53 protein-coding genes (2 of these 53 cut by a window edge) are annotated in these 57,671 nt (G+C 70.6%); 44 read left to right on the plus strand and 9 right to left on the minus strand.

Translation table 11 applies throughout. From position 1 onward, the window contains the following. Positions 1 to 76 carry the end of a pantetheine-phosphate adenylyltransferase gene (gene coaD, locus MZC64_RS31470; RefSeq protein ID WP_247760612.1) on the plus strand. 425 nt of this gene lie to the left of the window's left edge, so only the last 76 of its 501 coding nucleotides appear in the window; the start codon falls outside the window, past its left edge; its stop codon occupies positions 74 to 76. 189 nt (positions 77 to 265) lie between these two features. Here the strand turns inward: coaD and MZC64_RS31475 are convergent, their stop codons facing one another. After that, complete coding sequence (locus tag MZC64_RS31475) at positions 266 to 724, minus strand: GNAT family N-acetyltransferase (protein WP_247760611.1); 459 nt, start codon at positions 722 to 724, stop codon at positions 266 to 268. Positions 725 to 798: 74 nt separating this feature from the next. Between MZC64_RS31475 and MZC64_RS31480 the strand changes: the two genes are divergently transcribed. The 6 genes from MZC64_RS31480 to mutM all read left to right on the plus strand — a co-directional run bounded on the left by MZC64_RS31480 (position 799) and on the right by mutM (position 4,848). Next, a complete protein-coding gene (locus MZC64_RS31480) occupies positions 799 to 1,218 on the plus strand; it encodes a ribonuclease domain-containing protein (RefSeq protein WP_247760610.1) in 420 nt (139 codons plus the stop codon). 108 nt (positions 1,219 to 1,326) lie between these two features. Then, on the plus strand, positions 1,327 to 2,082 hold the full coding sequence (locus tag MZC64_RS31485; RefSeq protein ID WP_247760609.1) for a DivIVA domain-containing protein: 756 nt from the start codon (positions 1,327 to 1,329) through the stop codon (positions 2,080 to 2,082). Positions 2,083 to 2,164: 82 nt separating this feature from the next. After that, positions 2,165 to 2,743 carry a DUF177 domain-containing protein gene (locus MZC64_RS31490; protein ID WP_247760608.1) on the plus strand — a complete coding sequence of 193 codons (579 nt, stop codon included), beginning with the start codon at positions 2,165 to 2,167 and terminating at the stop codon, positions 2,741 to 2,743. Positions 2,744 to 2,745: 2 nt separating this feature from the next. Then, positions 2,746 to 2,928 carry a 50S ribosomal protein L32 gene (gene rpmF, locus MZC64_RS31495; RefSeq protein ID WP_185009150.1) on the plus strand — a complete coding sequence of 61 codons (183 nt, stop codon included), beginning with the start codon at positions 2,746 to 2,748 and terminating at the stop codon, positions 2,926 to 2,928. A 14-nt stretch (positions 2,929 to 2,942) separates the two neighbouring features. Next, entirely contained in the window at positions 2,943 to 3,737 is a 795-nt protein-coding gene (rnc, locus tag MZC64_RS31500) for a ribonuclease III (RefSeq protein WP_247760607.1), read from the plus strand. 241 nt (positions 3,738 to 3,978) lie between these two features. Further along, positions 3,979 to 4,848 carry a bifunctional DNA-formamidopyrimidine glycosylase/DNA-(apurinic or apyrimidinic site) lyase gene (gene mutM / locus MZC64_RS31505; RefSeq protein WP_247760606.1) on the plus strand — a complete coding sequence of 290 codons (870 nt, stop codon included), beginning with the start codon at positions 3,979 to 3,981 and terminating at the stop codon, positions 4,846 to 4,848. A 155-nt stretch (positions 4,849 to 5,003) separates the two neighbouring features. On the opposite strand, the gene MZC64_RS48165 is transcribed toward mutM, so the two are convergent. Both MZC64_RS48165 and asnB read right to left on the minus strand, forming a co-directional pair. Beyond that, complete coding sequence (locus tag MZC64_RS48165; RefSeq protein WP_086787003.1) at positions 5,004 to 5,330, minus strand: LysR family transcriptional regulator; 327 nt, start codon at positions 5,328 to 5,330, stop codon at positions 5,004 to 5,006. A 259-nt stretch (positions 5,331 to 5,589) separates the two neighbouring features. Then, positions 5,590 to 7,428, minus strand: coding sequence for an asparagine synthase (glutamine-hydrolyzing) (asnB, locus tag MZC64_RS31515; protein ID WP_247760605.1), 1,839 nt, complete (start codon positions 7,426 to 7,428; stop codon positions 5,590 to 5,592). Positions 7,429 to 7,587: 159 nt separating this feature from the next. Here asnB and MZC64_RS31520 point away from each other — a divergent pair, with 159 nt between their 5' ends. The 7 genes from MZC64_RS31520 to MZC64_RS31550 are packed head-to-tail and all read left to right on the plus strand — an operon-like array spanning position 7,588 to position 15,609. Further along, positions 7,588 to 7,830 (plus strand): hypothetical protein, encoded by a 243-nt coding sequence (locus tag MZC64_RS31520; protein WP_247760604.1) that lies wholly within the window; start codon positions 7,588 to 7,590, stop codon positions 7,828 to 7,830. Continuing rightward, positions 7,827 to 7,925 (plus strand): K(+)-transporting ATPase subunit F, encoded by a 99-nt coding sequence (gene kdpF / locus MZC64_RS31525; RefSeq protein ID WP_185009142.1) that lies wholly within the window; start codon positions 7,827 to 7,829, stop codon positions 7,923 to 7,925. Before MZC64_RS31520 ends, kdpF begins: the two co-directional genes overlap by 4 nt. Next, complete coding sequence (kdpA, locus tag MZC64_RS31530; RefSeq protein WP_247760603.1) at positions 7,925 to 9,583, plus strand: potassium-transporting ATPase subunit KdpA; 1,659 nt, start codon at positions 7,925 to 7,927, stop codon at positions 9,581 to 9,583. Before kdpF ends, kdpA begins: the two co-directional genes overlap by 1 nt. Next, entirely contained in the window at positions 9,580 to 11,721 is a 2,142-nt protein-coding gene (kdpB, locus tag MZC64_RS31535; protein WP_247760602.1) for a potassium-transporting ATPase subunit KdpB, read from the plus strand. Before kdpA ends, kdpB begins: the two co-directional genes overlap by 4 nt. A gap of 11 nt (positions 11,722 to 11,732) precedes the next feature. Beyond that, entirely contained in the window at positions 11,733 to 12,344 is a 612-nt protein-coding gene (locus MZC64_RS31540) for a potassium-transporting ATPase subunit C (RefSeq protein ID WP_247760910.1), read from the plus strand. 38 nt (positions 12,345 to 12,382) lie between these two features. After that, entirely contained in the window at positions 12,383 to 14,932 is a 2,550-nt protein-coding gene (locus MZC64_RS31545) for a sensor histidine kinase KdpD (protein ID WP_247760601.1), read from the plus strand. Then, entirely contained in the window at positions 14,929 to 15,609 is a 681-nt protein-coding gene (locus MZC64_RS31550) for a response regulator (protein WP_185009134.1), read from the plus strand. Before MZC64_RS31545 ends, MZC64_RS31550 begins: the two co-directional genes overlap by 4 nt. Before the next feature lie 33 nt (positions 15,610 to 15,642). On the opposite strand, the gene MZC64_RS31555 is transcribed toward MZC64_RS31550, so the two are convergent. Together MZC64_RS31555 and MZC64_RS31560 are read right to left on the minus strand one after the other, a co-directional pair. Beyond that, positions 15,643 to 16,197 carry a PIN domain-containing protein gene (locus tag MZC64_RS31555; protein ID WP_247760600.1) on the minus strand — a complete coding sequence of 185 codons (555 nt, stop codon included), beginning with the start codon at positions 16,195 to 16,197 and terminating at the stop codon, positions 15,643 to 15,645. A 1-nt stretch (position 16,198) separates the two neighbouring features. Beyond that, a complete protein-coding gene (locus MZC64_RS31560; RefSeq protein WP_247760599.1) occupies positions 16,199 to 16,657 on the minus strand; it encodes a helix-turn-helix domain-containing protein in 459 nt (152 codons plus the stop codon). Between the two features lie 504 nt (positions 16,658 to 17,161). Here MZC64_RS31560 and MZC64_RS31565 point away from each other — a divergent pair. From MZC64_RS31565 to MZC64_RS31605, 9 genes are read left to right on the plus strand one after another with little or no spacing between them, the layout of a single operon-like run. Next, complete coding sequence (locus MZC64_RS31565; protein WP_247760598.1) at positions 17,162 to 19,054, plus strand: phage tail sheath C-terminal domain-containing protein; 1,893 nt, start codon at positions 17,162 to 17,164, stop codon at positions 19,052 to 19,054. A gap of 8 nt (positions 19,055 to 19,062) precedes the next feature. Continuing rightward, positions 19,063 to 19,587, plus strand: a complete 525-nt coding sequence (locus MZC64_RS31570; protein ID WP_185009126.1) for a phage tail protein — start codon at positions 19,063 to 19,065, stop codon at positions 19,585 to 19,587. Between the two features lie 4 nt (positions 19,588 to 19,591). After that, a complete protein-coding gene (locus tag MZC64_RS31575) occupies positions 19,592 to 20,311 on the plus strand; it encodes a hypothetical protein (protein WP_247760597.1) in 720 nt (239 codons plus the stop codon). Beyond that, positions 20,304 to 20,984 (plus strand): hypothetical protein, encoded by a 681-nt coding sequence (locus MZC64_RS31580; RefSeq protein WP_247760928.1) that lies wholly within the window; start codon positions 20,304 to 20,306, stop codon positions 20,982 to 20,984. The genes MZC64_RS31575 and MZC64_RS31580 overlap by 8 nt, the downstream gene beginning before the upstream one ends. After that, positions 20,981 to 22,201 (plus strand): DUF4255 domain-containing protein, encoded by a 1,221-nt coding sequence (locus MZC64_RS31585; protein WP_247760596.1) that lies wholly within the window; start codon positions 20,981 to 20,983, stop codon positions 22,199 to 22,201. Before MZC64_RS31580 ends, MZC64_RS31585 begins: the two co-directional genes overlap by 4 nt. A 17-nt stretch (positions 22,202 to 22,218) precedes the next feature. Next, positions 22,219 to 24,111, plus strand: coding sequence for an AAA family ATPase (locus MZC64_RS31590; RefSeq protein WP_247760595.1), 1,893 nt, complete (start codon positions 22,219 to 22,221; stop codon positions 24,109 to 24,111). Continuing rightward, positions 24,102 to 24,350: a hypothetical protein gene (locus MZC64_RS31595; protein WP_247760594.1), complete on the plus strand. Its 249-nt coding sequence runs from the start codon at positions 24,102 to 24,104 to the stop codon at positions 24,348 to 24,350. Before MZC64_RS31590 ends, MZC64_RS31595 begins: the two co-directional genes overlap by 10 nt. Further along, a complete protein-coding gene (locus MZC64_RS31600; protein ID WP_247760593.1) occupies positions 24,347 to 30,052 on the plus strand; it encodes a Rossmann-like fold-containing protein in 5,706 nt (1,901 codons plus the stop codon). Before MZC64_RS31595 ends, MZC64_RS31600 begins: the two co-directional genes overlap by 4 nt. Positions 30,053 to 30,063: 11 nt before the next feature. Beyond that, positions 30,064 to 30,585, plus strand: coding sequence for a hypothetical protein (locus MZC64_RS31605; RefSeq protein WP_247760592.1), 522 nt, complete (start codon positions 30,064 to 30,066; stop codon positions 30,583 to 30,585). Between the two features lie 20 nt (positions 30,586 to 30,605). Here the strand turns inward: MZC64_RS31605 and MZC64_RS31610 are convergent, their stop codons facing one another. Next, on the minus strand, positions 30,606 to 31,178 hold the full coding sequence (locus MZC64_RS31610) for an alpha-ketoglutarate-dependent dioxygenase AlkB (RefSeq protein WP_247760591.1): 573 nt from the start codon (positions 31,176 to 31,178) through the stop codon (positions 30,606 to 30,608). Between the two features lie 48 nt (positions 31,179 to 31,226). Between MZC64_RS31610 and MZC64_RS31615 the strand changes: the two genes are divergently transcribed. From MZC64_RS31615 to MZC64_RS31680, 13 genes are all read left to right on the plus strand, one after another. Next, complete coding sequence (locus tag MZC64_RS31615) at positions 31,227 to 31,865, plus strand: hypothetical protein (protein WP_247760590.1); 639 nt, start codon at positions 31,227 to 31,229, stop codon at positions 31,863 to 31,865. Between the two features lie 14 nt (positions 31,866 to 31,879). Continuing rightward, a complete protein-coding gene (locus MZC64_RS31620) occupies positions 31,880 to 32,224 on the plus strand; it encodes a LysM domain-containing protein (protein WP_247760589.1) in 345 nt (114 codons plus the stop codon). Positions 32,225 to 32,226: 2 nt separating this feature from the next. Beyond that, positions 32,227 to 33,360, plus strand: coding sequence for a hypothetical protein (locus tag MZC64_RS31625; protein WP_247760588.1), 1,134 nt, complete (start codon positions 32,227 to 32,229; stop codon positions 33,358 to 33,360). 19 nt (positions 33,361 to 33,379) lie between these two features. Continuing rightward, a complete protein-coding gene (locus MZC64_RS31630) occupies positions 33,380 to 33,898 on the plus strand; it encodes a phage baseplate assembly protein V (RefSeq protein WP_247760587.1) in 519 nt (172 codons plus the stop codon). A gap of 14 nt (positions 33,899 to 33,912) precedes the next feature. Beyond that, positions 33,913 to 34,245 carry a hypothetical protein gene (locus tag MZC64_RS31635; RefSeq protein WP_247760586.1) on the plus strand — a complete coding sequence of 111 codons (333 nt, stop codon included), beginning with the start codon at positions 33,913 to 33,915 and terminating at the stop codon, positions 34,243 to 34,245. A gap of 1 nt (position 34,246) precedes the next feature. Continuing rightward, on the plus strand, positions 34,247 to 34,672 hold the full coding sequence (locus MZC64_RS31640; protein ID WP_247760585.1) for a GPW/gp25 family protein: 426 nt from the start codon (positions 34,247 to 34,249) through the stop codon (positions 34,670 to 34,672). Continuing rightward, entirely contained in the window at positions 34,669 to 37,839 is a 3,171-nt protein-coding gene (locus MZC64_RS31645) for a putative baseplate assembly protein (protein WP_247760584.1), read from the plus strand. The genes MZC64_RS31640 and MZC64_RS31645 overlap by 4 nt, the downstream gene beginning before the upstream one ends. Then, positions 37,836 to 41,570, plus strand: coding sequence for a putative baseplate assembly protein (locus MZC64_RS48890; RefSeq protein ID WP_247760583.1), 3,735 nt, complete (start codon positions 37,836 to 37,838; stop codon positions 41,568 to 41,570). Before MZC64_RS31645 ends, MZC64_RS48890 begins: the two co-directional genes overlap by 4 nt. Continuing rightward, the gene (locus tag MZC64_RS31655; RefSeq protein WP_247760582.1) at positions 41,570 to 43,732 is read left to right on the plus strand and encodes a hypothetical protein; all 2,163 of its coding nucleotides are present in this window, start codon (positions 41,570 to 41,572) and stop codon (positions 43,730 to 43,732) included. Before MZC64_RS48890 ends, MZC64_RS31655 begins: the two co-directional genes overlap by 1 nt. 14 nt (positions 43,733 to 43,746) lie before the next feature. Beyond that, entirely contained in the window at positions 43,747 to 45,123 is a 1,377-nt protein-coding gene (locus tag MZC64_RS48175; RefSeq protein ID WP_282106176.1) for a DUF6519 domain-containing protein, read from the plus strand. Between the two features lie 18 nt (positions 45,124 to 45,141). Continuing rightward, positions 45,142 to 46,368, plus strand: a complete 1,227-nt coding sequence (locus MZC64_RS31670; RefSeq protein ID WP_247760581.1) for a hypothetical protein — start codon at positions 45,142 to 45,144, stop codon at positions 46,366 to 46,368. 75 nt (positions 46,369 to 46,443) lie between these two features. Then, positions 46,444 to 46,698 carry a type II toxin-antitoxin system Phd/YefM family antitoxin gene (locus MZC64_RS31675; protein ID WP_247760580.1) on the plus strand — a complete coding sequence of 85 codons (255 nt, stop codon included), beginning with the start codon at positions 46,444 to 46,446 and terminating at the stop codon, positions 46,696 to 46,698. After that, complete coding sequence (locus tag MZC64_RS31680) at positions 46,695 to 47,108, plus strand: type II toxin-antitoxin system VapC family toxin (RefSeq protein ID WP_247760579.1); 414 nt, start codon at positions 46,695 to 46,697, stop codon at positions 47,106 to 47,108. The genes MZC64_RS31675 and MZC64_RS31680 overlap by 4 nt, the downstream gene beginning before the upstream one ends. Before the next feature lie 6 nt (positions 47,109 to 47,114). On the opposite strand, the gene MZC64_RS31685 is transcribed toward MZC64_RS31680, so the two are convergent. Beyond that, positions 47,115 to 47,309, minus strand: coding sequence for a hypothetical protein (locus tag MZC64_RS31685; RefSeq protein WP_247760578.1), 195 nt, complete (start codon positions 47,307 to 47,309; stop codon positions 47,115 to 47,117). Between the two features lie 168 nt (positions 47,310 to 47,477). On the opposite strand from MZC64_RS31685, the gene MZC64_RS31690 reads away from it, so the two are divergent. After that, entirely contained in the window at positions 47,478 to 47,753 is a 276-nt protein-coding gene (locus MZC64_RS31690) for a hypothetical protein (RefSeq protein WP_247760577.1), read from the plus strand. A gap of 28 nt (positions 47,754 to 47,781) precedes the next feature. Here the strand turns inward: MZC64_RS31690 and MZC64_RS31695 are convergent, their stop codons facing one another. Beyond that, the gene (locus tag MZC64_RS31695) at positions 47,782 to 48,609 is read right to left on the minus strand and encodes a CAP domain-containing protein (protein WP_247760576.1); all 828 of its coding nucleotides are present in this window, start codon (positions 48,607 to 48,609) and stop codon (positions 47,782 to 47,784) included. Between the two features lie 57 nt (positions 48,610 to 48,666). On the opposite strand from MZC64_RS31695, the gene MZC64_RS31700 reads away from it, so the two are divergent. The 7 genes from MZC64_RS31700 (at position 48,667) to MZC64_RS31730 (ending at position 56,480) form a co-directional block, all read left to right on the plus strand. Continuing rightward, positions 48,667 to 48,954, plus strand: a complete 288-nt coding sequence (locus tag MZC64_RS31700) for an acylphosphatase (protein ID WP_247760575.1) — start codon at positions 48,667 to 48,669, stop codon at positions 48,952 to 48,954. Between the two features lie 40 nt (positions 48,955 to 48,994). Then, the gene (locus MZC64_RS31705; protein WP_247760574.1) at positions 48,995 to 49,429 is read left to right on the plus strand and encodes a helix-turn-helix domain-containing protein; all 435 of its coding nucleotides are present in this window, start codon (positions 48,995 to 48,997) and stop codon (positions 49,427 to 49,429) included. A 99-nt stretch (positions 49,430 to 49,528) separates the two neighbouring features. Continuing rightward, positions 49,529 to 53,197 (plus strand): chromosome segregation protein SMC, encoded by a 3,669-nt coding sequence (gene smc / locus MZC64_RS31710; protein ID WP_247760573.1) that lies wholly within the window; start codon positions 49,529 to 49,531, stop codon positions 53,195 to 53,197. Positions 53,198 to 53,251: 54 nt separating this feature from the next. Then, a complete protein-coding gene (locus tag MZC64_RS31715; RefSeq protein ID WP_247760572.1) occupies positions 53,252 to 53,917 on the plus strand; it encodes a hypothetical protein in 666 nt (221 codons plus the stop codon). Between the two features lie 48 nt (positions 53,918 to 53,965). After that, entirely contained in the window at positions 53,966 to 55,522 is a 1,557-nt protein-coding gene (locus MZC64_RS31720; RefSeq protein WP_247760571.1) for an NAD(P)/FAD-dependent oxidoreductase, read from the plus strand. A gap of 96 nt (positions 55,523 to 55,618) precedes the next feature. Then, on the plus strand, positions 55,619 to 55,978 hold the full coding sequence (locus MZC64_RS31725; RefSeq protein WP_247760570.1) for a hypothetical protein: 360 nt from the start codon (positions 55,619 to 55,621) through the stop codon (positions 55,976 to 55,978). 82 nt (positions 55,979 to 56,060) lie between these two features. Then, positions 56,061 to 56,480, plus strand: a complete 420-nt coding sequence (locus MZC64_RS31730; protein ID WP_247760569.1) for a hypothetical protein — start codon at positions 56,061 to 56,063, stop codon at positions 56,478 to 56,480. 70 nt (positions 56,481 to 56,550) lie between these two features. Here the strand turns inward: MZC64_RS31730 and MZC64_RS31735 are convergent, their stop codons facing one another. Beyond that, positions 56,551 to 57,671, minus strand: partial view of a sodium:solute symporter gene (locus tag MZC64_RS31735; protein ID WP_247760568.1) — the 3' portion only. Its footprint extends 400 nt past the window's final position; only the last 1,121 of its 1,521 coding nucleotides appear in the window; its start codon lies off the right edge, out of view; its stop codon occupies positions 56,551 to 56,553.

Below are 57,671 nucleotides of genomic sequence, written 5' to 3' on the forward strand. Positions count from 1 at the left end.
CCTGCTGCCGCCACTGGTCAACGAGGCGCTCACCAAGCGCCTGGCCGAGCGGCGGGCCGAGAAGGACGAGAGCTGAGCATCAGTTCTCGCACAGGTTGGCCCGCGTGGCGCCGGAGGCGACACGCCGGACAACAGCCAGCAGTGCGGTTGTGATTTCGCGTCGCCTTGTCGCGGTGCCGACACACCGAAGCTCGCTTCGTGGTGTGGCGGTGCCGCGACGAGGCGACTTCAGGAGCGAAATCACCGCGCGCGCCAGCGCGCCATGTCATAGAGCCAGCTTCATCCCGACGTGGCTCGCGACGAACCCGAGCCGCTCGTAGAACCGGTGCGCGTGCTCGCGACTGGCGTCGGTGGTCAACTGGACCAGACCGCAGCCGCGCCGCCGGGCCTCGGCGATGGCGAACTCCACCATCCGCTGGCCGAGGCCGCCGCCGCGCTGGTGCGTGGACACCCGGACCGCCTCGATCAGCGCCCTGGACATGCCCAGCCGGGACAGCCCTGGGATGAAGGTGAGCTGCAGCGTGCCCGCCACCTCGCCGCCGGCCTCGGCGACCAGCAGCAACTGGTTCGGGTCGGCGTCGATCGCCTGGAACGCGGTCAGGTAGGCCGGATCGCCCGGCCGCTCCCGGCCCGCGCCCAGCTTGTCATCGGCCAGCATGGCCACGATGGCGGGCACATCCGTCGCCACCGCCCGCCGGAACTCCGGCTGTACCCCAGAAGTCATGGCCCCAAGCCTGCCATCGAAGGTTCAACTCGATGTCTGTTGACGATCATTCGCAATCGTTAGCTTCGAGGCTCATGAGCCAGATCACATCTCGTGCAGTGAAAACCCTGCTCGCCGCCCTGATCACGCTGGCCTCCCTGCTCGTGCCCGTCGCGGGTTCCGCCGTCGCCGACACGCTGTCGGTGAGCGCGGCCTGCGGGGACACCTCCGGGTTCCGGCGATCCAACCTGTCCAGCCTGCCCGCGCAGGCCAGGGACACGGTGAACCTGATCAAGAAGGGTGGGCCCTACCCCTATCCCCAGGACAACACCGTCTTCGGCAACCGGGAGCGGCTGCTGCCGCTGTGCTCGGCTGGCTACTACCGCGAGTACACCGTGAAGACCCCCGGCGTCAGCCACCGCGGCGCCCGCCGGATCGTCAAGGGCAACGCGAACGAGTTCTTCTACACCGCCGATCACTACCGCTCGTTCGTGCTGGTCAACATCAACGCCTAGGCAACCTCCCGGACAAACCTCGGTGGACACGCCCCCGGCTGCGTCACCCGCAAGGCCGGACACGGCACACTGAAGGGGTAACCGTGGCCCAGGGGCGAGGAGTGCGACGTGTACCGGGTGTTCGAGGCGCTCGACGAGCTGGTCACCATCGTCGAGGAGGCACGGGGTGTCCCGATGACCTCCGGTTGCGTGGTGCCGCGTGGCGACGTCCTTGAGCTGTTGGACGACGTGCGCGACGCGATTCCGGCGGAACTGGACGACGCGCAGGACGTGCTGGACCACCGGGACGAGGTGCTGACCAAGGCCCGCACCGAGTCCGAGCAGTCCGTCGGCTCCGCGCGGGCCGAGGCGGAACAGACCGTGTCGCAGGCCCGGGCCGAGGCCGAGCACATGCTCGCCGAGGCTCGGGCCCGCGCGGAGCGGATGGTCTCGGAGGCCCAGGCCGAGGCCGAGCGCACCGTGACCGCGGGCCGCCGCGAGTACGAGGACCTGGTGGGCCGCTCGCAGGACGAGGCCGACCGGATGATCCAGGCGGGGCGCACCAGCTACGAGCGGGCCGTGGAAGAGGGCCGCGCCGAGCAGGCCCGCCAGATCGAGCAGACCGAGGTGGTGCGGGCCGCGCACGCCGAGGCATCCCGCCTGGTCGACGCCGCCAACGGCGAGTCCGACCGGCTGCGCAGCGAGTGCGATGCCTACGTGGACAGCAAGCTGGCCGACTTCGAGGAGCTGCTCGGGCGCACCCTGCGCACCGTGACCAAGGGCCGCCAGCAGCTGCGCGGGCCCATCGGCGGGCCCTCCCCGGTGCCCTTCGACTACCAGGACGGCTACCGTGAGGAGGAGGTCGGCGGCCGCACGCGTCGCTGATTTCCCTCTGCGCGGGCTTGTCCCGTACGCTGTTCAGGCTGCACGAGTCACGTGTGGCGAGACTCGTATGAAGACTGTGAGCATGTCCAAGCACCACTCAGCCGAACTTCGGCGCACCCCGTCCGGACCCTGGGTCATCGATACCAGGGACCTTGGCCGTCGCGCCGGCCTGAGCCGCAGGTACCACCGCACGGTGACCACCGAGGGCGATTTCGGCCTGGACCTGATCCGGTTGGCCCCTGGCGAGGAAGTCGAGATCGACATCCTGGCCGAGGCGGTCGTGGAGGGTGTGCTGATCACCGGGAGCGTGGCCGGTCCGACCACGGCCGAATGCTCCCGCTGCCTTGACCCATTCACCGGCGAGGTGGAGATCAGGGTCACCGAGCTGTTCGCCTACCCGGACAGCGCCACGGACGAGAGCACGGACGAAGACGAGGTCAGCCGGGTCGTCGACGACCTGATCGACCTCGAACCGGCGGTGCGCGACAGCCTGTTGACCGCGCTGCCGTCCTCGCCGCTGTGCGAGCCGGACTGCAAGGGATTGTGTCCGGAGTGCGGCGGCAAGTGGGCCGATCTCGGCCCGAACCACACGCATGAGACGATGGATCCTCGCTGGGCCGCGCTACAGAAGCGGTTCGGCGGGACCGAGGAGGAGAACTAGTCGTGGCCGCTCCGAAGCGCCGTATGTCGCGGTCCAACACGCGTTCGCGGCGGGCCCAGTGGAAGGCCACCGCGCCGACGCTGGTCGCCTGCGAGAACCGTGCGTGCCGTAAGCCCAAGCTTCCGCACACCGCTTGCCCCACCTGTGGCCAGTACGACGGCCGCCAGGTCGCCCGGCCGGCCTGACCGGGCGGGCAGGCATGGGAAGCAAGGGATCCCGAGGCCAGCCAAGTGACCGCAGCCTGCTGCTGAAGGCGCTCGGCGTCGATCTCGACGCCGAGCTGTTCACCCTCTCGCTGACCCACCGCTCGTACGCGTACGAGAATGGCGGGTTGCCCCCCAACGAACGGCTTGAGTTCCTGGGGGACGCGGTGCTCGGACTGGTGATCACTGATCATCTTTACCGCACCCACCCGGATCTGCCGGAGGGCCAGCTCGCGAAGCTCCGGGCCAGCGTGGTGAACATGCACGCGCTGGCCGGGGTGGCTCGTGAGCTGGGCCCTGGTGGACTGGGTGCGCACCTGTTGCTGGGCAAGGGCGAGGAACTCACCGGCGGCCGGGACAAGGCGAGCATCTTGGCCGATGGGCTGGAAGCCGTGATCGGCGCGGTCTACCTGCAACACGGGGTGGAACCCGCGCGCGACCTGGTGCACCGGTTGTTCGACCGTCCGCTGGCCGAGGCCCCGTTGCGGGGCGCCGGCCTGGACTGGAAGACCAGCCTCCAGGAGCTGACCGCGGCGGCCGCGCTCGGTGTGCCCGAGTACCGGGTGGACGAGTCCGGGCCGGACCACCGCAAGGAGTTCGTGGCCACCGTGCTGGTCGGCGGGCGTGGACTGGGCAACGGCGACGGCCGGACCAAGAAGGAAGCCGAGCAGAAGGCCGCCGAGGCGGCCTGGCGCACGCTCTCCGAACAGGTCCGGGTGGCCGCCGAGGAGAAGGCCGCCGCCGCCGAGTCCGCGGGCAAGGCGGACGGCAACGGCAAGGCCGCGGGCTAGCCCCCGGCTGCCTCGGCCACTCGGCTGCCCTCAAGTTCACATCGGCTTCACTCAAAGACGCGTCAAGGGCACTTGACGCGTCTTTGACGTTTTCCTGAGGTGCCAGACACCAGCCGCTCAGGTTCGTCCGTCTGCGGGCCTCTCAGGGGCCATTGCGGGCTTTCTGGCGGCATTCGGGTGGGTTACTCAACAGCGTTGTCAACGACTCGGCCGGTTGGCGGAGTGCGAGGAGGGAGTCGGAGTGCCTGAGCTGCCCGAGGTGGAGGTTGTCCGGCTGGGCCTGGACCGGCATGTGGTCGGCCGCACCATGGCCGCGGTCGAGGTGCTGCACCCCAGGGCGATCCGGCGGCATGAGCCAGGTCCGCTGGACTTCGCCGGCAGGCTGGCCGGGCGCGGGCTGGTCGCGGCGGTGCGCCGGGGCAAGTACCTGTGGCTGGAACTCGACGGGCGGACCGAGGCGCTGCTGACCCACCTCGGCATGAGCGGGCAGATGCTGGTGCAGCCGGTGGGGGCGCCGGATGAGAAGCACCTGCGGGTGCGGATCAGCTTCGCCGACGGCGGGCCGGAGCTGCGGTTCGTCGACCAGCGCACCTTCGGCGGGCTCGCGGTGACCGAACTGGCCGAGGTGGACGGCACGTTGCTGCCGGATCCGGTGGCGCACATCGGCCGGGACCCGATGGATCCGGCCTTCGACCCGGAGCGGGCGGTGGCCGCGCTGCGGGCCAAGCGGACCGAGCTGAAGCGGGCGCTGCTGGACCAGACGCTGGTGTCCGGCATCGGCAACATCTACGCGGACGAGGCTCTCTGGAGATCTCGGCTGCACTGGTCCCGGCCCACCGGGGGTCTGACCCGCCCGGCCGCCCTGCGGGTCCTGGACGCCGCCACCGAAGTCATGGCGGAGGCATTGGGGGCCGGTGGGACGTCCTTCGATTCACTCTACGTAAACGTGAACGGACAGTCGGGATACTTCGACCGTTCGCTCGCAGTTTACGGAAAGACTGGGCAGCCGTGCCCGCGCTGTGGGACGCTGATCGCGCGTGAGCCGTTTATGAACAGGTCTTCGTATTTCTGCCGGGTTTGTCAGCGGCCCCCGGTTACCGGCCAACGTTAAATCTATCCCAAGTTTCTCTGGGAGAAATGTCAACTTACGCCAAAGTAGTTTACGCCACGCTGTTTCATTTTGTGAACTGCTTAGTTCCGTGAACAAAAAAAGTGGGCGAGTCCGAGAGCCGGACCGCCCACCCGATGGTGCAGTTGATCTTGTTGTCAGCCTGACTTCAACTGGCTGCGAAGCTGGCTGGTCGCCCACTCGAAGCTGGTCGCAGGGCTGGGCTCACCTGGGCGAACCGACAGCTCCTTGATGCTGTCGATCAGCATCAGGACCGCCCGGACCGACGGGAGGATCATCTGACCCTCCCTGGTCAGCCGTGCGCCCGCCGGATCGCGGGTGAACAGCTTGGTCCCGAGGGACTGCTCTAGAGACTTGATCTGGTAACTGATTGCGGGCTGTGAATACCCGAGGGACTTCGCCGCCAGGTCCATACGGCCGAGGTCCGCAATCGAGACGAAAGCCCGGAACTCCCGCTCGTGCATTGTTTCTCCCCAGTGTCGCGCTGCGCTAAGGGCCCCACGTGCCCGGGAGAAGTGCCCCGGATCACGCCATAATGAGGACATTACCAACGGCTCATGTGGAAGTCCACCGTTTGGGTACCCGTACCTCCGAGCGGAGTACAAAGTTACTCCCGGTTCACTACTGTGTGCCGCGAGACGCCGCTAAGTAGTGAGCAGATCGGGCAAAGCGCCGGACAACCGGCGCTGGGGAACGCCGAACACTCGTTCGCCTAGTACGTCATCACAGTCGCATCTCGGGGCGGTATATGTCCAGCCACACCGTTATGTCGAGCAGCCGCTCCAGGAACTGTCTGGTAGCGCGGTCGATCAGCGCGGGGTCGGTGGTGGCCACCGCGCGCACCCAGTCCCGCTCGATGATCTCGAACACGGTGGCGTCCCGGCGGCTCAGCAGCTCGTGCAGCTGGTCCTGCACCGCGAGCAGGTACTTCACGTCCTGGGTGGACGGGTAGGGGCTCTTGCGGCGCTCCAGCACGGTGCTGGGCAGCAGGCCCCGAGCGGCCCCGCGCAGCAGGCTCTTCTCCTTGCCGTCAAAGGTTTTCAGCGCCCACGGCGCGTTGTAGACGTACTCCACCAGGCGGTGGTCGCAGAAGGGCACCCGGACCTCCAGCCCGGCGGCCATGCTCATCCGGTCCTTGCGGTCGAGCATGTTGGTCAGGAACTGGCTCAGGTGCACGTGGCAGATCCGGCGCAGCCGCTGCTCGTGCGGGTCGTCGGTGTCCAGCACCGGGGCCTGGGCCAGCGCGTCGGCGTAGCCGCCCACCAGGTGGCCGGGGATGTCCATCCGGGCGGCCAGGCCGGCGTTGATCAGCGGGCGGGTCTGGCTCTGCGCGCCGCCGATGCCGGCGATCCACGGGTAGATCGGCGCCTGCTGGGCGGCCTGGTCGTGCTGCCACCAGTACCCGGCGAAGACCTCGTCCGCGGACTCGCCGGAGAGCGCGACCGTGGAGCGGGCCCTGGCGGCCTGGAAGAGCAGCAGCAGCGAGACGTCCATCTCGCCCATGCCGGTGGGCAGATCGCGCGCGGTGACCGCGGCCGCGCGGTTCTCCGGGGCGGCCAGCGCGGTGTGGTCCAGCACGACGTCGGTGTGCTCGGTGCCGACGTGCCGGGCGACCTGCCGGACGAACGGCGCGTCCAGGCTGTCCTGCAGCACGTGCGGCACGAAGCCGTCCTGTTCGCCGGCGAAGGAGACCGCGAAGGTGCGCGGGATCTCGCCGCGCTCGTGCAGCACCTCGGCGGCCAGCGCGGTGAGCACGCTGGAGTCCAGGCCGCCGGAGAGCAGCACGCACTGCGGCACGTCGGCGATGAGCTGGCGGCGCATGATGTCGTGCAGCAGCTCGCGCACGTGCTCGACGGACTCGGCGGTGTCGTCCAGGTGCGGCAGCGCCTCGACCCGCCAGTAGACCCGCTCGCGCAGCCCGTTGTGGTCCAGCACGGCCAGGGTGCCGGGTTTCAGCTCGCGCATGCCGTGCCAGACCGCGGAGCCGGGCACCTTGACGAAGCCGAAGATCTCCCGCAACCCGTCCTCGCCCAGCGCCTTGCGGGCGAGCGGGTTGGCCAGGATGGCCTTGGGTTCGGAGCCGAAGAGCAGGCCGTCGGCGGTGGGGTAGATGAACAGCGGTTTGACCCCGAGCCGGTCCCGGACCAGCAGTAACCGCTCGGTGCGGTCGTCCCAGATGGCGAAGGCGTACATGCCGTTGAGGTGCTCGACCAGGTCCTCGCCCCACTCCAGGTAGGCGGTGAGCACGACCTCGGTGTCGCCGGCGGTGCGGAAGCGGTGGCCGCGGCGCTGGAGTTCGGCGCGCAGTTCGCGGAAGTTGTAGACCTCGCCGCTGTAGGAGAGCGCGATCGCGCCCGCGGGGGTCTCGGCGATCATCGGCTGCGCCCCGCCGGGCAGGTCGATGATGGCAAGACGGCGGTGGCCCAGCCCGGCGTGCCGGGTGGTCCAGACGCCCTCGCCGTCGGGGCCGCGGGGGGCCAGGGTCGCGGTCATGGCACGGAGGGTGACCGTTTCGGAGGTCAGCTCCCGGTCGTAGGAGACCCAGCCGGTGACTCCGCACATGACGCGCCTCCTCGCGCTTGGCCCCCAGCCTTGGCTGGGAAGTTACCTACTTCTGAGTCGGGTTGGTTCCGCCGAGCAGACCTGTTCTCAGACGAGTGAGTCGGCCGGGCGGTTGCATGCGGAACGTAACCGCATCCGACCATCGGACCCCCTCGATGGGTGGAAAACGGGCGAGAGGTGGCTCACCGGGCGCGTAAAGATCACGTCAATGCCACCGTCAGGGGCGTCAAGGAGTCATCAGGCCCGGTCAGCGGCCTGAACCCGGCATGCACGCTGGCGCCCGTTGTCGAACTACCTAGTCGAGAGGGGAGCGCGCAGATGGCCGACCTGGCCTACGCGGTGCTGCTGATCGGTGGCTTTCTTGTGCTGGCGCTGACGCTGCGCGGATTGGAGCGGTTGTGACTACCGCGGCCGTGTTCAACCTGGTGGGCGGGGTGGTCGCGCTGTTCTTGCTCGTCTACCTGTTCGTCGCCCTGATCCGACCGGAGAAGTTCTGATGACCTCCCTGTGGACCGGCCTGATCCAGGTCGGCCTCCTGCTCGTCGCGCTGGCGGCGGCCTACCGCCCGCTGGGCGACTACCTGGCCCGGGTGTACGAGGACAAGAAGCACTGGCGCATTGAGCGTGGCCTCTACGCGATCGTTCGGGTGAACCCGGACGCGGAGCAGCGCTGGACCACCTACGCCGCCGGTGTGCTCGGCTTCTCCTTCGTCTCGGTGGTGCTGCTGTACCTGTTGCAGCGCTTCCAGGGCTGGCTGCCGTTCGGCTTCGACCGGGAGATCAACCCGGCCACCGCGTTCAACACCGCGGTCAGCTTCGTGACCAACACGAACTGGCAGTCCTACGTGCCCGAGCAGGTCATGGGGCACTCGGTGCAGCTGGCCGGGCTGACCGTGCAGAACTTCGTCTCCGCCGCGGTGGGCATCGCGGTCGCGGTGGCGGTGGTGCGCGGGTTCACCAGGGCCAAGACCGACCGGCTGGGCAACTTCTGGGTGGACCTGGTGCGCGGCTGTGTGCGCGTGCTGCTGCCGCTCTCGATCGCGGCCGCGATCGTGCTGCTCGCCTTCGGCGCGGTGATGAGCCTGTCCTCCGGCGTCACGGTGACCACCCCGGACGGCCAGCAGCACGTGCTGGCGCTGGCCCCGGTGGCCAGCCAGGAGGCGATCAAGGAACTGGGCACCAACGGCGGCGGCATCCTCAACGCCAACTCCGCGCACCCGTTCGAGAACCCGAACTCCTGGACCAACCTGTTCCAGATCTTCCTGATCCTGCTCATCCCGGTCGCGCTGACCCGCACCTTCGGCAAGCTGGTCAAGGACGTCAAGCAGGGCTACGTGCTGCTCAGCGTGATGGGCCTGCTGTTCGCGATCATGACAACAGTGGCCTGGTGGGCGGAGAGCAACCCGAACGGGATCGCCGCGCTGGCCGCGGGCGGCGCCATGGAGGGCAAGGAGGTCCGCTTCGGCATCCCGGGCTCCTCGCTGTTCGCGGTGGCCACCACCGGCACCTCCACCGGCGCGGTGAACTCGCTGCACGACAGCTACACCGGCCTCGGTGGCGGGGTGGCCCTGCTGAACATGCTGCTCGGCGAGGTCGCGCCCGGCGGGGTCGGCGCGGGCCTGTACGGCATCCTGGTGCTCGCCGTGATCGCGGTGTTCCTGGCCGGACTGATGGTCGGCCGCACCCCGGAGTACCTCGGCAAGAAGCTGGGGCGCAAGGAGATCACCGCCGCGGCCATCGCCATGCTGGCCATGCCGACCGTGGTGCTGATCGGCGCCGGGCTCGCGCTCGCGCTGCCGGGGACCGCCGGTGCGCTGAACAATCCGGGCGCGCACGGGCTCTCCGAGGTGCTCTACGCCTATGCCTCAGCAGGCAACAACAACGGCAGCGCGTTCGGCGGGCTGACCGTCACCAGTGACTTCTTCCAGGTGAGTCTGGGGCTGGCGATGCTCTTCGGCCGGTTCATCCCGATCCTGGCCGTGCTCACCCTGGCCGGTTCCCTTGCCCAGCAACGGAAGGTGCCGCCCTCGGCGGGCACCCTGCCCACCTCGGGCCCGCTGTTCGCCGGCATGTTGACCGGCACCGTCGTCCTCGTCGCCGCGCTGACCTTCCTGCCCGCGCTGGCCCTCGGTCCCATTGCGGAGGCCCTGTCATGACCGCTCCCACCAAGGAACACCCGCAGCGCACACCAGCCGAGTCGGCGCACGTGCACGCCGAGCGCACCGGCCGGGTCTCCGCCGGGGTGTTCAACCCGCGGCAGTTGCTGGTCTCGCTGCCGGACGCGCTGCGCAAGCTCGACCCCCGGCACCAGCTGCGCAACCCGGTGATGTTCGTGGTGTGGGCCGGTTCGGTGCTCAGCACGGTCTTCGCCGTGGTGCAGCCCGGGGTGTTCAGCATCGCCACCGCGGCCTGGCTGTGGTTCACCGTCCTGTTCGCCAACCTGGCCGAGGCGGTGGCCGAGGGCCGGGGCAAGGCGCAGGCCGAATCGCTGCGCAAGATGAAGACCGACACGGTCGCCTTCAAGCTGTTGCCAGGACTGAAGGTCGAGGGCGCGGCCAAGGCCACCAGCCTGACTGTGGAGGAGGTCGCGGCCAACCGGCTCGCCCCCGGCGATCTGGTGCTGGTCGAGGCCGGGCAGGTGATCCCGGGCGACGGCGACATCGTGGACGGCATCGCGACCGTGGACGAGTCGGCCATCACTGGTGAGTCCGCGCCGGTGATCCGCGAGTCCGGCGGCGACCGGTCCGCGGTGACCGGCGGCACCACCGTGCTCTCCGACCGGATCATCGTCAAGATCACCTCCAAGCCGGGGGAGACCTTCGTCGACCGGATGATCGCGCTGGTGGAGGGCGCGGAGCGGCAGAAGACGCCGAACGAGGTCGCGCTCACCATCCTGCTCTCGGTGCTCACCATCATCTTCCTGCTGGTGGTCGTGGCGTTGCAGCCGATGGCGGGCTACTCCGGCTCCCAGCAGTCGGTGATCGTGCTGGTCGCGCTGCTGGTCTGCCTGATCCCGACCACGATCGGCGCGCTGCTCTCCGCGATCGGCATCGCGGGCATGGACCGGCTGGTGCAGCGCAACGTGCTGGCCAAGTCCGGGCGCGCGGTGGAGGCCGCGGGCGATATCGACGTGCTGCTGCTGGACAAGACCGGCACCATCACCTTCGGCAACCGGCGGGCCACCGAGCTGCTGCCGGTGGCCGGGTCCACTGTGGACGAACTGGCCGCGGCCGCGCGGCTGGCCAGCCTGGCCGACCAGACCCCAGAGGGCCGCAGCATCGTCGAACTGTGCGTGCGGGACTTCGGGCTGGCCCCCGAAGCCACCGCGGTGGAGGCGGCGGCGGAGTCGGTGCCGTTCACCGCGCAGACCCGGATGAGCGGGATCGACATTGCGGACCGGTTGGTGCGCAAGGGCGCGGGCAGCGCGGTGCGGGCCTGGGTCGCCGAGAACGGCGGTGCGATCCCGGAGGACGTCCAGGTGATCGTGGACCGGATCTCCGCCGAGGGCGGCACACCGCTGGTGGTGGCCGAGGTCGCGGGCGGGAAAGCGTTGGTGCGCGGGGTGATCCGGCTCTCCGACGTGGTGAAGTCGGGTATGAGCGAGCGGTTCGCCGAACTGCGCGCGATGGGCATCCGCACCGTCATGGTCACCGGGGATAACCCGTTGACCGCCAAGGCGATCGCGGCCGAGGCGGGCGTGGACGACTACCTCGCCGAGGCCAAGCCCGAGGACAAGATGGCCCTGATCCGCAAGGAACAGGAGGGCGGGCGGCTGGTCGCGATGACCGGCGACGGCACCAACGACGCGCCCGCGCTGGCCCAGGCCGACGTCGGGGTGGCGATGAACACCGGGACGGCCGCGGCCAAGGAGGCCGGCAACATGGTCGACCTGGACTCCGACCCGACCAAGCTGATCGAGATCGTGGAGATCGGCAAGCAGATGCTGATCACCAGGGGCGCGCTGACCACGTTCAGCATCGCCAACGACCTGGCCAAGTACTTCGCGATCCTGCCTGCCATGTTCATGGCCATCTACCCGCAGCTGGACTCGATCAACATCATGCGGCTGGCCACCCCGCAGTCGGCCATCATGTCCGCGGTGATCTTCAACGCGTTGATCATCATCGCGTTGATCCCGCTGGCGCTCAAGGGCGTCCAGTACACCCCGTCCAGCGCCTCCCAGCTGCTGCGGCGGAACCTGCTGATCTATGGCCTCGGCGGCATCATCACGCCGTTCCTCGGCATCAAGCTGATCGACCTGCTGGTCGCTCTCATCCCGGGATTCGGGGGCTGAACGTGCACACCATCTCCACCCTCTGGAAGCAGTCCATGGCCGGGCTGCGCGTCTTGCTCGTGCTGACCGTCCTGCTGGGCGTGGTCTACCCACTGCTCATCTGGGGCGTCGGCAGGCTGCCGGGGCTCTCCGCCAACGCGGAGGGGTCGGTCATCTACCAGAACGGCCAGCCGGTCGGATCCGAGCTGATCGGCATCGACCTGGTGGACGAGCGGGCCAAGGACAACCCGGCCCTGGACCGCTGGTTCCACAACCGCCCGTCCGCGCTGACCAAGGACGTGCCGAGCCCGGGTGACACCGCCAGTTCCGGCGGTTCCAACAAGGCCGGGGACAACGAGGACCTGCGCAAGGCGATCGAGGACCGCAAGGCCGCGATCGTGGCCCGTGAGCAGGTCGAGGCGGGCAAGATCCCGGCCGACGCGGTCACCGCCTCGGCCTCCGGGCTGGACCCGCACATCAGTCCGGCCTACGCCGAACTCCAGGCGCCCCGGGTGGCCAGGGAGAACGGCGTCGACCTGGCCGTGGTCCGGCGGCTGATCGAGGAGAACACCGCCAAGGGGATCGGCGAGCCCGGTGTCAACGTGCTCAAACTCAACCTCGCTGTGCAGGCCGCGCGGCGTTGATGACCAGGGTCCGGCTGGTCCAGGTGCAGACTGAACCCGTGAGCGAGTACGGCAAGCGGCGGCGCCGAGGTGAGTTGCGCATCTACCTCGGCGCCGCGCCGGGCGTCGGCAAGACCTACGACATGCTGTGTGAGGCGCACCGGCGGCTCGAACGCGGCACCGATGTGGTCGTCGGTTACCTCGAGACGCACGGCCGGGAGAAGACCGCGGAACTCGTGCGCGGGCTGGAAGTGTTGCCGCGCAAGGCGATGACCCACCGCGAGGTCGAGCTGACCGAGCTGGACATCGACGGGCTGCTGGCCCGCGCGCCCGAGGTGGCGGTGGTCGACGAGCTGGCGCACACCAACGCGCCCGGCTCGCGCAACAGCAAGCGCTGGGAGGACATCGAGGAACTCCTGGAGGCCGGGATCGATGTGCTCTCCACGGTGAACGTGCAGCACCTGGAGTCGCTCAACGACGTGGTGCAGCGGATCACCGGGGTGCCGCAGCGGGAGACCGTGCCGGATGAGGTGGTGCGCCGGGCCGAGCAGGTCGAGCTGGTCGATGTCACCCCGGAGGCGCTGCGGCGGCGGATGGCGCACGGCAACATCTACCCCGCGCACAAGATCGACGCGGCGCTGGGCAACTACTTCCGGCCGGGCAACCTGACCGCGTTGCGTGAGCTGGCGCTGCTGTGGGTGGCCGACCAGGTCGACGTGGCGTTGCAGCGGTACCGGGCCGAGCACGAGATCACCGACACCTGGGAGACCAGGGAACGGGTGGTGGTGGCCGTCACCGGTGGCGCGGAGAGCGAAACGCTGATCCGCCGGGCCAGCCGGATCGCCAACCGGGCCGGCGCGGAGCTGCTGGCACTGCACATCCTGCGCAGTGACGGGCTGGCCGGGACCTCCGCGCAGGCGGTGGCGCGCTGCCGCAAGCTCGCCGACGACGTGGGCGCGACCTTCCACACCGTGGTCGGCGACGACGTGCCGACCGCGTTGCTGGACTTCGCCCGCGGGGTCAACGCGACCCAGCTGGTGCTGGGCACCTCGCGGCGCAGCAGGCTGGCCCGTGCCTTCGACGAGGGCGTCGGCTCGCGGACCGTGCAGCACTCCGGGTCGATCGACGTGCACATGGTCACCCACGATCACGCGGGCGGCGTGCTGCGGCGGCACCGCGGACCTGCCCGTGGCGTGCTGAGCCCGTGGCGCAAGACCTTCGGCTGGTTCGCCGCGCTGCTGCTGCCGACCACGGTCACCGCGATCGGGGTGGTGGCCGAGGAGACGCTGAGCATCTCCACCGACGTGGTCGGCTACTTCCTCGCGGTGGTGGTGGTCGCGCTGATCGGCGGACTGGGCCCGGCGGTGCTGACCGCGGTGCTCAGCGGGTTGCTGCTGAACTTCTTCTTCAGCCCGCCGCTGTACACCCTGGACATCGCCAACGAGGAGAACGTGATCACCATCATCGCGATGGTGCTGGTCGCGGTGCTGGTGGCGCTGGTGGTGGACCGGGCGGGGCGGCGGGCCGAGCAGGCGGCCAAGGCACGCACCGAGGCGGCGCTGCTGGCCTCCTACGCGCGCACCGTGCTGACCCATCCCGAGCCGCTGCAACGGTTGCTGGAGAAGATCACCGAGAACTTCGGGCTGACCTCCGCCTCGATGCTGGAGGAGCAGGAGGACGACGAGTGGTATGTGGTCGCCGCGGCCGGCCCCGATCCGGCCACCGATCCGGACCAGGCCGATGTGGACGTGCTGATCAGCAGTGAGGTGCACCTGGCGCTCAAGGGCCGGGCGCTGCCCGCGGCGGACCGGGGGCTGCTGGAGGCGGTGGCGGGGCAGGCGTTGCTGGCGTTGCGGCAGCAGCGGCTGACGGTGAAGACCGCGGCCGCCGAACGCAAGGCGGCCACCACCGAGTTGCGCACCGCGCTGCTGTCGGCGGTGGGGCACGACCTGCGCACCCCGCTGACCTCGATCAAGGCCGCGGTGAGCAGCCTGCGCGACCCCGAGCTTCGGCTGTCCGATGTGGACACCGCGGATCTGCTGGCCACGGTGGAGGAGTCGGCGGACCGGCTGGTCGGGCTGGTGGACAACCTGCTCGACTCCTCCCGGCTGGCCACCGGCGCGGTGCAGCCGCAGTTGCGCGCGGTGGGCTACTACGAGGTGGTGGCCAGGGCGCTGCGCAGTGTGGACGACCCGTCCAAGGTCGAGGTCGACGTGGACGAGAGCCTGGTCCCGGTGTGCGCCGACGTCGGCCTGCTGGAGCGGGTGATCGCGAACGTGGTGGACAACGCGCTGCGGCACGGCCGCAAACCGGGCAGCGACGGGTTCGTGGTCGCGGTGCGGGCCAGCGCGCACGCCGAACGGGTCGAGCTGCGCATCGTGGACCAGGGCGCCGGCCTGCCCAAGGGCGCCGCCGCCACCGTGTTCCAGCCCTTCCAGCGTTTGAACGACCGCGACACCCGGGGCGTGGGCCTGGGGTTGAGCGTGGCGAAGGGATTCACCGAGGCGATGGGTGGCAGCATCCACGCCGAGGACACCCCCGGGGGTGGGCTCACCGTGGTGATCTCGCTGCCCGCGTACCGGATGGCCGAAGAGGAGACAGCCGGATGACCAAGGTCCTGGTCGTCGACGACGAACCGCAGATCGTGCGGGCGTTGCGGATCAACCTGACCGCCCGTGGCTACCAGGTGCTGACCGCACACGACGGCGCCTCCGCGTTGAAGGCGGCAGCCGAGGGCAAACCCGATGTCGTGGTCCTGGACCTCGGCCTGCCCGACATCGACGGCACCGAGGTCATCTCCGGCCTCCGCGGCTGGACCCGGGTCCCCATCCTGGTCCTCTCCGCCCGCACCGACTCCACCGACAAGGTCGAGGCCCTGGACGCCGGGGCGGACGACTACGTGACCAAGCCGTTCGGGATGGACGAGCTGCTGGCCCGGTTGCGCGCGGCGGTCCGGCGGGCGAGCAACTCCGGCGAGGAGGAACAGCCCGTCGTGCAGACGGCGTCCTTCTCGGTGGACCTGGCGGCGAAGAAGGTGCTCAAGGACGGGGCCGAGGTGCATCTGACGCCGACCGAGTGGGGGGTGCTGGAGGTCCTGGTGCGTGGGCGGGGGCGGCTGGTGGCGCAGCGGCAGTTGCTGCAGGAGGTGTGGGGGCCGAACTACGCGACGGAGACGCATTATCTGCGGGTGTACCTGGCGCAGTTGCGGCGCAAGCTGGAACCGGAACCCGCGCACCCGCGACACCTGTTGACCGAGCCGGGGATGGGGTATCGGTTCGAGCCCTAGTTGTAGGGCTCGTTGGCGGTTGTGGGGTGGGGGTCAGGCGCGTTGCAGGGCGGCTACTGAGCGGATCAGGCCGTTGCGTTCCAGCGCGAGCAGGGTGTCCTCGGGGCGTTCCGGTGGGCGGCGTCGGGCGTATGCGATCTGCTGGACGCAGCCCCACACGACCTTGGCGTCGAGGTCGATCTGGTCCAGCACGAAGTCGTCGGCGGATTTCGCCTCGATGTCCCACTGCCCGACCTGCCCCGGCGGGAAGTCCTTGAGGTTGTTGGTCACGATCACCTGCGCGCGGGCCTTGATCGCGGCGGCCAGCACGTGCCGGTCGTCCGGATCGGGGAGTTCGAGCCCGGCTTCGAGCGGTTCGTAGTTGGTCACCAGGCAGTCCCGGACCGCGCACACCATGAGCTTGCGGGTGCGGGCGAGCGCGTCCGGGGCCAGGTCGGGCCGGTGCGCGCGCAGGCTGTCGAAGACCTCGTCCAGGATCCGGTTGGTCCACCTCGCCTGCACCAGACCGGCGCGGGCGATGCGGATCAGCAGGTCGCGCAGAGTGCTGGGGTAGAGCACACACGCGTCGTAGACCACGACGAAGGACAACTCAGGTCAAACCCATCTCCTGGGTCAACGCGGTCAGCTCGTCGGCCGCCTCGCGTCGACGGTGGTCGTCCCGCCTCAGGTACCCCAGCAGCGAGGTGACCCGGATCCGGCGGTGTTTGCCCACCTTGCGGTAGTCGATCTCGCCGGCGTCGAGCAGGCCGATCAGGTACGGGCGGGAGACGTTGAGCAGGTCGGCGGCCTGCTGGGTGGTCAGTTCGGCGTTGGTGGGCACCACCGAGACGCCCTGGCCCGCGGCCATGTGCGCCAGGATCCGGGCGAACAGTTCGACCGCGGCGCGCGGCACGATCAGTTCCTCGCCGTCCTCGGCGACCCGCAGGCGGATCTCGTTGGGGCCGTCGGGGTGCCTGGCCAGGTAGTCGGTGACCCTGGCCAGGGCGGCGTCGGCGGTCCGGACGTCGCCCTCGTCCGGTTGCACCTGGTCGTTCGTCAGGGTGGTCATGGGTGCCTCCTCCGCTAAACGCAGTATCCGCAATAGACGCAGTGAACGCAACTGGGAGGTTGGGGTGAGGTGGGTTGGCTGGCTGCTTGGTGCAGGAGTTGTTCGGCCGGACGGACCCGTGGGCTGGGCCGGCCCCTGCGGCGTCGGCGCGTACTGCCGGGAATTCGCGGGGGAACGGCAAGATCGGTTGTCCCGGACTTACTTGATTAAGTAACCGGGAATGGGCCGAATGCCGTGGTTGGGCCGTTCGAGTCATCCTCTGCTCTTCCAGGCAGCATAAGCGTAGAACCGGTTGACACCTGTCCGCGGGCAGCACAAAACTGGGCGACGGTCCTTGTGTGGCCGTTGTGTGAGGGGAAAAGGGGTGGGGATCCCGGCACGTACCGCGTTCTGACGTGATCAATTGCTTGCAGCGGTTGGTCTGGCGTTGGCGTGGTTTCTGGGGGTCTTATTCTGCATGTGCTCTTTTCCTTGAACGCCGCTGTTTCGAGGAATGGAGGTGGCATGCCCGTCACGCCGACCTATCCAGGCGTCTACATCGAGGAGCTGCCCAGCCGGGTCCGCACGGTCGCCGCGGTCTCGACCTCGGTGACCGCCTTCGTCGGCTACACCAGCCGCGGCCCGGTCAACGAGGCCGTCACGATCACCAGCTTCGCCGACTTCGAGCGTCGCTTCGGCGGCCTGGCCGGCGCCAGCGCGGTCAGCTACGCCGTGCAGCAGTTCTTCCTCAACGGTGGCACCGTCGCCGTGATCGTCCGGGTCGCCAAGGGCGCCGAACACGCCACCGCCGGTATCTACAGCCGGGCCGACGCCGGGAAGAAACGAGTACTCACCCTGCGCGCTCGTGAGCCAGGGACCTGGGGAAACGGGTTGCGGGTGAGTGTTGATCACGGCACTCCGACGCCGGATGCCACCTTCAACCTCCAGCTCAGCCACCCCAGCGGGCAGCGGGAGAGCTACGCCGACCTGTCCATGGATCCCGACCACGAACGGCACGTCGCCGTCGTGGTCAACGGCAGTTCCCGGCTGGTCACCCTCACCGTGGACAACGATCCCGAGCCCACCCAGCGGCCGGACCCGGTCGGCACCAGCTCCGGCAAGTTCCCCGGCGCCGCGCCCGACCCCTCCGGTGAGCTGGAAGTTTCCGTGCTCGGCGGGTCGACCGTGCACAAGCTGACCCTGCTCAAAGCCGGCGATCCCAAGCCCGCCAACCTGATCGAGCTGGCGTTGCTGCTGGAGAACAGGCTGCGCACGCTGCCGGACACCCCCGGTGATCGCACCTACGGCGCGGCCACCGTCACCGTGCGCGGGCACCGGCTGCAGGTCGTCGCCGGCACCGCCGACGCGGGTGTGGTGCTCAAACTCGAAGGCGCGGTCGGCAACAACCTCGGCTTCGGCGGCGGTCGCAACGTCACCGCCTACGCCTTCGGCGGCGGCGAGAACGAGGGCCAGGCCCCCGGCAAGGCGGGCGAGGACGGCGATCTGCCGGGGCACACCGAGCTGATCGGCAACGAGGGCGCCAAGACCGGGCTCTACGCGCTGCGCGATGTCGACGACGTCGGCCTGCTCGCCCTGCCCGAGGCCGCCGCGCTGCCCGGCGACACCGACCTCACCCGGATGGTCGACGTGCTCGGCCACGCCGGCAGGCTGTGCCGGACCAAACGGATGTTTCTGCTGGTGGACGCGCCGGCCGCGTGGTCGAGCGTGGACGCGGTGCGGGCCAACCTGCACCGGCTCGGCTCGGTCCGCAGCGACCACGCCGCGCTCTACTTCCCGCGGCTGCACCTGCTCGACCCGCTCAGTGGACGGCTGCGTGCCTTCCCGCCCTGCGGCGCGGTGGCCGGCGTGATGGCCCGCACCGACGCCGAACGCGGCGTGTGGAAAGCCCCCGCGGGCACCGAGACCAGGCTCAACTCGGTGCAGGGCCTGACCGTGCCGATGACGGATCCGGAGAACGGCCTGCTCAACCCGCTGGCCGTGAACTGCGTCCGGTCCTTCCCGGTGATAGGCCCGGTGGTCTGGGGCGCGCGCACCCTCGACGGCGCGGACGCGACCCCCTCGCAGTGGAAGTACGTGCCGGTCCGGCGTACCGCGCTGATGATCGAGGAAAGCCTGTATCGCGGCACCAAGTGGGTGGTTTTCGAGCCCAACGACGAACGGCTCTGGGCACAAATTCGACTGAATGTCGGCGCATTCATGCACTCGCTGTTCGAGCGCGGCGCATTCCAGGGCACCTCGGCCAGGGACGCCTACTTCGTGAAATGCGACAAGGACACCACGACGCAGAACGACATCAACAGCGGCGTGGTGAATGTCCTGGTCGGCTTCGCCCCGTTGAAACCGGCGGAGTTCGTGATCATCAAGATCGAGCAGCTCGCCGGACAGATCGAGGTCTAGGGGTACTCATGGCCGAGTTCACCGTCAACCCGCAGCGGTTCGACCCGTACAAGAACTTCAAGTTCCTGGTGGTCTGCGACGGCCGCGTGGTGGCAGGCGTGTCCAAGATCAGCCCGCTCAAGCGCACCACCGAGGTGGTCAAGCACCGCAGCGGCGGTGACGCCAGCTCACCGCGCAAGTCGGCGGGCCGCACCGAGTTCGAGGCGATCACCCTGGAACGCGGGGTCACCCACGACCCGGACTTCGACCGCTGGGCCAACAAGGTCTGGCTGGTCGGCCAGGGCCGCGGCGCGGAGATGTCGCTGCGGGACTTCCGCAAGGACATCGTCATCCAGGTGCTCAACGAGTCCGGTCAGGTCGCCTTGGCCTACAAGGTCTACCGGGCCTGGCCGAGTGAGTACCAGGTGCTGGGCGAGCTGGACGCGAACGCCAACGCGGTCGCCATCCAGAGCCTGAAGCTGGAATGCGAGGGCTGGGAACGGGACTACGAGGTCGCCGAACCGGAGGAACCGTCGCTGAGCAACCCGGCCTGAGCCGATGGCGGCGCCGAGTGAGCTGCTGGATGCCTGGGAGCGCGGGCTGGCGGCCGGACACACCCAGCGCGCGCTCCTGCTGCACCGGCTGGCCCGCCCGGCGGCCGGTGCCACCGAGCTGCTCGCGGCCCCGGTAGGGCAGCGGGACCGCGAGCTGTTCGGGCTGCGCCGGGAACTCTTCGGCGACCGGCTCAACGGGCGGCTGTCCTGCCCGGACTGCGCCGAGGAACTGGAGTTCGACTTCACCGCGGGCGCGGTGCTGGCCATCGGCCCGACCGCCGAAGCGGTGCAGGTCGAACACGGCGGCTACCGGGTGCGGGTGCGCCCGCCGACGCCGGCCGACGTGCTCGCCGCCGGCGCGGCAGGCCGGGACGCGCGGGCCGCGTTGCTGCGGCGGATCGTGCTGACCGCCACCCGCGACGGCCACCCGGTCCGCGCCGACGACCTCCCGCCGTCGGCGCGGACCGCGGTGGCCGAGGCCGTCGCCCGGCTCGACCCGGCCGCCGAGGTGCTGCTCGACGTGCCCTGCGTGGCCTGCGGCAGCCGGGCCAGGGCCCTGCTGGACATCGCCGCCTACCTGTGGGCCGAACTCGACTCCTGGGCCCGCGGCCTGCTGCTCGACGTGCACGCCCTGGCCGGGGCCTACGGCTGGACCGAGCCGGAGGTGCTCGCGCTGAGCCCCACCCGCCGCCGCTACTACCTGGAGCTGGTGGGACATGACTGAGCCCGACTTCCTCGACCGGCTGCTCGCCCGCTGCCTGCCCGGCGCGGGCCTGCCCACCGACGCCACCCCGGTGCGGCCCCGGCTGAACCAGCTCTTCGAGCCTTCCGTACTCGCGGCGGCGGAACCCGATCCCGCCGAGCCACCGCGGGCCACCACCCCGGCCGTCGCAGGTCCGGGGAGCCCGGCGGCAGCGCCGCGCGCCGTCCCACCACCGGCCGCCGCACCCGTGGCGGAATCGGTTCCGGTGCACTCACCGACGGCAGGCCCGCCGGTGACCGCGTCCGCCGGGGCCGAGCCGGTGTCGACGCCGGCGCTGCTGCCGGTGCGCACCGTGGTTGAACCCGGGTGCCAGCAGAACCGTTCTGTCAACGAGACCATTACGGAGCGGCGGATCCCGGTTACCGCCGCTCTACCCCACGGGCCGGCCGATGTGGAATCCCCAGCCGCATCGGTCGGCCCCGCAGCCCCACCGCGGCCTGGGCCTCGACCCCAGGCCGCGGTGACGCCACGGCGGCGGCGCGCGGTAGAACCCGCGCCGCCGTCGGTGACGGTCAGCATCGGCAGGCTGGAGGTCACCGCCACCGCGCCGGATCCCCTTGCCCGGCAACGGGACCGGCCGAGCCGGACGGAACCGGCGCTGGGCCTGGCCGAGTACCTCGGCGGTGACCGATGAGCAACACCCTGGCCATCGCCACCGTCACGCACGCCCTGTGCGGTTACCTGGCCCGGTCACTGGACGTCGGGATCGCGGTCAACGTCAACCCGCAGAAACCACCGGCCGATCCGCCATCGGACCCGACCATCACGGTGTTCCTGTACCAGGTCACCCCGAACGGCTCGCTGCGCAACGCCGACGCGCCCACCCGCGGCCCGGACGGCGCGGTGCTGCGCAAACCCCAGGCCGCGCTGGACCTGCACTACCTGATCAGCTTCTACGGCGAGGAGGCCAGCGCGCTGCCGCAGCGGTTGCTGGGCAGTGTGGTGCGCGCGCTGCACGAGGACCCGATCCTGTCCCGCAAGGACATCGAGGACGCGGTGCTCTTCCACCCCCATCTGGCCGGCAGCGATCTGGCGGCCAGTCCGCACAAGGTCCGGTTCACCCCGGCCCAGCTCGACCTGGACGACCAGTCGAAGCTGTGGTCGATGCTGTTCCAGACGCCGTACGCGGTGTCGCTGCACTACCTCGCCTCGCTGGTGCTGGTGGACGGCCGCAGCACCCCGCAGGCCGGGAAACCGGTGCTGCGCAGGCACATCCACGTCGAACCGTTCGTCCGGCCGGTGGTGGAGCAGGTGCTCTCACTGCCGCCGGGCGCGGATCCGGCCACCCCGCCGGACACCGGGCCGATCACCGCGGACCGGGATCTGGTGCTGACCGGGCTCAACCTCGGCCGCCCCGACCCGGTCGCGCTGGTCGGCGGCCTGGTCGCGCCGGTGCGCCGGATCGCCGACGCCCAGGTGGTGCTCGGCCAGCCGGCCAACCTGCCGCCAGGGGTGCACACCGTGCAACTGCGCTACCCGGTCCAGCTCGATCCGGCCAGCGAGCCGCGGCCACTGCTGGAATCCACTGCCGCGCCCTATGTCCGGCGGCCCCGGGTGCTGCGCGCGGAACGACGTGGGCAGGGCGTGTGGCTGCGGCTGGACATCCCGGTCGAGGCCGATCAGCGGGCCCAGCTACTGCTCGACGGCACCGGCGTGCGGGGCCGCAGTTACCAGTTCACCGCGCCGTTCCCGCTGGTCGGGGTGCCCGAACCGGTGCGGGAACTGACCGTGCCGATCAAGAACGTGGTCGCCGGACGCTACCTGGTGCGGGTGCAGGTGGACGGCGCGCAGAGCCCGCTGGACTTCGCCGGCGGCGCGTTCACCGGACCAAGCGTGGAGATCACCGGCTGAGGAGAGGGGGTCGGCGGGTGCATCAGGACGCGGTGGTCACCGCGGTGCGCCGGGTGCTCGCGCGCCTGGACGCGCATGCCGCCGGCCTCGGTCAGGCCGCGGAAGGCGTTGCGGCGCCAGGGGAACTGACCGCGCTGGACGCGCTGTGCGTGTGCTTCGGGCTCTCCGGCTTCGAGCGCGATGTGCTGCTGCTGTGCGCGGCGATGGAACTCGACCCCAGCACCGCGGCCCGCTGCGCCGCCGCGGCCGGCGACCCCGACCGCGGCTACCCGACCTTCTCGCTGGCCCTGGCCGCCCTGGCCGAACCGCACTGGAGCGCGCTGCCGCCGATCGCGCCGCTGCGCCGCTGGCTGCTGCTCGAACCCGAACCCGGCGGACTGACCACCGCGCGGCTGCGGATCAGCGAGCGGGTGCTGCACTTCCTGGTCGGACTGCCCTATGTGGACACCCGGCTGCACGGACTTCTCCGCCGGGTGCGCGCCGAGGCCGAACTGCCCGACTCGCAGTGGCGGTCGGCGCAGGCGCTGCTCGCGCACTGGCACGAGCCGGGCGGCCTGCCCCAGGCCGAACTGGCCGGGGCCGACGAGCGCACCCGCTGGGAGGTGGCCGCGGCCGCCGCCGATCAGGGCGGGCTCTCGCTGTATGTGCTGCGCGCCGAGGACCTGCCCGGTGCGCCGGCGGAACGGGAGCTGCTCGGACGGCTGTGGGAGCGGGAGGCGTTGCTGTTGCCCGCCGCGTTGCTGATCGAGGTCACCGAGGCCACGCCGGCCCAGCGTGCGCTGGTGGAGCAGTTCACCCACGAGCTGGGCGCGCCGGTGGCGATCTCCAGCGCCGATCCGCTCGCCGGCAACCCCAGGGGCCGGGCCCGGATCACCGTGCCCGCGCTGACCGAGGACGAGCAGCGCGGACTGTGGGCCGGGGCGCTCAACGGGTCCGGCGCGGCCATGTCCGAGACCGACCTGGCGCGGCTGACCGCCCAGTTCTCCTTGCCCAGTCACGTGATCCGGGCCGCGGGCGAATCGGTGCGCCGGGGCGCGGGCGAGGGCGGGGACCCGGCCGCACTGGCCTGGCAGGCCGGTCTGGACCACGCCAGAGTGGCCCTGGAAGAACTGGGCCGGCGGGTCGAACCCCGGGCGGAATGGGCGGATCTGGTGCTGCCCCAGCCACAGCAGACCATCCTGCGGGAGATCATCGCGCACGTCCGGCAGCGGGCGGTGGTGCACCAGGACTGGGGCTTCGAGAAGGTGCTGCGCCGCGGGCTCGGCGTCACCGCGCTCTTCGCCGGGGGCAGCGGCACCGGCAAGACCCTGGCCGCCGAGGTGCTGGCCGGGCGGCTCGGGCTGGACCTGTTCGTGGTGGACCTGTCCCAGGTGGTCAGCAAGTACATCGGGGAGACCGAGAAGAACCTGCGCCGGGTCTTCGACGCGGCCGAACGCGGTGGCGCGCTGCTGCTCTTCGATGAGGCCGACGCGCTGTTCGGCAAGCGCAGCGAGATCAAGGACAGCCACGACCGCTACGCCAACATCGAGGTCAGCTACCTGCTGATGCGGATGGAGTCCTACCGCGGCCTGGCCATCCTGACCACCAACATGAAGAAGGCCCTGGATACGGCGTTCCTGCGGCGGATCCGGTTCGTGGTCGACTTCCCGTTCCCCGGCCCGGCCGAACGCGCCGAGATCTGGCGCCGGGTCATCCCGGCCAGCACCCCGACCGAGGGCCTGGACGTGCGGAAACTGGCCCAGCTGACCGTGGCAGGCGGCAGCATCCGCAACGTCGCGCTGTCCGCGGCCTTCCTGGCGGCCGAGGCCGGTCAGTCGCTGTCCATGCGGCATCTGCTGGCCGCCGCGCGCACCGAGTACCTGAAGCTGGAGCGCGCGCTCACCCCGCCGGAGGTGGCCGGATGGGTGTGAGCATCGAGATCGGCGAGCTGGCGCTGACCGGCTTCGGGCGGATCAACGCCGACCGGGTGGCCGAGTCCTTCCAACGGGAACTGACCCGGCTGCTCACCCAGCACCCCGTTCCGTTCACCGGACGGGAAATCGACCTGGTGGGCGGGGCGCCGCCGCTACCGCCCACCAGGTCTGCCCGCAGACTGGGGCAGGCGCTGGCCAGGGCCGTCCACAGTGGACTGTTGGCGGCCGGCCCATGACCAGATCCGTCGAGCGCCGCCCGGCCAAACCCCCGGAGCGGAAGAAACCGGACGCCACCGCGGCCAGGGCCCCGCGCGAACTCCGCGAGGTGCTGGCCGCCCCCGGCCACCCGGTCGACCCCGGCCTGCGCCGCGAACTGGAAACCAGGCTGGGCCACGACTTCAGCCGGGTCCGGGTGCACACCGACCAGGACGCGGCCACCGTCGCCGAGCTGGTCGGCGCGGAGGCGGTCACGGTCGGCCAGGACATCTTCTTCGCCAAGGGCCGCTACCGCCCGGAAACCGTCGAAGGCCGCCACCTGCTGACCCACGAACTACTGCACACCATCCAGACCCCGCACCCCATGGGCGAACTGGCCGTCGGCCGCGATCCGGGCGCGGTCAGCACCCCCGGCCAGCCGGCCGAACGCGAGGCCGAGGCGCTGGCCGAACGACCGGGCGAGGTCGTGGAGAAGGCCAGGGCGGCCGGGTGGATGCGCTACGCCACCACGACCGCGGACCACCTGCGCACCGAACGACTGGACCCGGCGACGCTGGTGGATCGCCTGGTGGCGGCGGTGTTGCGGAGCCTGCGCGGGGACCCGACGGACGCCTCCGGGCGGGTGCGGTTGCAGCTGGGGCGGTTCACGCCGGAGCTGCGGGAGACGGTGCTGGCGCGGTTGGAGCGGCGACTGCCGTCGGCGGAGTACGCGCGGGTGCTGGCACTGATGGCGGAGGTCGACGAGACCGCGGCCGCGCCGGAGGTCGAGAACGCCGCCGTGCCCGAGCCGGTAGTGGAACAGCCCACGCCGGAACTCGAACCCGAGCCCGAGCCGGAACCCCAGCCGGCGCCGGAGCCGCAGGAGCCGGAAACCGAGCCGGAGCAGCCGGAACCTCAGCCCGAGCCGGAGCCGGAGCAGCCCGCGGAACCGGAGCCGGAGAAGAAGGAAGAGGAAAAGGAAGAGGAGAAGAAGGAGGAGCAGCCCCAGGAGGAGCCGGGGCAACCCGCTCCGGAGCAGGCCGCCCGGGAAGCCGCCGCCCAACCCGCGGCCCAGCTGCCCGGCGCCCTCGGCGCGCCCACCGCAGCGGGTCCACCGGCCGGTGCGACCCCGGAACCGCTCGCCGCCAGGGCCGATCCACGCGAGCCCGCGGTGCAGCCGGAACGTGTCGAGGCCGCTGTCACCGGCCCGGAAAGCCCGCTGGCCCGGCACGGTTTGCTGGAACGCGAGGAAACCGCTGCAGAACCACCGGAACAGGAGCAGCCGCTCGGCCTGGAGCCGGGCGCGGAGTCCGAAGTGGACACTCCGGACCCGGAACCGCCGGAGCAACCGGCCCAGCCGGAACTGACGGCCGAGGACCACCTTCCGGCCGGGGACCTGGATGTCTCGCGGGTGCCGACCGCGGATCAGTTGACGTTGCCCGTGGGCGGCACGCCACCGGCTCCGGCGCAGGCGCCGAGTTTCCCCGCACCACCGCCGACGAAGGCCGAGCAGACCCCGGAACCACCGGAAGTGGACGACCCGGAACCCGAGGCGCCGGTCGCAGCCGAACCGGCCCCGGCCGAGGCCGCGCCGCCGCAAGCCGCTCCGGCGGAACCGGCCGCACTCGCCACGCAGGAGCGCCCCGCCGAACCCGTCCCGGCCGCCGAATCGGCCGAGATGCCCGGTGCCGCAACGGAATCCGGTCCCGCGCAGGCTCCGGTCCCCGGTCCGGGCGGCGGTGTCCAGGATGGCCTCGGCACTCAGCCCGATCTTGGTGCACCCGGCCCCGGCGCTGCCGGCGCCAACACCCCCGGCCCCGCTGGTCCCGAGGCATCGCTCGAACCCGGCGGTGGCGCCTGCGCCGGTGCCCCCGAAGCCACCACCACAGCCGCCGCCCCCGAATCCGCCCCCGCGGGCGGAGGCGCCGCCCCGGCCCCGGCCGCCGCCCCGGCCGAACAGCAACCCGCCACCCCCGACGTCTCCAGCCAGCCTCCGGAAGCCGCGCTCGCCGCGGTCGGCACCCTGCCCATCGACCGCATGCAGACCTCGCTGTCCCAGGTCGACGCCTCGGTCACCCGCACCGTCGGCGAGCAACAGTCCGCGCTGCAGGCCGCGCCGCCCAGCATGGAACGGCCGGTCGGCGCGCCGCAGACGCTCGACGGTCCTCCGCGGGTCGCGCCGCCAGGGGATCCGGAGCGGGCCAGGTTGGAGCGAGCCCAGGCCGAGGAGGCGGATCGGCAGAAACAAGCCAAGTCTGAGCAGGTCCACAGCGAGCAGCAGCCGGTGCCGCGGCCGCACCTGGCCGGGGACACCCAGGGCAAGGTCACCCCGGGCGATGTGCAGAACGTGCAGCAGGCGGTGCGGAATGTGCCGACCACCGATCCGGCGATGAACACCACGGTCGCGCCGCCGCCGAAGGTCGAACTGACCGGGCAGGCCGATCCGGCGCGCACCGACGAACAGCAGCACAAGCTCGCCGAGCAGTCCCGGCAGCTGCACAACACCGGGCGCGAGGAGTCGGCCAAACCCCTTGGCGAGGACCAGATCTTCCCGAACGTGCCAGCCGAAACCCTGGCCGCCGAGGTCCCGGCGCCCGCCGGTGGCCAGGCCGCGCCCGGTCCCGGCGGACCCGCCCCGGACCAGGGCATCGCCGTTGTCGCGCAACAGGAACGCGGTCCGCAGGTGCAGGCCGCGGTGTCCCAGGGGCAGGGGCAGCTGGGCACGGAACGGCAGGGTCACGAGCAGTCGGTGGCGCAGGAGAACGCCCGGCACGAGTCCGAGGTGACCCGCACCGTCGCGGAGAACTCGCAGGCCCAGGCCGCCGAACGGGGCAAGGTCGGCACGGACGCCGCGGCCAAGCGGGAGGAGTGGCGGGCCGAGCAGGACCAGAAGATCGAGGAGAACAACGAGCAGGCGGTCAAGGAGCACGGCAAGGCCAACGGCGAGGTGGTCAAGCAGAAGACCGAGACCGACGAGGCCAACGCGCGCCGGGAGACCGAGGAGAACGACAAGATCCAGCGCGAGCGGCAGGACGCCGAGCGCAAGGCCGCGGAGGAGAAGCGGCGCAAGGAGAAGGAGGCCGAGGGCGGCGGCTTCTTCAGCTGGCTGGCCTCGAAGGTCACCTCCTTCTTCAACGACCTGCTGGACGCGGTCACCGGCTTCTTCAACGCCGCCATCCAGGCGATCAACAACATCGTCCGGACCTTTACCGACCTGGTGACCAAGGCGATCGACTTCGTCCGCGACGCGATCGTCACCCTGATCAACACCCTGGCCGACGTGCTGATCGCGCTCTGCGACGTGCTCGCGGTGTTCTTCCCCGAACTGGCCGCCCGCATCCGCAAGGGCATCGAGGACCTCCGCGACGCCGCCATCGCCACCGTCAACGCACTGGCCGACACCCTCAAAGCAGGCGTCAAAGCCCTGCTTGACCTGCTCGCCAAAGCCCTCACCGGCCTGCTCCGCCTGCTGGAAACCGCGCTCAAGGCGGCGATCGAGGTGGTCCGCACCGCGGTCAACGCCGCCATCGAGTTCGCCAAGGCCGCCATCCAGCTGCTCGGCGAGTTCGCCGCGATCATCGCCGACATCGCCGCCGACGGCGTCGGCACCTGGCTCGGCAAACTCGGCGGCGGCGCCCGCGACGGCGTGCAGAACCACCTGTGGGGCGCCATCCAGACCGGCGTCAAGGAATGGTTCAACGGCAAGGTCGAAGAAGTCCTCGGCCTGGGCAAAGCCATCATGGACATCCTGGTCCGCGGCTGCCTGTCCATCGGCAAGATCGCCAAAATGGCCTGGGACGGCATCATCGCCGCCCTCCCCATGATCATCATCCAGGTCGTCGTCGAACGCCTGGTCTCCCTGATCATCCCCGCCGCCGGCGCAGTCCTGGCCATCGTCCAGGGCCTGATGGCCGCCTGGGGCACGGTCAGCCGGATCCTGGCCGCCATCGGCGCCTTCATCGCCTTCCTCAAAGCCGTCCGCGCCGGCCCGGCCGCCGCCCTGTTCGCCAAGGCCGTCGCGGCAGGCGTGGTGGCGTTGCTGGAGTTCATCACCAACTTCCTGATGACGAAGCTGAAGGGGACGGCGAAGGGGGTCGGCAGCACGCTCAAGGGCATTGCCGCCAAGATCGGACGCGGGCTGGGCCGGGCAGCCGGGGGCACTCGCCGGGCGGCGGGCAGTGCGGTCAACTCCGCCCGCCGTGGTCTTCGCTCCGCCAGCCAGGCCCTTCGGCCGCCCCGCCGGGGTCCTGTTCCGGTGGGCCGCCGTCGTCCAGGGGCGGTCGTGGGTACTCGCGGTCGGCCGGGGGCGGGGCGGGGGCGTCCAGCGGCCGGGCGGTCCGGGGTTCGGCGTCCGGCGGGGCCGGCCCAGCGTCCGTCCATGTTGGACAGAGCCAAGGGAGCGGTCCGCACCGGGCTGAACAAGGTGCGCGGTGCAGCCAAGGCACTGGGCGCGAAGCTGCGCAACAGCAAGCTGGGCAAGGCGCTGGCGAACAGCGCTCGCAAGGTCCGCGAACGCGTCAACCGGCTACGGAACCGGTGGAAAGAACGGCAGCGTCGCAGAGCAGAACAGCGACGACGGTGGGAGGAACAGCGGAACTCGCCGCAGTCGGACGCACGCAGGCTCCTGCGGGCTGTCAGCAGGATCAGGCCCCGGCTCAACCGCCTGCTCCAGCGTGGACTGCGCGAGAACATCGCACGCCCACTGCTCGCCGCGCTGCGAGCCTGGTACCGGCTCACTACTTTCGAGCGGAACGGATCTCCGCAGTTCACCATGGAGGCAAAGCTGCGGTCAGCCTCTGCTGTGGTCACTCGCGGTTTTCGCGAGGTGCTGTCGGATCTCACCGGCACACCAGTCGCCCGTGGCGATGGTGGGCGCTACGGCGGGGTGCTGTTCCTCCAGCCCCGCACGCAGGCGCGAACGCCAGCCTCGGAGAAGGACGTCGCGAAACCGGACGACGATTCGGTCGTTGAACGGTGGCGCCGAGGAATGGCCGCCATCACGAGATTCGCGAGCGTGGTGCGGCAGGGAGGCGTCTCCACACGACAGCTCTTCACCTTCCTGGCCACAGTGGCACGGACCTTCCGGTTCAAGGAGATCAGGGCCAGACGGGCGGCTCAGGGCTGGCAGGTCTATGCGCGGATGAATCCGGACAACAGCGGAAACCTCGTTCCGTTCACGGGCAAGGTGCTGCTGGTGGGGGAGGGGAACCTCAGCTTCACCGAGACGAACCTCAAGCTGGGCATCGCGTTGCCAGGTCAGGTGACCGCCACCGTCTACAAAAAGCGGCACGAAGTCACCGACCCGGCGACCTTGCGGCGAGCAGGTCAGCTGGCCAGCGCCCAGGTCACGGTCGAGTTCGGGGTAGACGCGACGAAGTTGCACGAGGGCGCGGAGGACAAACCCAAGTTCGACACCATCATCTGGATGTTCCCGCATCCCGGCGGGGAACGGGCCGGTGCCACGGGGCGGGCCAGGGCGATGCTTAGTGTGTTCTTCACGAGTGCGCGCACTCGTCTCAATGCCGGAGGCAAGATCATCGTCGCGCTCAGGGTAGGCAAGAGAAACTACTACGAAAGGCAATGGAAACCGGAGAAGCTCGCCAATGACGCCGGTCTGCGTCTTGTCTCGAAAACCGGGTTCGACCCGGAGGGCTACCGTGGTTACACCCATGAGACAACCGAAGCTGGAGCGGCCACTGTCGATGTCTCATTGGCCACCACATACATCTTCACCACAGGTTAGGCGAACGACGGATGAGTATTGACGACGTCATGGCGAGGGTCACGGAGATCCCGGGTGTTCTCCTTGGACGGGGACCTGCTCACCCGGCCGAACCGGACCGATCCCTCGCGGAGCCGGTTCGTTCGTTCCTAGAGGCCTACCCGGCGCTCCAACAGGACCAATGCTATGTCGAGTTCCTGGAGCGCTACGCCGGACTCGCGATCGAGAGCAGCGACGACACGATTTTCGTGGATGTCCTCGGTTTCTCCGAGGTTGCGCTGGACATCGTCAATACCGAAGGCCCGATCGTCAGCAACGGATTCCTGATGTTCGCGCAGTGTGTGTACCACCAGGACGAGGCAGGGCGGTCCGACACCTATGAGTTCGACTTTGCCTTCGATGTATCCGGCGAGCGGAGGAGCGGCGTGTACCGGACCTACTCGACGATGGAGACCGAGCCGAGCCCATATGAGTGGCATCTGGACGGATTCTGTTCCTGGCTCAACGAACTCGTCGACGTTGGGGGTGTCTATGCGCGTCCGTCAGCCAGCTAGAGGCGTCCTGGTTCTGTCAGTCAGCGGGGCAGCACGGTCCGGAAGGTCAGTGACACCCTGCGCCCGCGCGTCAGTGCCCGGCTGTCCACAACATCTCGCTTCCGACCAGGAATGCCGTGGGACCACTTGTACCGAGCGTCGCCGGAGAGCAACAGCAGGCTTCCGGGTACCAGGACCAGCGGGAACTCCGCAGTGCGGTCCAGAGAGCGCAGTCGGATCACACAGCGCGATCCGAGACTCAGGGAGACGATCTCTTCGCCGAAGCACGGCAAGCAGTCCACATGGTCCGCGATGCCCTGGCCTGGCTCGTACTCGTTCACGATCATCTGGTCGAACGGTTTCTGGACGATTCCGTCCTGTCGTATCCGAGCAGCCAGTTCGGCGGCCCAGCCGGGCAGGGCGCCCAGGTACATGTCCTTGGAGACCGTCTTGCGCCGGTAGTCGTACCGGTAACCGTAGTGCTGCACCCGGCGTTTCAGGTCCGTCAGCCAAGGCTGGGAGTCGACGACATCCAGCAGCGCGTCCTGCTCCTCCTGACAGAGGTAGCCGGGCAGGTAACGCAGGCCCGGGACTGGTGGAGCGATGAGCGGCATGACCAATCCAAACACGAGCCGGTCTGCTCTGACGACAGGAGCCGGTCGGTGACCAGATACCTCGACATCCCCAAACCCATCCGCTCCGGCATAGTCGTCGTCGACCCCGAACGCGGCACCCCGCAACGCGTCATCGTCATGCAGTTCAACCCCGACACTCTCGAACGCACCCTCGCCCCCCAAGCCTCCGGCGCCGAACAGGGCGACCGCACCGAAGCCTTACGCCTCAAGGGCCCCGCGATCGAGACCTGGAAGTTCACCGCCGAGATCGACGCCACCGACCAGCTTGACGTGCCCGCGCCCTTCGGTATCCACCCACAGCTCGCCGTGCTGGAAATGCTCGTGCACCCCACCAGCGGACAGCTCCGCGCGAACCAGCGACTTGCCGCCGCGGGCACGTTGGAGATCACTCCCATGGAGACCCCGCTGACCCTGTTCGTCTGGGGGACGCGGCGGGTCATGCCGGTGCGGATCACCGAGCTGGCCATCACCGAGGAGGCATTCGACCCCGAGCTGAATCCGATTCGGGCGGCGGTGAGTCTGGGGTTGCGGGTGTTGTCGGTCAACGACTTGCCGGCAGGACATCGGGGTGCGGAGTTGTATCTGGCGCATTTGGCGCAGAAGGAGCGGTTGGGGGCGGCCAGCGGGACCGGTCGGTTGGCGCAGCTTGGGTTGCCGAGCATCTAGGGGAGGGGTTGAGGATGACTGAGCCGCTTGAGTTCTTGCCTGATCCGACGGCTTATCCGCGGACCAGCCGGTACTACGGGATCCCGACCGCGGAGCGGGTTGCCGGGGATGGGCGGCGGGTGCCCTACCTGACCCGGCGGTTGTTGCCGGATCCGGCTGAGTTCGCCGAGATCGGGGAGCACGTGGTGCGGGAGGGGGAGCGGGTGGAGCTGATCGCGGATCGGCAGTTCGGCGACGCGGGGCAGTGGTGGCGGATCGCGGACGCGAATCCGGTGCTGGATCCGCGGGAGCTGGCCGAGCCGGGGCGGCGGTTGCGGATCACCTTGCCAGCCGGGGTTCCCGGGCCGGTGCTGGACTAGCCATGGCCGCTGATCGCACACCCATTCACCTGACCCTGTTGCTGGGCAGGCGGATTCCGGTGCCCGCGCCGAGGGAGGTGACCGAGGCCCTGCTCTCCGCGCAGGTCACCGTCACCGCCGGGCAGCGCAGCGGGTTCCAGCTCTCCTTCGACCTGTCCAAGAAGGGGCTCATCCACAACGTGCTGCTGCCCGCCGGGTTCTTCGACCCACAGGTGCGGGTGGTGCTGATGGCCACGGTGCGCGGGACGCCGTCGGTGCTGATGGACGGGGTGTGCATCCGGCAGGAAGTGGGGATCAGCAATCAGCCGGGGCAATCGACGCTGACCGTCACCGGTGAGGACCTGACCGTGCTGATGGACCTGGAGGAACGGGAGGGCGTGCCGTTCCCGGCGATGCCACCATCCGCCAGGGTGGCCGCGATCATCGCGCAGTACGCCGGCTACGGCATCGTGCCGGTGGTCATCCCGGAGTTGTTCCCGCAGGCCGCTATGCCGACCCAGCGGATCGACTTCCAGAAGGGCACCGATCTCGGCTACCTCAACGAGCTGGCCAAGGCCAATGGGTACGTCTTCTACCTCGATCCCGGACCCGCACCGGGCGTCAGCAAGGGTTACTGGGGACCCGAGGTGCGGCTGGGGGTGCCGCAGCACGCGCTCACCGTCAACTCGGACGGATCGTCCACAGTGGACCAACTCACCTTCAGCTTCGACGGGGCCGCCCGCGAGCAACCCGTGGCCATGGTGCAGATCCCGTTCACCCGGGTGTCCGCGCCGGTGCCGGTGCCGCAGGTGAGCGTGCTGCGACCACCGCTGGCGGCCCGGCCCGCGCCCGCGCTGAAGAAGAAGGTCATCGCGGACACCGCCAAGAAGGACACCCCGATGGCACTGGCCGAAACGCTGGCCAAGGCGGCCGAGTCCGCGGACGCGGTCACCGGGTCCGGGCAGCTGGACGTGGTGCGGTACGGGCACGTGCTCCGGCCGCGCGAACTGGTCGGCGTGCGCGGCGCCGGCATCACCTACGACGGCCTCTACTACGTCAAAAGCGTCACGCACAACCTGCAGCGCGGCAGCTACACCCAGAACTTCACCCTCGCCCGCGAAGGCCTGATCGCCCTGCAACCCAGGGTGATCCCGTGAACCCGCCAGGAGAACGCCGATGAGTCCTGAGCCCAACCGGTACCTCGGCAAGTTCCGGGGCACGGTGGTGGTCAACGTGGATCCGCTGCGCCAGGGCCGGATCCAGGTCCAGGTGCCGGACGTGCTCGGCAGCGTGCCCTCGTCCTGGGCGATGCCCTGCCTGCCGGTGGCCGGACCGCAGATGGGGCAGTACGTGGTGCCGCCGGTCGGCGCCGGGGTGTGGGTGGAGTTCGAGCAGGGCGATCCGAGCTTCCCGATCTGGACCGGCTGCTGGTACGGCTCCCAGGCCGAGGTGCCCGCGGTGGCGCTGCTGGGACCGCCGATCACACCCAACATGGTGCTGCAAACCGTTGCCGGGCAACATATCCTGCTCTCCGACCAGCCCGGCAACGCCGGCATCACCCTGCGCACCAGCACCGGAGCCAGCCTGTCCGTCACCGACCGGGGAATCGTGCTCGACAACGGGCAGGGCGCGGTGATCACGATGGTCGGCGCGACCGTCACGGTCAACCGGGGAGCGCTCACCGTCAGCACCTGAATGGGGGTCAAGGCATGTCGATGAACCTGTTGCACGTCAACGCGACCGTCACCTGTCCGCACGGCGGCCAGGCCACCGTGGCGCCCGGCCAGCACCGGGTGGCGGTGAGCAGCCAGCTGGTCGCGGTCCAGTCCGACATCTACACGATCAGCGGCTGCCCGTTCACCGTCGGCCAGAAACCCCAGCCCTGCTTGACGATCCGCTGGGTCCGGCCGTCGGTGTCGATCAAGGTCAACGGGGTGCCCGCGCTGCTGGAGGACTCGGTCGGGCTGTGCCTGAGCGCCGAGCAGATCCCGCAGGGGCCACCGCGGATCGTCACCGTGCAACGCCGGGCGGGGGGACGCTGAGATGGGCGCCAGAGCAGACAAGCGGATCGTCGAGTTACCGGCCGCGCGGACCCGGGTGGGTCGACTGGACTGGGCGTTCCCGTTCCGGATCGACAGCAGGGGCCGCACCGCCGACCGCGGCTACGACGAGCACGTGCGGGACATGATCGAGGAGCTGCTGTTCACCAGCCCCGGCGAACGCGTGATGCGGCCGGACTTCGGCTGCGGGCTGCTGGACCTGGTGTTCGCGCCGAACAGCCCCGAATTCGCCTCCGCGCTCCAGCTCTCCGTGCAGGCCGGGTTGCAGCGCTGGCTCGGCGACGTGATCGACATCTACTCGCTGGAGGTGCTCAGCGAGGAGAACCTGTTGCGCGTGCACCTGGTCTACCTGGTCCGGCCCACCGGCACCCAGCGCACCGACGTGTTCGAGCGGAGGGGGACCCAGTGACGGCGGAACAGCAGTGCCGGGTGGACGGGCGGCGGCGCCGGATCAGGGCGCAGCGGTGGAACGGGATCGACGGGGTGGAGGTCGCCGACGACGGCCGCACGCTCACCGTCACCTTCCTCGGCAAGGCGCCCAAAGACCTGGCCCGCGACAACTTCCGCATCGACGGCGGGCGGCGGATCACCGGGCTGCGGGTGGTCGAGGTCCGCCTGGAAGGCCAGCCGGACCCGGAGCTGGACGACCGGGTGCACCTGAGCCTGGACCGGCCGGGCGACGCCTCCACCTACACGCTGCACCTGGTGCGCCCCAACGCCTACGGCCGCCCCGGGGCAGAGCCCTACCCCGGCTTCGACCCGCGCTACGCCAGCGCGCCCTTCGACTTCCGGCGCAGCTGTCCGTCCGATGTGGACTGTCGACCGGAACCCTGCCCGCCCGGGGTCGGAGGCCCGGCGCCGGAGATCAACTACCTGGCCCGGGACTACGACACGCTGCGCCGCCTGCTGCTGGACCGGATGACGCTGACCGTGCCGACCTGGCTGGAACGGCATGTGCCCGATCTCGGCGTCACCCTGGTCGAACTGCTCGCCTACGCCGGTGACCAGCTCGGTTACCGCCAGGACGCGGTCGCCACCGAGGCATACCTGGACACCGCCCGCCGCCGCACCTCCGTCCGCAGACACGCCCGGCTGGTCGACTACGCCATGCACGACGGCTGCAACGCCCGCGCCTGGGTGGCCCTGGACACCGCGCACACGCACACCCTGGAGGCCGGGGACTACCGGTTCGTCAGCATCGACCTCAGCCACCTGCCGCCCGGCGAACGCCCCGAGATCAGCACCGTGCTCTCCGACGAGGACCTGGAAACCCTGCCGCCCGGCGCGGTGGTGGAGGTCTTCGAGCCGGTCCGGCCCTGCCCGCTCACCGTGCGGCCCGAGCACAACCTGATCCGCTTCTGGACCTGGGGCGATGAAGAATGCTGCCTGCCCGCGGGCGCCACCGCCGCCACCCTGCGCGATGCCTGGCAGGGCGGGGAGACCGCGCGCACCCGGCAACGGGCCCTGCACCTCAAACCCGGTGACGTGATCATCATCGAGGAGGTCCGCGGCCCGGTCACCGGCGCGGCGGCCGACGCCGATCCCACCCACCGCCAGGCCGTCCGGCTCACCTCGGTGACCCCTGGCTGCGACGACCTCTACGACCAGCCGGTGCTCGAAGTCACCTGGTCCGCCGAGGACGCGCTTACCTTCAGCGTCTGCCTGTCCGCGGTCGGCGGCCCGGACTGCTGCCTGCTCACCGACCTGAGTGTGGTGCGCGGCAACGTGCTGCTGGTCGACCACGGCCGCTCGCTCACCTTCTGCGGCGCCGGACCCGAGGAGGTTCTGGTGCCCCCGGGACCGGTCGACCCGCCGAGCTGCGAACCACCGGAGTTCGGCTGCCCGGACCGCGCCGCCGCCGACCCCTCGGTCGGCCACCTCCAGTCCCTGATCAGCCAGACCGCCGAACACGAACCCCTGGACCCCGACGACGTCCGCGGCCTCAACGCGGTCTTCGGCGCGGCTGCGGTGGCCAGGGGCGGGCTCGGCATCTCGCTCTCCCGCGGCAGCACCGAGCACGAAGTCGTGCGGCCGGAGGTCATCGCCGACCAGCACACCGCGCTGCGCACCCTGCTCGCCCAGGTCACCTACCCGCCGCTGCCGCGCCCGTTCCGGCCGATCCTGCGCAACACCCCGGTCACCCAGCGGGTGGTGTTCCCGTTGCCGCGCATCGTGGCCGCTGCCCAGGCCGAGCGGCTGCGCGAGATCCCCGGCCGGGTGCACGACTGGCTCACCGGACTCTGGCGGGACGCCCGCGACGGCACCCCGCCGGATCGCCGCGCACTCGCCGCGCTGGCCGTGCTGTTCACCGAGAAACTCCTGGCCCGGCTCAACATCGGCGAACGCCCCGAACCCGCGCTGCGCGAACTCCTGGCCCGCCAGGAAGAACTGCTCAAGCCCAAGCTCGACCGGCTGCGCGTGCTGGCAGGCCGGGCCGCCGCCGGGGTGGTCCTGGCCGACGGGATCGCCTGGGAGATCAGGCAGAGCTGGGGCCGCGAGCACGCCGAGGGCCTGCACCCCGGCGCACAGGCCCTGGCCGGATCCGCCCGCTCCGCACTGCGCACCGACCCTCGCGCCGCCCTGCCGGCGGTGCTGGTCACCGAACAGGCCGAGGACGACGGCGATCCGCCCGGTCCACAGTGGACACCCCGGCGCGAGCTGCTGGCCAGCGGGCCGCGGGACCGGCACTTCGTCGGCGAGCTGACCGAGGACAACCCGGCCCGGCTGCAACTCCGCTTCGGCGACGGGAAACGCGGCCTCGCACCGAGGCCAGGCAGCACGGTGGAGATCGCCTACCGGGTCGGCACCGGGGTCGCGGGCAACGTCGGCGCGGAGGCCATCACCCACCTCGCACTCTGTTGCGGGGCCATGACGGACGGCGTGACGAGAGTCCGCAATCCGCTCGCCGCGGTCGGCGGCGTGGAGCCCGAGCCCATCGACGAAGTCCGGCAACTGGCCCCGCTCGCGCCCCGGCGCAGCCTGGTCCGCGCGGTCACCGCCGCCGACTACGCCCGCCTGGCGAGCGAAGTGCCTGGCGTGCAACGGGCCGCGGCCCAACTCCGCTGGAACGGCAGCGGCAAGGAGGCGCACGTGGCCGTCGACCCGCTCGGCGCGGGTGTGCCCAGTCCGGCGCTGCTCGCCGCGGTCGCCGCCGCCCTGGAACCCGCCCGCCGCATCGGCCACCGCCTCTTCGTCAACCCGGCGGCACTCGTGCCATTGGACATCGAGCTGTTCGTCTGCGTGGACCACGGCTACCAGCGCGGGCACCTGCTCGCCGCCCTGCGCGCGGCCTTCGGCACCCGGCGACTGCCGGAGGGCGCACTCGGCTTCTTCCACCCCGACGCGCTCAGCTTCGGCGAACCGATCCGGGTCTCCCGGCTCGTCGCCCGCGCCGCCGCGCTGCCCGGCGTGGTCACCGCCCAGGTCCGCCGCCTGCGCCGCCGCTTCGGCCAGGACAACGGCGAACTCGCCGCCGGGCTGCTGCCACTGGGGCCCTTGGAGATCGGCCAGCTCGACAACGACCCCGACCGGCCGGAGAACGGCCGCCTGACCTTCGTGCTCGGAGGTGCCCGGTGACGAACGACTGCTGTTCCGACTGCTGTGCCGGGACCGCGGTGCTGACCCCCGTCGAGGTGGTCAACCCGCCGTCCCGCAACGAGATCACCCACCGGGTCGGCACGCACGCGGAGTTCCTGGCCAGCATGCGCGCCCGATTGTCCAGCCCCGCCTACCCGGCGCTGGCCGCGCTCACCGTGCGCGGCACCGAGGATCCGGCCATCGGCCTGCTGGACGCCGGCGCGGTGCTCGGCGACCTGCTCACCTTCTACACCGAGCGGATCGCCAACGAGGGCTACCTGCGCACCGCGACCGAGCAGCGCTCACTCACCCTGCTCGGCCGCCTGGTCGGCCACACCCCGCGGCCCGGAGTGGCCGCGGGCGCGTTCCTGGCCTACACCCTGGACGCCGATCCACGGCAGGGCCGGGACTTCCAGGTCCGCATCCCGCGTGGCGCGCGCACCCAGAGCGTGCCGGGGCCGGGGGAGGAGCCGCAGTCCTTCGAGACCATCGAGGACCTGCTCGCCCGCTGGTCCTGGAACGACCTGCGGGTCCGGCAGACCCGGCCCTACCAGTTCACCATGGACGATCTGGGCAAGCGCACGGCCGTGCACGTCGCCGGGGTCTCCGCCAACCTCAAACCCGGCGACCAGCTGCTGTTCGTCTTCGGCGCCGAACCCGGCCGCCAGCAGCACACCGTGGTGCCCGGCGTCACCCTGGACCGGGACCGCGATGTCACCACCATCGGCCTACCCCAGCCCGCGCTGCCCACCCTGGCCGAGCTGAACAAGGACCTACTAGCTGAGCTGAAGAAGCTCGTCGACCCCGACCCGGCCGACCCGGAACAACCACCGGAAGTGGTGCGGCGCAGCGCGATCCTGCGCCGCCTGGTCGAGGGCCCGGTGACCGAGCTGTGGCGGATCAGGCACACCCTCACCACCCCGACCCGCTTCGCCAAGGAGGTGTCCGCGCTGCGCGAACGCGTGGCCGAGACCACCGCCCTGGCCGAGCACTACGTGCACATCGCCACCTGGCTGAAGTCCTTCGACCAGACCTTGGGCGCCCTGGAGACGACCGCGCGCAAGCTGGAACCCAAGCAAGATTGGGAACCCGCACCGGAACGCCTCTACCACGCCCTCGCCCTGGATGCCGAGGTCCCCGGCCGCAGCGAGGCCGTGCTCGGCCTGGGCGCCCTGCTCGGCGCACTGCGCACCAGCACCACCCGACCACCCGCCGGATCCCGGTACCTGGCAAGGGAACTGGCCCGGATCTACGCGCCCGGCTCGGACCTCGGCGCCCAACTGCTGTCCGCTTTGGACGATCGACTCCGGGACAGCCTCTACCCGGCCTGGCGGCAGACCGACCTCAGCACACCGCTCGCCCTGCAGGAACTGCACGCGATGCGGGTGGTCGCCACCCCCTTCGGCGCCACCGCCCCACCCGAACTGCGGGTCTCCGGCGGCGTGGCCACCCCGCAGGAATGGTCACTGCGCTCCCTGCAAACCCTGCGGCTGCGGGTGGACTACGACGCCGAGGTGCACACCACCAGGGTGGTGCTGCACTTCATCGCGGGCAACGGGGCCTGGGAACACATCCTCACCGACCTCACCGAGGAGGTCACCGTCGACCTCGGCCCCGGCCAGTTCACCTTCACCCCGGCCACCGGCAAAATCTCCTTCGCCTTCAGCAAAGAACTGCCCGAACGCAAGGTCGAGGTGTTCGAGCAGAACGCGGAAAAGAAGATCAAGGTCCGGCTCACCGGCGAGGCGCTGCCGGTGCTGGAGCACACCCTGGCCGTCGGCGACGAACCCTGGTGGCAGGAACACGGCGAGGGTTTCCTGGCCCGGTTCCAGCGCATCGCCGCCACCGCCGGACCGCCAAAAACCGTGGAGCACGTGGACTTCACCATCCAGACCTACGCGCTCACCCCGAGCCGGATCCTGGCCCTGGACGGCGTGTACGAGGGCATCGGACCGGGCAGCTGGGTGGTGATCACCAGGCCGCGCAAGGGCCGGGAGATCGGCGGCGACGAGAAGCTGTCCACCGTCACCGCCAGGGTCACCACCGCCCGCACCATCGCCAAGCAGGCCTTCGGGATCAGCGCCAAGGTCACCGAACTGACCCTGGACCGGCCCTGGCTGGACAAGCAGGACACCCTGCTCTCGCACCTGCGCGACGCCACCGTGTACGCCCGCGGCGACCGCCTGGAACTGGCCGAGGAGCCGGTGCCGGAACCGGTGGCTGGCAACGTGATCGAGCTGGCCGAACTGTACGACGGCCTCACCCCGGGCCGCTGGGTGATCGTCACCGGCGAACGCGCCGACCTGCCCGGCGGCACCACCGGCGTGCGCGGCACCGAACTCGCCATGATCGCCGGGGTGACCCAGAAGGTCGACCCCGAGCGGCCGGGCGAGAAGGTGCACACCGAGATCACCCTGGCCGCCCCGCTCGCCCACCGCTACCTGCGCATCAGCGTGCGGGTGCACGGCAACGTGGTGCGTGCCACCCACGGCGCCAGCCGCGACGAGCCGATCGGCAGCGGCGACGCGAGCAAACCCGGCCAGTCCTTCCTGCTCCGACAGGGCCCGCTCACCTGGCTGGCCGCGGACAATCCCGTTGGCGCGCACAGCACCCTGGAGATCCGGGTGGACGGGGTGCGCTGGCAGGAGGTGGACAGCCTGGCCGGCCGCGGCCCCACTGAACGCGTGTACGTGACCGCGCTGACCGACACCGGCGCACTCAAGATCACCTTCGGTGACGGCAGGCACGGCGCCCGGCTGCCCACCGGCGTGGAGAACGTGCGCGCCAGTTACCGGGTCGGCCTCGGCAAATCCGGCAATGTGACGGCAGGCCAGCTCACCCAGCTCACCACCCGCCCACTCGGTGTCTCCGCGGTCACCAACCCGCTGCCCGCCGACGGCGGCGCCAACCGCGACGACGCCGGCCAGCTCCGCCGCAACATCCCACTGCGGGTCACCGCGCTGGACCGCCTGGTCTCGGTGCCCGACTACGCCGATTTCGCCCGCGCCCGAGCGGGAATCGGCCGCGCGGAGGCCCGGCAGCTGCACAACGGCTCCCGCCAGGTCGTGCACGTCACCGTGGCCGGCACCGACGACATCCCACTGCACCCCGACTCCGACCTCATCACCACCCTGCGCGCCGCCTTCACCGCGCACGGCGACGCCGGGCTGCCGGCCGAGGTCGCGGTCCGAGAACCGGTGCTGCTGGTCATCGCGGCCAACATCCGGGTGCACCCCGACCACTCCTGGGACCTGGTGGAACCGGCGGTGCGGGCCGCACTGCTGGGCCGGCTGGGCTTCGCCGGGCGGGAACTCGGCCAGCCCGCCTACCTGTCCGAGGTGCTGGCCACCGCACAGGCCATGCCCGGCGTGGACCACGTGGACGTGGACTCCTTCGCCGGGGTGCCCGGCAGCATCACACCCCTTGGCCTGCAACAGCTCGCCACCGACCTGGCCAGGCCCAACCCGGTCGTGCCAGCCCGGCTCGCCCAGTACACAGTGGACAGATACACCGTCGCCCCGGCGAGCGGCCCGACCGAAACCCTCACCGCGGTCGCGGCCAAACACGGCATCAGCGTCGCCGAACTGGTGCGGCTCAACCCCGACATCACCGACGCCAGGCCCCTGGATCGGGGCCGGGTGGTCGTGGTCTTCCGCGGGGTGCGGCCCGCCCAGTTCGTGCTGCTGTCACCGACCCTGCCGGACACGTTGATCCTGAAGGAGGTGCGGTGATGCCCGCACCCGATCCCGACCGCCTCTACGACCTGCTGCCGCAGTTCCACCGGTTGCGCGACGCCGAGACCGGCGGCCCGCTGCGCGCGCTGCTGGCGGTGCTCGCCGAACAGGTCGAATTGGTCGACGCCGACGTCCAGGCACTCTACGAGGACTGGTTCATCGAAACCGCCGCAGACTGGGCGGTGCCCTACCTCGGCGATCTCGTCGGCTACCGGATGCTGCGCGGCTACGAAGAAGCTCTGCAATCCCGGCCCGTCGCTTCGCTCGCCACGCCCAGCCGCGGAGACCAAGCGGCGCAACGATTAGCCGCCAGACTCGCCCCCCGCGCCGACGTCGCCGACACCGTGGCCAACCGCCGCCGCAAAGGCACATTGCCGCTGCTGGAGGAACTCGCCCGCACCGTCGCCGACTGGCCCGCCCGCGCGGTCGAGATCCAGCCGCTGCTGGCAGCACACCAGCCGATCCGGCTCTATCCCAACCGCCCGGCGGCGGCCAGCGCGCGCACCGCGTACGGCGGCGGTTACGTCGACCTGCGCCGCGGCGCCGACCTCGACCTGCTCGGCTCGCCCTTCGACACCACCGCCCGCGGCTCCGCCGGCGCGTACGGACCACCCGCGGTCGGCGTGTTCCTGTGGCGGCTCAAGCCCTACTCGATCACCCGCGCCCCGGCCTACTGCATCGACCGCGCGCGCAACCTGTTCACCTTCTCCATTCTCGGCAACAACCAGCCCCTGCTCGCCAACCCCGAACCCGAACCAGGGCCCGCGCACCTGGCCGGAGCGGCCAACGTGCCCGCCTTCATCCGCCGTCGCGCCCTCGCCGACGCCCTGCCCGACTACTACGGACCGGGCAAGAGCCTCCAGATCTGGCGGGACGGCGAGGAGGAACCCTTGCCACTGGCCGATCTGGTGGTGGCCGACCTGACCCGGTGGGCCTACCGCCCGCGCGGCAGGCAGGTCGCGGTGGACCCGGTGCTCGGCCGGATCGCGTTCAGCCCGCGCACCGCACCACGCAACGGCGTCTGGGTCAGCTACCACCACGCCTTCAGCGACGACACCGGCGGCGGCGAATACCCGCGCCCGCATCAGTCCACAGTGGACAAATACCTGGTCGGGCCCGGTGCGCACGGCGGGATCATGGCCGCCTTCCGGCAGTGGCGGGCCGACCAGCAGCAGGGCCAGGCCGGGCCCGAGGCGATCATCGAGATCACCGACAGCGGCGCCTACCAGGAACAGATCGAACTCGCCCTGGAACGCGGCGAACGCCTCGAAGTCCGCGCCGCCGAAGGCACCCGGCCGGTGATCCGGCTGCTCGACTGGTACAGCAACCGCCCGGACGCACTACTCGTCCGCGGCCCCGCCGCCGACAGCGAACCCGAGGACGACTGCTGCCCGCCCCGGGCCAGGCTGGTGCTCGACGGCCTGCTCATCGCCGGACGCGGCGTGCACGTCACCGGACCGCTCGGCGCGGTGGTGCTGCGGCACTGCACGCTCGTGCCCGGCTGGTCCCTGGAACCGCACTGCGAGCCCTCGCACCCCGAGGAACCCAGCCTGGTGCTGGAGGACACCACCGCCTGCGTGCAGATCGAACGCAGCATCCTGGGCACCATCCTGGTCATCGCCAACGAGGTCGACACCGACCCGCTGCCCATCCACCTCACCGACAGCGTCCTGGACGCCACCGCCACCGACCGCGAAGCCCTGTCCGCGCCGGAGTGCCGGCACGCGCACGCGATCCTGTCCGTGCGGCGCAGCACGATCATCGGCGAGGTGCACACGCACGCCATCCGGCTCGGCGAGAACTCGATCTTCCACGGCCGGGTGCACGTGGCCCGGCGCGGCCTCGGCTGTCTCCGGTTCTGTTACAGCACACCGGGTTCACGCACCCCTCGGCGATACCGCTGCCAGCCCGACGGGGTGCGCGGCGAGGTCGAGCAGTTGCGCGTGCGGCCCCGGTTCACCAGCACCCGGTACGGCACCCCTGGCTACGCCCAGCTCGCCGCCGACTGCGCCGTGGAGATCAGCCGCGGCGCCGAGGACGGCAGTGAAATGGGCGCCTTCCACGACCTGTTCCAGCCGCAGCGCCTGGACAACCTGCGCGCCCGGCTCACCGAATTCCTGCCGGCAGGCATGACCGCCGCGACCATCTTCGTCTCGTAGAGGGGGACCAGAACATGCACGGCGACTTCTCCCGGCTGACCTTCCGGCCGGACAAGCGGTTCTCCGCGGTGCTCGCCCAGCAGGGCCGGGTGCAGCTGGACGCCGAGGCCAACGAACAGGTGCTGATCAACCAGCACCGGCAGCGCACCGCGATCGGCGACGTCATCGGCCGCTTCGGCGGTCCGCGCGGCGCCAACGGCTTCAAGCTCACCTACCTGCCCAAGGACAAGGCCCCGGCCAGCCTGGTCATCGGCGGCGGCCGGTACTACGTGGACGGCATCCTGGTCGAGGCCACCCGCCCACCACGCGGCGTCCCGGTCCTCGACGACCCGGAAACCGACCCCGCACCCGCGCCGCCGGCCGAGTGGACCTACTGGGACCAGCCGGACGCCCACCGCGACCAGGAGCGCCCCGACGAGGCCCACCACCTGCCCGCCGAATTCCCTTTCCTCGCTTACCTTCTGGTGACCGAGCACCTGGTCACCGCCATCCAGGACCCGGAGATCCGGGAGACCGCGCTCGGCCCGGCGCTGCCGGACACCAGCGCGCGCACCAAGGTCAGCTGGCAGGTGCTGCCGCTGACCGCCAAGGACGGCCTGCAGATCCCGGACCGCCCCACCCCGGAGAACCTGATGGCCGCCTTCGACGGCTGGGTCGAACGCGGCCGCGCCACCGGCAGACTGGCCGCCCGCGCCGAACGTCCGTCCCGCACCGAGGACGACCCCTGTCTGTCCGCCCCCGACGCCCGGTTCCGTGGTCTGGAGAACCAGCTCTACCGGGTGGAGATCCACGCGGGCGGCAAGCAGCCCACCTTCAAGTGGTCGCGGGAGAACGGTTCAGTCGCCCTGCCGGTGTCCACAGTGGACAAAACCTGGGTGACCCTGGCCGAGGGCGCCAGGGACCTCAAGCTCGGCCTGTCCATTGGCGACTGGGTGGAGCTGGCCGACGACGCCTCGGTGGCCCGCGGCGAGATCGGCCCACTGGCCCAGATCCGCGACATCGACACCGAGGCGCTGCGGATCGAACTGTCCACCGAGTCCGCCACCGGTGTCGGCAGGCCGGGCCGGCACGCGTTCCTGCGTCGCTGGGACCAGCGTGGCGACGCCCGCCCGGTGGAGGAGGGCAAGTGGCTGGACCTGGAGGACGGCGTGCAGGTCTGGTTCGCCGCCGGTGGGAAGTACCGCGGCGGCGACTACTGGCTGATCCCGGCGCGCACCCTCAGCGGCGAGGTGGAATGGCCGCGCAACGAGCGCGGTGAGCCGTTGCTGCGCCCGCAGCTCGGCATCGTCCGGCACTACGCCCCACTGGCCTGGATCCCGGCCGCCGGCCAGCTCACCGACCTGCGCCTGACCTTCGGCCCGATCGCCCAGCACGTGGTCAGCGAGCTGTAGCAACTAGTGTCGGTCGGTATGACCGCCGACCTCACGGTGCCCGCCACGGTCGCGCTGCTCCGGCAGCTCGGCCACACCGACGACTACGCCATCTGGTCGGAGACGCACGGTCTGCCGCTACGGCAGCTCGACACCGGCTGGCAGGTCACCGAAACCGGCTCGGGGTGGCTGCTGTACCGCTCCGAACGCGGCGAGCGGGTCACCCCGTACCGGTGCTTCAACCTGGAGTCGCAGCTGTGCGCCGAGCTGCTGGCCGGCGTGCTCGGCCGCACCACCCCGCCGCCGCGGCCCGCCACCGAGGCCGCCTTCGACACCCTGCTGGCCCGCTGGCGGCACACCCCGTGGCGGCTGCGCCCGGCCACCCGCGGCCAGCTCGCCGAGGCGCTGGCCCAGCTCGGCGTGCCCGCGAGCGCGTACTCGCTGTACGGCGGCGCGTTCGAGGGTCGCCTGTGCCTGGAACAGCGGATCCAGGGCTGGCGGGTGCACCGGGTCCGCTCCGGCCGCACCGAACCGATCACCGGCTGGACCGCCGAACCCGCCGCCTGCGCCGAGTTCTGGCGCCGCCTGGTCGACGAGGACCTGCCCACCCTGCTCGGCGCCGACCCCCAGCCGCTCCCGGCCGCCGCCGAACCCGAGTCACCCCCGGACGACCTGAGCCTGCCCGAAGCCCTGGCCATCGAGGCGCGCAACGGCTGGACCAAGCCCATCGGCATCGAGTCCCCGACCCACGGCGTGCACCGCCCAGGCCCCGGCTTCGACGACGTGGCCCACCTGCACGAACTACCCAACGGTCACTGGGAACTCCGCTACACCGAACGCGGCCAGACCAGCGTCCAGGCCAGTTACCAGCGCGAAGGCGACGCCGCCGCCGACCTGATCGCCCCGTACCTCTCGACCCCCGGCATCGCCTCCCCGGACCGTCACGCCGACCGCTTCGCCCCCACCCGCTACGAACAACTCCTGCACCATTGGCGCCAACTTCCCTGGCACACCAACCCGACCACGCCCCAGGACCTGGCGATCGCGTTGCGGGACCACGGTTTCCCGTACGACAGCTACACGCTGGGCGGCGGCCGGGGCTCGGACACGCTGCGGATCGCGGAGCGGCTGGATTCGTGGCGGGTCTACCAGGTGCGGGCGGGGCGGGTGCACGGCGAGACCCGGCACGCCACGTCGGCGGAGGCGCACGCGGCGTTCTGGCAGCGCGCGGTGGACCGCCTGCTCCCGGAACTAATCGCCCGATAGTGCGGGCGGCGGCGGTGGTGTGCCACGCAGGCAAACATTACGAATAGAGCTATGCGCCAAGCAGAGCAGATCCCGATGTCCGAGTTGGTCCAACACGTTGCCAGCGTGCTGGCGCGCGTCGAGCGCGGCGAAACGGTGGAGATCACCAACCAGGACAAGCCCATCGCCCGGATCGTGCCGATCGAGGACTCGTGGTTCGACCGCATGGTGGCCGAGGGAAAGATCATCCCGGCAACCAGGTCAGGGCCAATCCGGATGCCGACGATCCCTGGCAATGGAAGTTCTGCTTCCGAAGCGCTGATCGCCATGCGAGAAGAGGAACGCTGGTGATCTATCTCGACAGTTCGGCGGTTGTCAAGCTGGTCTTGGCTGAGCCAGAGTCCAAGCACCTGCACGGCTGGCTTGCGGCTCGCGCCAGGCAACGGCTTTTCTGCTCAGTGCTCACGGAGATCGAGGTGCCGAGAGCGGTGCGGCGTTACCAGCCACGCGGGCTCGCGGCGGTCACCGGTGTGCTCGCATCGCTGAACAGGGTTGAGATCCACCCGGATGTGCGGACGACCGCGGCGGCCTACCTGGAATCCGACCTGCGATCTTGGGATGCGATCCACCTGGCCTTGGCTGTTTCGCTGATCTCCGGTGGCGAGAAGTTGACCGCGTTCATCACCTACGACAAGTGGCTGGCCAAAGCGGCGGCTGCCAGCGGCCTGCCGGTGGTCGCGCCGGGCACGGACCTCGGCTGACCCGGCTCACGACCGCTTGGCCAGCTCCGCCCGCACGCAATCCGGGATCTGCCCCGTGTGATCGATCGGCGTCCACCCCTCCGACCGGATCCACTGCGACCCGCACCCCCGGCAAGCCAGCACCGGCAACCCGTCGATCTCCGCCCGCGTCTCCTGCCACGCGCACAGCGACCGGCACGGGTGGATGGCGAGCTTGCTCACCCGCCGGTGGGTGGCCGGGAGCCGCTGGTGGTGGTCGCGGTGGTGCTCGGCACCGTCGACTGGCTGGTGGTGGTGGTTGTCGTCGTGGTCGTGGTGGTGGTCGTCGTGGGGTGGGGCGGCGGCTCGCCGTTGCTCGTCGTCGGCTGACCGGGGTCGGAGCTGCCGGTCGTGGTCGACTTGCTGGTGCCCGAGGTGCTGGTGCTGGTCTTCGAGGTGCTACTGCTGCTGGAGGACGGGGTGGTCGACACCGTCTCGGTGACCGTGACGGTGGTCCCGTTGGACACCGTCGTGCGCAGCACCACGTTGTCCAGCCGCGCGTTGTTCGGCGTCAGCGGGCCCGGCTTGGTGGTGGCGCTCAGGGCCGCGATGCCGGCGAAAGCGGTGGCGGTGGCCAGGGCGACCGCGGCCAGGGCCGCGCCGCGGGGCACGTCGGAGCGGCGGTGACCCGGCTCCGGCGGTGGGGTGGACATGGTCATCTGCCGAACACCTGCACCCAGTGCGGGCCCCTGGTCTCATGACCGACGCCGATTGCGACGAACGAACAGTTCAGGATGTTCGCCCGGTGACCTGCTGAACCCATCCACGACTCCATGACCTTCTCGGCAGAACGTTGCCCCTTGGCGATGTTCTCACCGCCTGGCGCTGGGTAACCAGCCGATCGCGCTCTGTCAACGAAGGACGTGCCCTCTGGTGCGGTGTGCGAGAAGTAGCCGCGGCTGGCCATATCGGCCGCGTGCCGCTGGGCCGCTGTAACCAACCGCTCGTCCACTCGGAGGCTACGGCAGCCCGCCCTGGCCCGCTCCTGGTTCACCAACTGCGCCACCCGCATCGCGGGCGAGGCGGCCGGGTTCTCCGCCGGCGGCGGAGTGGTAGTGGTCGTGGGCGGCGGCTTGGCCACCGTCTGGCTGGTGGGCGGCGGCGGTGCGCCGGTGGTGCTCGACGGCGGGGGCTGCTCGCTCGAACTCGGCGGCGCCTCGGCACTGCTGCTCGGGGCCTGGCTGCTGGAGGCGGCCGTGCTGGTGCCACTGCTCGGGTTCACCGCGCTGGTCGGGGCGGCCAGGATGCCGTCGCCGCTCCACTGCGGGAGCGCGCCGTCCCTGTTCTGCTGGCCGGTCACCTCATCCCGCGCCGCCTCGGCGCTGGCGATGAGGTCCATCCCGGTCAGCGCCTGGAAGGCCGTGGGCGCGATCAGGGTCAGGCCGCAGGCGCCGGCGGCGCCCACCATCATCGCGACGAGACCGAGCACACCAGGGTTGCGTTCCTTGCGCCGGGTGGTCACGGCGAGGAAACGTACCACCATCGAGTTAACCCGGTTGGTCCTGCATGGCCGATTTCTGTTGTCCGGCACGATGAACCCGTGGCGAACACGGCAGAAGTGGTGCGACTCACGGCCTGGGTGCACGGCCAGGTGCAGGGGGTGGGTTTCCGCTGGTCCACCAGGGCAAAGGCATTGCAGCTCGGCTTGGTCGGCTGGGCCCGCAACGCGGTGGACGGCCGGGTCGAGGTGGTGGTGGAAGGAAACCGCCAGCTCTGCGAAGAACTACTGACCTTCCTCCACTCGGGCGATACCCCTGGTCAGGTGACCACCGTGGTGGAGCAATGGGCGGCCGCGAAGGGTGGTCTCGCCGGGTTCCGCGAGCGCTGAGCCCACGCCTGACACACGAAAGATCAAGTAAGGTCAAGCCATGGCGGGTAGGCCCAGTTTCACCGGTGTGGTCGGTTCGGTAGCGCGTGCACTCGACGAACTCGGCGACCTCCGCGTTCTGCTCATCCTCGAACAACTCTTCGCCGGCACCAGCGAGCCGGTCGAGCTACGCCGCGGCCTGGGCATGAAGGCCGAGGACTTCGACCCGCTGCTGGCCTACACCGTCGAACACGGCTTCGTCCGCCGCCGCCCGCGCCCCGAAGCCGGCGCCATCGTCTGGGAGTACGTGGCCACCGAGAAGGCCGAACCCCTGCGCGAGGTGCTCTCCGCGCTGGACCGCTGCGGCCTGGCCTGGCCCGCTTTGGGTGACATCCGACTGCCCCGGAACTCCCGCCGCGGCGGCTCCCGGGCCAAGCCGGACGCCCCGGAAGACGAGGTCAGCCGGGTCGTGCCGTTTCCTCGGCCCAAGCGCTAGACCCCGGCACACCCGGCCCGGCTCCGACGTCCGAACGGTGGACGTGGGTACCCTCTCCCGGATACCCCGACCGGTGAGCGCGGGAAGGAGCGGGCGCACGTGCACCTCAAGAGCCTGACGCTGAAGGGCTTCAAGTCTTTCGCCTCGGCCACCACGCTGCGCTTCGAGCCGGGCATCACCTGCGTTGTCGGCCCGAACGGCTCCGGCAAGTCCAACGTGCTGGACGCGCTGGCCTGGGTGATGGGGGAGCAAGGGGCGAAAGCCCTGCGTGGCGGCAAGATGGAGGACGTCATCTTCGCCGGCACCTCCGGGCGGCCGCCGCTGGGCCGGGCCGAGGTGACCCTGACCATCGACAACTCCGACGGCGCGCTGCCGATCGAGTACACCGAGGTCAGCATCACCCGCCGGATGTTCCGCGAGGGCTCCAGCGAGTACGAGATCAACGGCAGCCAGTGCCGCCTGCTCGACATCCAGGAACTGCTGTCGGACTCCGGCATCGGCCGGGAGATGCACGTCATCGTCGGGCAGGGCATGCTCGGCCAGATCCTGCAGTCCCGCCCCGAGGAGCGCCGCGCGTTCATCGAGGAAGCCGCCGGGGTGCTCAAGCACCGCAAGCGCAAAGAGAAGGCCATTCGCAAGCTCGACGCGATGCAGGCCAACCTCACCCGGCTCACCGACCTCACCGCCGAACTGCGCCGCCAGCTCAAACCACTGGGCAAACAGGCCGAGATCGCGCGCAAAGCCCAAACCGTGCAGGCCGACCTGCGCGATGCCCGGCTGCGGCTCTACGCCGACGAACTGGTCACCCAGCGCACCGACCTGGCCAGGGAAGAGGCCGACGAGGCCACCGCGCGCCGGCGGCGGGCCGAGGTCGAGCAGATGCTCCAGGTCGCCCAGGCCGAACAGGGTGAGCTGGAGGAGCGCCTCGCGATCGAGGCGCCGATGCTGGCCAATGCCCAGGAGACCTGGTACCGGCTGTCCGCGCTGGAGGAACGGCTGCGCGGCACGGTCCGGCTGGCCGCCGAACGCGCCCGGCACCTCTCCGCCCCGGTGGAGGCCAACCGCGGCGGCCGCGACCCGGACGACCTGGAACGCGAGGCCGAGGAGGTCGCGCTGCAGGAGGCCGAACTCCAGGAAGCCGCCGAGATGGCCACCGAGGCGCTCACCGTCGCCCAGGCCACCCGCACCGAATTCGAGCAGGCGCTGAAGAACGCCGAACGCGCGCACCTGGCCGCGATCCGGGCCATCGCCGACCGCCGCGAGGGCCTGGCCCGGCTGGCCGGCCAGGTCGAGGCGCTGCGCAGCAAGACCGGGGCCACCGCCGAGGAGATCGAACGGCTCTCCGTGGCCCTGGCCGAATCCCGCGAACGCGCCGAGCTGGCCCAGATCGAGGTCGAGGAGGCCAAGGCCGCCAGCGGGATCGAGGAGGACGACGACACCGGCATCGGCGAACGCCAGCAATCCACCCAGGCCGCGCACAAGCAGGCCCGCGCCCGGGTGGACGAACTGGTCGCCGCCGAACGCAAGGCCGAACGCGAGATCGCCTCCTGGAAGGCCCGCGTTGACGCGCTCTCCCTCGGCCTGACCCGCAAGGACGGCGCGGGCGCGCTGCTCGCCGCCGGCTCCCGGCTGCCCGGACTGCTCGGCTCGGTGGCCGCGCTGATGACCGTGGAACCCGGCGCCGAGGTGGCCATGGCCGCCGCGCTCGGGCCGGTCGCCGACGCGGTCGCGCTCACCGGCACCAGCGACGCCCTCACCGCACTCGAACTGCTCAAGACCTCCGACTCCGGCCGGGCCGGTCTGCTCGTCGGCGCCAACCAGGTCATGCCCGACCGCGCTGGCTGGCCGCAGCTGCCGCCCGGCGCGCGCTGGGCCGCCGACCTGGTGCACGTGCCGCAACAGCTGCGCCCCGCGCTCTTCCGCGCCCTGGACCGGATGGCCGTGGTCGAGGACCTGGCCGCGGCCGGCGCGCTGGTCGCCGCGCACCCCGAGGTCCGCGCGGTCACCACCGGCGGCGATGTGCTCGGCGCGGACTGGGCTGTCGGCGGCTCCGGCCGCAGCCAGAGCGTGATCGAGGTCCAGGCCGCCGTGGACGAGGCCCGCGACCAGCTCGCCGAGGCCGAACACCGCCTGGAAGCCGCCGGTGCCGCGCTGGAAGGCGCCCGTGCCGAGGAACGCGCCCGCCGGGACGAGGTCGGCCTGGCCCAGGAAGCCGTCAACGACGCCAGAGTGGCGCGCGCCCGCAGCTCCGAACGGCTGGCCCGGCTCGGCCAGGCCGCCCGCTCCGCACTCGCCGAGGCCGAACGCCTCGAAGGCCAGCGCAGCAAGGTGGAGAACTCCCGCGAGGAGAACCTCACCCGGCTCACCGAGCTGGAAGAACGGCTCCTGGAAGTCGAAGGCGAGCAGGAAACCGACGACGAGCCGGACACCAGCGCCCGGGACGACATCGCCGCCAGCCTGGCCAGTGCCCGGCAGGAGGAGATGGAGGCGCGGCTGGTCCAGCGCACCTCCGAGGAACGCGCCCGCGCCCTGATCGGCCGGGCCGACTCGCTGCGCCGCGCCGCCCGCGCCGAACGCGAGGCCAGGGAACGCGCCGAACGCGCCCGCGCCGCCCGCACCCGCGGCGCCACCGTGGCCAACGCGGTCGTCTCCGCCGGCGAGACCGCGCTGACCCGCATCGCGCTGTCGCTGGCCCGCGCCGCCGCCGAACGCGACGCCGCCCAGGTGCGCAAGGCCGAACACGAGGGCCTGCTCGGCAAGGTGCGCAACCGGGTCCGCGAACTCGGCACCGAGCTGGAGAAGCTCACCGACGCGGTGCACCGGGACGAGGTGCTGCGCGCCGAGCAGCGGCTGCGCATCGAACAGCTGGAAACCAAGATCGCCGACGACTTCGGCATCGGCCTGGACGACCTGGTCAGCGAGTACGGCCCGATGGCCTTCATCCCGCCCACCGCGCTGGAGATCAGCGAGTACGAGGCGGCCAAGGAACGCGGCGAGGAGGTCAGCGCGCCGCAGCCGATGCCGTATGACCGGCCCACCCAGGAACGCCGGGCCAAGCGCGCCGAACGCGACCTCGCCCTGCTCGGCAAGGTCAACCCGCTCGCGCTGGAGGAGTTCGCCGCGCTGGAGGAGCGCTACAAGTTCCTCTCCACCCAGCTGGAGGACCTCAAGTCGGCCCGGCGCGACCTGTTCAACACGATCAAGGAAGTCGACGAGCGGATCCTGGCCCTGTTCGCCGACGCCTACGAGGACGTGGCCAGGGAGTTCGTCCAGGTCTTCCAGACGCTCTTCCCCGGCGGCGAGGGCAAACTGCTGCTCACCAACCCGGAGGACCTGCTCACCACGGGCGTCGAGGTCGAGGCCCGGCCGCCCGGCAAGAAGGTCAAGCGGCTGTCCCTGCTCTCCGGCGGCGAGAAGTCGCTGACCGCGGTGGCCATGCTGGTGGCGATCTTCCGCGCCCGGCCCTCGCCGTTCTACATCATGGACGAGGTCGAGGCCGCCCTGGACGACACCAACCTGCGCAGGCTGATCACGCTCTTCGCCCAGCTGCGGGAGAAGTCGCAGCTCATCGTGATCACCCACCAGAAGCCGACCATGGAGATCGCGGACGCGCTCTACGGGGTCAGCATGCGCGGCGACGGCATCAGCCAGGTCATCTCGCAGCGGATGCGCGGGGTGGACACCGCGGCGCCCGCGGCCGAGCACCAGCACGTGCCCAAAAACGATCCGGAAAACGCGCCTGAGCCGGAACCGGTTCCGGCCCCCTGACCCTCTAAGGTCACGCGCATCCGGAACCGCACCCACTCGGGGGAGAGCACTCTCGTGAACCAGCCCTACGGCCAGCAGCCCTATCAGCCGGGCCAGCAGCCCTTCCCCGGGCAGCAGCCTGGCCAGCCATTTCCTGGCCAGCAGCAGTACCCGGGTCAGCCTCAGCCTGGTTACCCGGGCCAGCAGCAGCCGTACCCCGGCCCGCAGCCGACCCAGCCGTACCAGGCCCCGCCCAGCGGCGGCTTCCCGGCGCAGCAGCCCCCGCCCGGCGCCTACCCCGGCGGTCCCGGTGGCCCCGGGGGTTACCCGGGTCAGCAGCCGCAGCAGCAGTTCCCGCCGACCCAGCCCGGCCACGGCAGGCTGGTGCTGGACACCTCGTTCCTGCCGCTGGCCTTCATCCTCAACTGGTTCAAGCCCACGCTGACCATCAACGGCAGGCCCGGCCCGATCGAATGGGGCCAGACCCCGATCGACCTGCCGCCCGGCCAGTACCACGTGAAGGTGCACTTCCACTACATCTTCATGGACGCCGGTCCGGCCGAGGCGATGATCCCGATCGCCGAGGGCCAGAACGTGCCGGTGTTCTACCGCGCGCCCGCGTTCATGTTCGCCGGTGGCGCGATCGGCCCGGTGCCGCAGCCCACCCCCGCGCTGGTGCCGATGATCGCCATCATGGCCGTGATCTTCCTGCTCGCGCTGCTCCCGCTGCTGCTGATCTGATCCATCGCCGCTATCGCTGAGCCCGCCCGCTCGGCCACGATCGCTGTCATGAACGGACACAGCGAGGTGATCGTGGTCGGCGGCGGGCACAACGGACTGGTCGCGGCGGTGCTGCTGGCCAGAGCCGGGCGCTCGGTCCGCTTGCTGGAACGGGCCGGGCACCTCGGCGGCGCCTCCATCGGCAAGCAGGTCTTCCCAGGTCAGCCCGCGCGGCTGTCCCAGTACTCCTACCTGGTCAGCCTGCTGCCGGACGCGCTGGCCGCCGAACTGCGGCTGCCGCTGGAACTGCGCTCCCGCGCGGTGTCCTCCTACACCCCGGTCCATCGCGGCGGCCGCGATCTCGGGCTGCTGGTCGAACGCGAACCCGGCCCCGCCACCGAAGCCTCCTTCGCCGAGGTCACCGGCTCCGGCGCGGCCTGGACCGCCTGGCAGCGCTTCTACCGCCGCGTCGACGCCTTCGCCAAGGCGGTCGGCCCGGCCCTGGATGGCCCGCTGTCCCGGCGTGCCGAGGTGCGGGACCGGGTGACCGCGCTGGCCGGCGCGGACACCTGGGACGACCTGGTCGAACGGCCACTCTCCGAGGTCCTGGAACGCGAGTTCGCCGACGACCTGATCCGCGGCGTGGTCGCCACCGACGGCCTGATCGGCATCGACAGCTCGCTGTCCGACCCCGGCCTGGCGCAGAACCGCTGCTTCCTCTACCACGTGGCCGGCAACAGCTCGGGGGAGTGGCGGGTCCCGGTCGGCGGCATGGGCGCGCTGGCCGGCGCCCTCACCGCCGCCGCCCAGGCCGCCGGCGTCGAGATCCACACCGGCACCCCGGTGCAGGCGGTGCGGGAGAACGGAAACCGGGTCGAGGTGTCCACAGTGGACGGCCGCGAATTCAGTGCCGACCACGTGCTCGCCGCGGTCGCCCCCGCCGTGCTCGACCGCCTGCTCGGCCGCCCGGCCACCGACCCCGAGGGCAGTCAGCTCAAGGTGAACCTGTTGCTGCGCAGGCTGCCCCGGCTGCGCAGCGGCGCCGACCCACGCCAGGCCTTCGCCGGGACCCTGCACCTCGGCGAGTCCTACACCGAGCTGGAAGCCGCCCATGCCCTTGTCGCACAAGGGAAACTGCCCGACCCGCTGCCGTGCGAGGTCTACTGCCACTCGCTGACCGACCCGTCCATCCTCGGCCCGCTCGCCGCCGAGGGCTACCACACGCTCACCCTGTTCGGCCTGCACGCGCCCGCCCGCCTGTTCCGCGAGCACAACCGCCGCGCGGAAGCCACCGCCGCCGCGCTGGCCGCCCTCCAGCAGCACCTGGCCGAACCCCTGTCCGAGGTGCTCGCCACCGACGCCGACGGCAATCCCTGCGTGCAGGCAGCCACCCCCGTTGATCTGGAACGGGACCTCGGCATGCCCGGCGGGCACATCTTCCACGGCGACCTGAGCTGGCCCTGGCTGGCCGATGACGAACCCGCCGAGACCCCGGCCCAGCGCTGGGGCGTGGCAATGCCCGGCCTGCGCCGGGTGCTGCTGGCCGGGGCGGGCAGCAGACGCGGCGGCGGGGTCAGCGGCCTGGGCGGGCAGGCCGCGGCCCGCGCCGTTACCGAATCCGGCTGAGTTTCAGAACACAGCAGGTCAGGCCGGGTCCTGTGGCACACTGTCGCCGGTTCATGTAGCCCGATTGGGCTAGTGGATGTATCGGAGACACTGGGGATGACCGCACCACGGACCGGCCTGCCCGGCTGGGCGAAGAAACTCATCGGCTACGGGATCTTCGTCGCGATCGCGGCCGGATTCGGTATCTACAGCAGCTACACCAACGCCAAGGACGCCGCCGTCGGCGAATGCCTGCAGGGCAAGTCCGGCAACGCCGACTCCTACAAGCGCGCCGACTGCACGAAGCCGGAGGCGAGTTTCAAGGTCGCCGGCATCGTCGAGGACCAGAGCGAGTTCACCGTCCAACTCGGCCTGACCAACGTCTGCGAACCCTTCCCGACCGCGAAGTCGGTCTACTGGGAGGGCAAAAAGGGCGGCAAAGGCCGCGTCCTGTGTCTCGAGCCGGTAACACATTAACGTTCGATTTGTGCGGTAGGTGACACCATGTCACCATTGCGCGTCGCCCATGTGGGCGAACTTCAACAAGGAGACACTGGGGATGACGAACCCACAGGCCAACGCCCCGCAGGACCAGCCGATTCAGCCGGCCGGCGAGCAGCCCGCCGCGCCGAAAAAGAAGAAGAGCGTGCTGCCGAAGGTCCTCGGCATCCTGCTCGTGGTCCTGGTCGCTGGTGGCTTCGCGGTCTACCGCTACATGAACTCCGCGCAGAGCGCCAAGGTCGGCGAGTGCATCGCGGCCAAGGTCGAGGGCGAGAAGGTCAGCTCGGCCAACAAGGTCGACTGCGCCGGCGCGGACGCGCAGTACAAGGTCGTCGGCAAGTACGAGGACAAGAAGGAAGCCGACTTCAAGATCGAGCTGTGCGACCCGCACGCGGACACCACGGACGCGATCTGGGTTCCGGAAGGCCGCAGCGGTTCCACCGGCACCGTGCTCTGCCTCACCGCGAACAAGAAGTGATCGTGAACGCGCAGTAACGCCTGCCTGAAAAGGCCCCGGTTTCCGTCCTGGAAACCGGGGCCTTTTCGCGTCAGGCGGCCTTCGCCTCGCTGGCCGGTTCCTCGACCGGCGGCGGGCTACCGCGATGCCGCAGCGACAACAACCCGCCCACGATCAAAGTGATCGCCACGCCCAGCGGCGGATACCAGGGAAACGCCAGCCCCTTCGTCCCGCTGAGCACCGGCGGCAGGATGATCGCGGTCATCGTCGCCACCGTCACCAGGAAAGCGATGATCGCGTCGGACTGCCGGGCCCGTTTCACGATCAACCCGAGCAGGAACGCGCCGAGCAATGCGCCATAGGTGTAACCGGTGATCGACAAGCCCTGTTCGACCAGGGTGTTGCCGCGCGAGGTGAACTGCGCGAACAACCCGGCGAACACGATCAGCAGCCCGGCCCAGATCACCGTCCAGATCCGGCCCTGCTTGAGCAGTTCGGTATCCGACAGCGGCCGCCGGACCACCCGCTGGTAGATGTCGGTGACCGTGGAGGAGGCCAGCGCGCCCAGCGAGGAACTCAGCGCCGCGGCCAGGATGCCCGCGATCACGAAGCCGGACAGGCCGCTGGGCAACTCGGTGACGATGAAGTTGGCGAACAGCTCGTCGTTGTTGTTCAGGCCCAGGTCCTGCACTGGTTTGGCCGCGTTGTAGAAGGCCCACAGCATCACGCCGATGAACAGGAACAGCGCGAACTGCACGAAGACCACCACACCGCTGGCGATCAGCGCCTTCTGGCTCGCCTTCACGTCCCTGGTGGCCATCAGCCGCTGCACGATGAGCTGGTCCGCGCCGTGCGAGGCCATGGACAGCACCGCGCCGCCCACCACCGCGGTCAGCAACGCGTACGGGCTGTACCGCGGATCCGAGGTGAGGTCGAGGACCTGGAACTTGTTGGCGTCCAAGGCCTTGCCCAGCCAGTCGCCGGGCAGCCGGTCGGCCAGCACCCAGATCACCACGGCCGCGCCGAGCAGGTACCAGACCATCTGGATCGCATCGACCCAGACCACCGCCCGCACGCCGCCGAAGAAGCTGTAGACCACCATCGCGATGCCCAGGACGAACACGATCGTCCAGTAGTTCGCCTCCACGCCGTAGGCGGCCAGCACCACCTTGACCGGGATCGCGGTGGCGAACAACCGCAGCCCGTCGGCCA

The sequence above is a fragment of the Crossiella sp. S99.2 genome (assembly GCF_023094165.1).
Classification (GTDB): Bacteria; Actinomycetota; Actinomycetes; order Mycobacteriales; family Pseudonocardiaceae; genus Crossiella.

Coding starts and splice junctions, on each gene's coding strand:
- MZC64_RS31475 (WP_247760611.1), bottom strand. CDS start 724: ATGACTTCTGGGGTACAGCCGGAGTTCCGGCGGGCGGTGGCGACGGAT.
- MZC64_RS31480 (WP_247760610.1), top strand. CDS start 799: ATGAGCCAGATCACATCTCGTGCAGTGAAAACCCTGCTCGCCGCCCTG.
- MZC64_RS31490 (WP_247760608.1), top strand. CDS start 2,165: ATGTCCAAGCACCACTCAGCCGAACTTCGGCGCACCCCGTCCGGACCC.
- rnc (WP_247760607.1), top strand. CDS start 2,943: ATGGGAAGCAAGGGATCCCGAGGCCAGCCAAGTGACCGCAGCCTGCTG.
- MZC64_RS48165 (WP_086787003.1), bottom strand. CDS start 5,330: ATGCACGAGCGGGAGTTCCGGGCTTTCGTCTCGATTGCGGACCTCGGC.
- asnB (WP_247760605.1), bottom strand. CDS start 7,428: ATGTGCGGAGTCACCGGCTGGGTCTCCTACGACCGGGAGCTGACCTCC.
- kdpA (WP_247760603.1), top strand. CDS start 7,925: ATGACCTCCCTGTGGACCGGCCTGATCCAGGTCGGCCTCCTGCTCGTC.
- kdpB (WP_247760602.1), top strand. CDS start 9,580: ATGACCGCTCCCACCAAGGAACACCCGCAGCGCACACCAGCCGAGTCG.
- MZC64_RS31550 (WP_185009134.1), top strand. CDS start 14,929: ATGACCAAGGTCCTGGTCGTCGACGACGAACCGCAGATCGTGCGGGCG.
- MZC64_RS31560 (WP_247760599.1), bottom strand. CDS start 16,657: ATGACCACCCTGACGAACGACCAGGTGCAACCGGACGAGGGCGACGTC.
- MZC64_RS31565 (WP_247760598.1), top strand. CDS start 17,162: ATGCCCGTCACGCCGACCTATCCAGGCGTCTACATCGAGGAGCTGCCC.
- MZC64_RS31570 (WP_185009126.1), top strand. CDS start 19,063: ATGGCCGAGTTCACCGTCAACCCGCAGCGGTTCGACCCGTACAAGAAC.
- MZC64_RS31575 (WP_247760597.1), top strand. CDS start 19,592: ATGGCGGCGCCGAGTGAGCTGCTGGATGCCTGGGAGCGCGGGCTGGCG.
- MZC64_RS31580 (WP_247760928.1), top strand. CDS start 20,304: ATGACTGAGCCCGACTTCCTCGACCGGCTGCTCGCCCGCTGCCTGCCC.
- MZC64_RS31585 (WP_247760596.1), top strand. CDS start 20,981: ATGAGCAACACCCTGGCCATCGCCACCGTCACGCACGCCCTGTGCGGT.
- MZC64_RS31595 (WP_247760594.1), top strand. CDS start 24,102: ATGGGTGTGAGCATCGAGATCGGCGAGCTGGCGCTGACCGGCTTCGGG.
- MZC64_RS31600 (WP_247760593.1), top strand. CDS start 24,347: ATGACCAGATCCGTCGAGCGCCGCCCGGCCAAACCCCCGGAGCGGAAG.
- MZC64_RS31605 (WP_247760592.1), top strand. CDS start 30,064: ATGAGTATTGACGACGTCATGGCGAGGGTCACGGAGATCCCGGGTGTT.
- MZC64_RS31610 (WP_247760591.1), bottom strand. CDS start 31,178: ATGCCGCTCATCGCTCCACCAGTCCCGGGCCTGCGTTACCTGCCCGGC.
- MZC64_RS31620 (WP_247760589.1), top strand. CDS start 31,880: ATGACTGAGCCGCTTGAGTTCTTGCCTGATCCGACGGCTTATCCGCGG.
- MZC64_RS31625 (WP_247760588.1), top strand. CDS start 32,227: ATGGCCGCTGATCGCACACCCATTCACCTGACCCTGTTGCTGGGCAGG.
- MZC64_RS31630 (WP_247760587.1), top strand. CDS start 33,380: ATGAGTCCTGAGCCCAACCGGTACCTCGGCAAGTTCCGGGGCACGGTG.
- MZC64_RS31635 (WP_247760586.1), top strand. CDS start 33,913: ATGTCGATGAACCTGTTGCACGTCAACGCGACCGTCACCTGTCCGCAC.
- MZC64_RS31640 (WP_247760585.1), top strand. CDS start 34,247: ATGGGCGCCAGAGCAGACAAGCGGATCGTCGAGTTACCGGCCGCGCGG.
- MZC64_RS31655 (WP_247760582.1), top strand. CDS start 41,570: ATGCCCGCACCCGATCCCGACCGCCTCTACGACCTGCTGCCGCAGTTC.
- MZC64_RS48175 (WP_282106176.1), top strand. CDS start 43,747: ATGCACGGCGACTTCTCCCGGCTGACCTTCCGGCCGGACAAGCGGTTC.
- MZC64_RS31670 (WP_247760581.1), top strand. CDS start 45,142: ATGACCGCCGACCTCACGGTGCCCGCCACGGTCGCGCTGCTCCGGCAG.
- MZC64_RS31675 (WP_247760580.1), top strand. CDS start 46,444: ATGTCCGAGTTGGTCCAACACGTTGCCAGCGTGCTGGCGCGCGTCGAG.
- MZC64_RS31695 (WP_247760576.1), bottom strand. CDS start 48,609: ATGGTGGTACGTTTCCTCGCCGTGACCACCCGGCGCAAGGAACGCAAC.
- MZC64_RS31705 (WP_247760574.1), top strand. CDS start 48,995: ATGGCGGGTAGGCCCAGTTTCACCGGTGTGGTCGGTTCGGTAGCGCGT.
- MZC64_RS31720 (WP_247760571.1), top strand. CDS start 53,966: ATGAACGGACACAGCGAGGTGATCGTGGTCGGCGGCGGGCACAACGGA.
- MZC64_RS31725 (WP_247760570.1), top strand. CDS start 55,619: ATGACCGCACCACGGACCGGCCTGCCCGGCTGGGCGAAGAAACTCATC.
- MZC64_RS31730 (WP_247760569.1), top strand. CDS start 56,061: ATGACGAACCCACAGGCCAACGCCCCGCAGGACCAGCCGATTCAGCCG.